At 45.1% G+C, this 57,671-nt stretch carries 56 protein-coding genes (2 of these 56 cut by a window edge); 35 read left to right on the forward strand and 21 right to left on the reverse strand.

Annotated features, from left to right (window positions below; translation table 11 throughout):
* The 4 genes from ACHUFZ_RS08725 to ACHUFZ_RS08740 form a co-directional block, all read right to left on the reverse strand.
* Positions 1–489, reverse strand: the 5' portion of a protein-coding gene (locus ACHUFZ_RS08725) for an ABC transporter substrate-binding protein (RefSeq protein ID WP_394126823.1). Its footprint begins 408 nt before the window's first position; 489 of the gene's 897 nt are visible here — the first part of the coding sequence; its start codon is at positions 487–489; its stop codon lies off the left edge, out of view.
* A 16-nt stretch (positions 490–505) separates the two neighbouring features.
* Positions 506–1,273, reverse strand: coding sequence for an ABC transporter ATP-binding protein (locus ACHUFZ_RS08730; protein WP_394126824.1), 768 nt, complete (start codon positions 1,271–1,273; stop codon positions 506–508).
* A 103-nt stretch (positions 1,274–1,376) separates the two neighbouring features.
* Positions 1,377–2,108 (reverse strand): siderophore ferric iron reductase, encoded by a 732-nt coding sequence (locus ACHUFZ_RS08735; RefSeq protein ID WP_394126825.1) that lies wholly within the window; start codon positions 2,106–2,108, stop codon positions 1,377–1,379.
* Between the two features lie 141 nt (positions 2,109–2,249).
* Positions 2,250–3,170 carry a polyprenyl-phosphate transporter gene (locus ACHUFZ_RS08740; RefSeq protein ID WP_394126826.1) on the reverse strand — a complete coding sequence of 307 codons (921 nt, stop codon included), beginning with the start codon at positions 3,168–3,170 and terminating at the stop codon, positions 2,250–2,252.
* 643 nt (positions 3,171–3,813) lie between these two features.
* Here ACHUFZ_RS08740 and gltS point away from each other — a divergent pair.
* Complete coding sequence (gene gltS, locus ACHUFZ_RS08745; RefSeq protein ID WP_053440970.1) at positions 3,814–5,040, forward strand: sodium/glutamate symporter; 1,227 nt, start codon at positions 3,814–3,816, stop codon at positions 5,038–5,040.
* A 62-nt stretch (positions 5,041–5,102) separates the two neighbouring features.
* Here gltS and ACHUFZ_RS08750 read toward each other — a convergent pair whose 3' ends face one another.
* Positions 5,103–5,840 carry a flagellar brake protein gene (locus ACHUFZ_RS08750; RefSeq protein WP_394126827.1) on the reverse strand — a complete coding sequence of 246 codons (738 nt, stop codon included), beginning with the start codon at positions 5,838–5,840 and terminating at the stop codon, positions 5,103–5,105.
* Between the two features lie 171 nt (positions 5,841–6,011).
* Here ACHUFZ_RS08750 and ACHUFZ_RS08755 point away from each other — a divergent pair, with 171 nt between their 5' ends.
* The gene (locus tag ACHUFZ_RS08755) at positions 6,012–6,293 is read left to right on the forward strand and encodes a GNAT family N-acetyltransferase (protein WP_394126828.1); all 282 of its coding nucleotides are present in this window, start codon (positions 6,012–6,014) and stop codon (positions 6,291–6,293) included.
* The gene (locus tag ACHUFZ_RS08760; protein WP_394126829.1) at positions 6,290–7,261 is read left to right on the forward strand and encodes a phosphotransferase; all 972 of its coding nucleotides are present in this window, start codon (positions 6,290–6,292) and stop codon (positions 7,259–7,261) included. Before ACHUFZ_RS08755 ends, ACHUFZ_RS08760 begins: the two co-directional genes overlap by 4 nt.
* A gap of 37 nt (positions 7,262–7,298) precedes the next feature.
* Here the strand turns inward: ACHUFZ_RS08760 and ACHUFZ_RS08765 are convergent, their stop codons facing one another.
* Positions 7,299–7,796, reverse strand: coding sequence for a GNAT family N-acetyltransferase (locus ACHUFZ_RS08765; protein ID WP_394126830.1), 498 nt, complete (start codon positions 7,794–7,796; stop codon positions 7,299–7,301).
* A gap of 216 nt (positions 7,797–8,012) precedes the next feature.
* Here ACHUFZ_RS08765 and ACHUFZ_RS08770 point away from each other — a divergent pair, with 216 nt between their 5' ends.
* Together ACHUFZ_RS08770 and ACHUFZ_RS08775 are read left to right on the forward strand one after the other, a co-directional pair.
* Positions 8,013–9,191, forward strand: coding sequence for an MFS transporter (locus ACHUFZ_RS08770; protein ID WP_394126831.1), 1,179 nt, complete (start codon positions 8,013–8,015; stop codon positions 9,189–9,191).
* Between the two features lie 235 nt (positions 9,192–9,426).
* Positions 9,427–10,437, forward strand: coding sequence for a Gfo/Idh/MocA family protein (locus ACHUFZ_RS08775; protein WP_394126832.1), 1,011 nt, complete (start codon positions 9,427–9,429; stop codon positions 10,435–10,437).
* 321 nt (positions 10,438–10,758) lie between these two features.
* On the opposite strand, the gene ACHUFZ_RS08780 is transcribed toward ACHUFZ_RS08775, so the two are convergent.
* Entirely contained in the window at positions 10,759–11,670 is a 912-nt protein-coding gene (locus ACHUFZ_RS08780) for a LysR family transcriptional regulator (RefSeq protein WP_394126833.1), read from the reverse strand.
* 98 nt (positions 11,671–11,768) lie between these two features.
* On the opposite strand from ACHUFZ_RS08780, the gene ACHUFZ_RS08785 reads away from it, so the two are divergent.
* Genes ACHUFZ_RS08785 through ACHUFZ_RS08795 form a run of 3 tightly spaced genes read left to right on the forward strand, consistent with a single transcriptional unit; the run spans position 11,769 to position 14,644 of the window.
* Positions 11,769–12,983: an argininosuccinate synthase-related protein gene (locus tag ACHUFZ_RS08785; protein ID WP_394126834.1), complete on the forward strand. Its 1,215-nt coding sequence runs from the start codon at positions 11,769–11,771 to the stop codon at positions 12,981–12,983.
* 10 nt (positions 12,984–12,993) lie between these two features.
* A complete protein-coding gene (locus ACHUFZ_RS08790) occupies positions 12,994–13,737 on the forward strand; it encodes a 2OG-Fe dioxygenase family protein (protein WP_394126835.1) in 744 nt (247 codons plus the stop codon).
* A 1-nt stretch (position 13,738) separates the two neighbouring features.
* Complete coding sequence (locus ACHUFZ_RS08795) at positions 13,739–14,644, forward strand: DMT family transporter (protein ID WP_394126836.1); 906 nt, start codon at positions 13,739–13,741, stop codon at positions 14,642–14,644.
* Positions 14,645–14,684: 40 nt separating this feature from the next.
* Here ACHUFZ_RS08795 and ACHUFZ_RS08800 read toward each other — a convergent pair whose 3' ends face one another.
* Both ACHUFZ_RS08800 and ACHUFZ_RS08805 read right to left on the reverse strand, forming a co-directional pair.
* Positions 14,685–15,347: a PH domain-containing protein gene (locus ACHUFZ_RS08800; RefSeq protein ID WP_394126837.1), complete on the reverse strand. Its 663-nt coding sequence runs from the start codon at positions 15,345–15,347 to the stop codon at positions 14,685–14,687.
* A gap of 47 nt (positions 15,348–15,394) precedes the next feature.
* Complete coding sequence (locus tag ACHUFZ_RS08805) at positions 15,395–15,820, reverse strand: c-type cytochrome (protein WP_394126838.1); 426 nt, start codon at positions 15,818–15,820, stop codon at positions 15,395–15,397.
* Between the two features lie 145 nt (positions 15,821–15,965).
* Here ACHUFZ_RS08805 and ACHUFZ_RS08810 point away from each other — a divergent pair, with 145 nt between their 5' ends.
* The 8 genes from ACHUFZ_RS08810 (at position 15,966) to ACHUFZ_RS08845 (ending at position 24,365) form a co-directional block, all read left to right on the forward strand.
* Positions 15,966–16,592, forward strand: a complete 627-nt coding sequence (locus ACHUFZ_RS08810; protein WP_394126839.1) for a cytochrome b/b6 domain-containing protein — start codon at positions 15,966–15,968, stop codon at positions 16,590–16,592.
* Between the two features lie 23 nt (positions 16,593–16,615).
* Positions 16,616–17,044: a MarR family winged helix-turn-helix transcriptional regulator gene (locus ACHUFZ_RS08815; protein WP_394126840.1), complete on the forward strand. Its 429-nt coding sequence runs from the start codon at positions 16,616–16,618 to the stop codon at positions 17,042–17,044.
* Between the two features lie 216 nt (positions 17,045–17,260).
* A complete protein-coding gene (locus ACHUFZ_RS08820; protein WP_394126841.1) occupies positions 17,261–18,115 on the forward strand; it encodes a MurR/RpiR family transcriptional regulator in 855 nt (284 codons plus the stop codon).
* Positions 18,116–18,161: 46 nt separating this feature from the next.
* Positions 18,162–19,523 (forward strand): C4-dicarboxylate transporter DcuC, encoded by a 1,362-nt coding sequence (gene dcuC, locus ACHUFZ_RS08825; RefSeq protein WP_394126842.1) that lies wholly within the window; start codon positions 18,162–18,164, stop codon positions 19,521–19,523.
* 12 nt (positions 19,524–19,535) lie between these two features.
* Positions 19,536–20,771: a peptidase T gene (gene pepT, locus ACHUFZ_RS08830; protein ID WP_394126843.1), complete on the forward strand. Its 1,236-nt coding sequence runs from the start codon at positions 19,536–19,538 to the stop codon at positions 20,769–20,771.
* 11 nt (positions 20,772–20,782) lie between these two features.
* On the forward strand, positions 20,783–21,514 hold the full coding sequence (pepE, locus tag ACHUFZ_RS08835; protein ID WP_394126844.1) for a dipeptidase PepE: 732 nt from the start codon (positions 20,783–20,785) through the stop codon (positions 21,512–21,514).
* Positions 21,515–21,636: 122 nt separating this feature from the next.
* Positions 21,637–22,635 (forward strand): succinylglutamate desuccinylase/aspartoacylase family protein, encoded by a 999-nt coding sequence (locus ACHUFZ_RS08840; protein WP_394126845.1) that lies wholly within the window; start codon positions 21,637–21,639, stop codon positions 22,633–22,635.
* 356 nt (positions 22,636–22,991) lie between these two features.
* Positions 22,992–24,365, forward strand: a complete 1,374-nt coding sequence (locus ACHUFZ_RS08845) for a YjiH family protein (protein WP_394126846.1) — start codon at positions 22,992–22,994, stop codon at positions 24,363–24,365.
* A 56-nt stretch (positions 24,366–24,421) separates the two neighbouring features.
* Here the strand turns inward: ACHUFZ_RS08845 and ACHUFZ_RS08850 are convergent, their stop codons facing one another.
* Positions 24,422–25,813, reverse strand: coding sequence for an aminotransferase-like domain-containing protein (locus tag ACHUFZ_RS08850; RefSeq protein ID WP_394126847.1), 1,392 nt, complete (start codon positions 25,811–25,813; stop codon positions 24,422–24,424).
* A 103-nt stretch (positions 25,814–25,916) separates the two neighbouring features.
* On the opposite strand from ACHUFZ_RS08850, the gene ACHUFZ_RS08855 reads away from it, so the two are divergent.
* Positions 25,917–26,813, forward strand: a complete 897-nt coding sequence (locus ACHUFZ_RS08855; protein ID WP_394126848.1) for an EamA family transporter — start codon at positions 25,917–25,919, stop codon at positions 26,811–26,813.
* A 44-nt stretch (positions 26,814–26,857) separates the two neighbouring features.
* On the opposite strand, the gene ACHUFZ_RS08860 is transcribed toward ACHUFZ_RS08855, so the two are convergent.
* From ACHUFZ_RS08860 to ACHUFZ_RS08875, 4 genes are all read right to left on the reverse strand, one after another.
* Complete coding sequence (locus ACHUFZ_RS08860; protein ID WP_394126849.1) at positions 26,858–27,892, reverse strand: FAD-binding oxidoreductase; 1,035 nt, start codon at positions 27,890–27,892, stop codon at positions 26,858–26,860.
* A gap of 73 nt (positions 27,893–27,965) precedes the next feature.
* Positions 27,966–29,627, reverse strand: a complete 1,662-nt coding sequence (gene hcp, locus ACHUFZ_RS08865) for a hydroxylamine reductase (RefSeq protein WP_394126850.1) — start codon at positions 29,625–29,627, stop codon at positions 27,966–27,968.
* A gap of 188 nt (positions 29,628–29,815) precedes the next feature.
* Positions 29,816–31,345 (reverse strand): nitric oxide reductase transcriptional regulator NorR, encoded by a 1,530-nt coding sequence (gene norR / locus ACHUFZ_RS08870; RefSeq protein ID WP_394126851.1) that lies wholly within the window; start codon positions 31,343–31,345, stop codon positions 29,816–29,818.
* A 114-nt stretch (positions 31,346–31,459) separates the two neighbouring features.
* Positions 31,460–32,398, reverse strand: coding sequence for a helix-turn-helix domain-containing protein (locus ACHUFZ_RS08875; protein WP_394126852.1), 939 nt, complete (start codon positions 32,396–32,398; stop codon positions 31,460–31,462).
* A gap of 124 nt (positions 32,399–32,522) precedes the next feature.
* On the opposite strand from ACHUFZ_RS08875, the gene ACHUFZ_RS08880 reads away from it, so the two are divergent.
* The 8 genes from ACHUFZ_RS08880 (at position 32,523) to ACHUFZ_RS08915 (ending at position 38,953) form a co-directional block, all read left to right on the forward strand.
* On the forward strand, positions 32,523–32,945 hold the full coding sequence (locus ACHUFZ_RS08880) for a rhodanese-like domain-containing protein (RefSeq protein ID WP_394126853.1): 423 nt from the start codon (positions 32,523–32,525) through the stop codon (positions 32,943–32,945).
* Between the two features lie 81 nt (positions 32,946–33,026).
* The gene (locus ACHUFZ_RS08885) at positions 33,027–33,206 is read left to right on the forward strand and encodes a hypothetical protein (RefSeq protein ID WP_394126854.1); all 180 of its coding nucleotides are present in this window, start codon (positions 33,027–33,029) and stop codon (positions 33,204–33,206) included.
* A 9-nt stretch (positions 33,207–33,215) separates the two neighbouring features.
* Positions 33,216–34,421 (forward strand): MFS transporter, encoded by a 1,206-nt coding sequence (locus ACHUFZ_RS08890; protein ID WP_394126855.1) that lies wholly within the window; start codon positions 33,216–33,218, stop codon positions 34,419–34,421.
* Between the two features lie 99 nt (positions 34,422–34,520).
* On the forward strand, positions 34,521–35,801 hold the full coding sequence (locus ACHUFZ_RS08895; protein WP_394126856.1) for a DASH family cryptochrome: 1,281 nt from the start codon (positions 34,521–34,523) through the stop codon (positions 35,799–35,801).
* On the forward strand, positions 35,798–37,342 hold the full coding sequence (locus ACHUFZ_RS08900; RefSeq protein WP_394126857.1) for a cryptochrome/photolyase family protein: 1,545 nt from the start codon (positions 35,798–35,800) through the stop codon (positions 37,340–37,342). The genes ACHUFZ_RS08895 and ACHUFZ_RS08900 overlap by 4 nt, the downstream gene beginning before the upstream one ends.
* Before the next feature lie 104 nt (positions 37,343–37,446).
* Positions 37,447–38,175, forward strand: a complete 729-nt coding sequence (locus ACHUFZ_RS08905; protein WP_394126858.1) for a sulfite exporter TauE/SafE family protein — start codon at positions 37,447–37,449, stop codon at positions 38,173–38,175.
* A 35-nt stretch (positions 38,176–38,210) separates the two neighbouring features.
* Positions 38,211–38,504, forward strand: coding sequence for an antibiotic biosynthesis monooxygenase family protein (locus tag ACHUFZ_RS08910; RefSeq protein ID WP_394126859.1), 294 nt, complete (start codon positions 38,211–38,213; stop codon positions 38,502–38,504).
* A 20-nt stretch (positions 38,505–38,524) separates the two neighbouring features.
* The gene (locus ACHUFZ_RS08915) at positions 38,525–38,953 is read left to right on the forward strand and encodes a YccF domain-containing protein (protein WP_134836626.1); all 429 of its coding nucleotides are present in this window, start codon (positions 38,525–38,527) and stop codon (positions 38,951–38,953) included.
* A gap of 57 nt (positions 38,954–39,010) precedes the next feature.
* Here the strand turns inward: ACHUFZ_RS08915 and ACHUFZ_RS08920 are convergent, their stop codons facing one another.
* Both ACHUFZ_RS08920 and ACHUFZ_RS08925 read right to left on the reverse strand, forming a co-directional pair.
* A complete protein-coding gene (locus ACHUFZ_RS08920) occupies positions 39,011–39,877 on the reverse strand; it encodes a glycerol kinase (protein ID WP_394126860.1) in 867 nt (288 codons plus the stop codon).
* Positions 39,878–39,926: 49 nt separating this feature from the next.
* The gene (locus tag ACHUFZ_RS08925; RefSeq protein ID WP_394126861.1) at positions 39,927–40,700 is read right to left on the reverse strand and encodes an AraC family transcriptional regulator; all 774 of its coding nucleotides are present in this window, start codon (positions 40,698–40,700) and stop codon (positions 39,927–39,929) included.
* Between the two features lie 99 nt (positions 40,701–40,799).
* Between ACHUFZ_RS08925 and ACHUFZ_RS08930 the strand changes: the two genes are divergently transcribed.
* Positions 40,800–41,918, forward strand: coding sequence for a multidrug effflux MFS transporter (locus ACHUFZ_RS08930; RefSeq protein ID WP_394126862.1), 1,119 nt, complete (start codon positions 40,800–40,802; stop codon positions 41,916–41,918).
* Positions 41,919–41,945: 27 nt separating this feature from the next.
* Here the strand turns inward: ACHUFZ_RS08930 and nagA are convergent, their stop codons facing one another.
* Genes nagA through ACHUFZ_RS08945 form a run of 3 tightly spaced genes read right to left on the reverse strand, consistent with a single transcriptional unit; the run spans position 41,946 to position 44,656 of the window.
* Complete coding sequence (nagA, locus tag ACHUFZ_RS08935) at positions 41,946–43,079, reverse strand: N-acetylglucosamine-6-phosphate deacetylase (RefSeq protein WP_394126863.1); 1,134 nt, start codon at positions 43,077–43,079, stop codon at positions 41,946–41,948.
* A 3-nt stretch (positions 43,080–43,082) separates the two neighbouring features.
* A complete protein-coding gene (locus tag ACHUFZ_RS08940) occupies positions 43,083–43,946 on the reverse strand; it encodes an N-acetylmannosamine kinase (protein WP_394126864.1) in 864 nt (287 codons plus the stop codon).
* A complete protein-coding gene (locus tag ACHUFZ_RS08945) occupies positions 43,934–44,656 on the reverse strand; it encodes a putative N-acetylmannosamine-6-phosphate 2-epimerase (RefSeq protein WP_394126865.1) in 723 nt (240 codons plus the stop codon). The genes ACHUFZ_RS08940 and ACHUFZ_RS08945 overlap by 13 nt, the downstream gene beginning before the upstream one ends.
* A gap of 237 nt (positions 44,657–44,893) precedes the next feature.
* Between ACHUFZ_RS08945 and ACHUFZ_RS08950 the strand changes: the two genes are divergently transcribed.
* From ACHUFZ_RS08950 to ACHUFZ_RS08990, 9 genes are all read left to right on the forward strand, one after another.
* Positions 44,894–45,859, forward strand: a complete 966-nt coding sequence (locus tag ACHUFZ_RS08950; protein ID WP_394126866.1) for a sialic acid TRAP transporter substrate-binding protein SiaP — start codon at positions 44,894–44,896, stop codon at positions 45,857–45,859.
* A gap of 68 nt (positions 45,860–45,927) precedes the next feature.
* Entirely contained in the window at positions 45,928–46,437 is a 510-nt protein-coding gene (locus tag ACHUFZ_RS08955) for a TRAP transporter small permease (protein WP_394126867.1), read from the forward strand.
* 9 nt (positions 46,438–46,446) lie between these two features.
* Positions 46,447–47,730 (forward strand): sialic acid TRAP transporter large permease SiaM, encoded by a 1,284-nt coding sequence (siaM, locus tag ACHUFZ_RS08960; protein WP_394126868.1) that lies wholly within the window; start codon positions 46,447–46,449, stop codon positions 47,728–47,730.
* Between the two features lie 26 nt (positions 47,731–47,756).
* Positions 47,757–48,647 (forward strand): dihydrodipicolinate synthase family protein, encoded by an 891-nt coding sequence (locus ACHUFZ_RS08965; protein WP_394126869.1) that lies wholly within the window; start codon positions 47,757–47,759, stop codon positions 48,645–48,647.
* Between the two features lie 61 nt (positions 48,648–48,708).
* Positions 48,709–49,587, forward strand: coding sequence for an N-acetylneuraminate lyase (locus tag ACHUFZ_RS08970; RefSeq protein WP_394126870.1), 879 nt, complete (start codon positions 48,709–48,711; stop codon positions 49,585–49,587).
* 79 nt (positions 49,588–49,666) lie between these two features.
* Positions 49,667–50,500 (forward strand): MurR/RpiR family transcriptional regulator, encoded by an 834-nt coding sequence (locus tag ACHUFZ_RS08975; RefSeq protein ID WP_394126871.1) that lies wholly within the window; start codon positions 49,667–49,669, stop codon positions 50,498–50,500.
* 223 nt (positions 50,501–50,723) lie between these two features.
* Positions 50,724–51,881: an N-acetylneuraminate epimerase gene (locus ACHUFZ_RS08980; RefSeq protein WP_394126872.1), complete on the forward strand. Its 1,158-nt coding sequence runs from the start codon at positions 50,724–50,726 to the stop codon at positions 51,879–51,881.
* 12 nt (positions 51,882–51,893) lie between these two features.
* Positions 51,894–52,961: a YjhT family mutarotase gene (locus tag ACHUFZ_RS08985; protein WP_394126873.1), complete on the forward strand. Its 1,068-nt coding sequence runs from the start codon at positions 51,894–51,896 to the stop codon at positions 52,959–52,961.
* Between the two features lie 150 nt (positions 52,962–53,111).
* Positions 53,112–54,872: an exo-alpha-sialidase gene (locus ACHUFZ_RS08990; RefSeq protein ID WP_394126874.1), complete on the forward strand. Its 1,761-nt coding sequence runs from the start codon at positions 53,112–53,114 to the stop codon at positions 54,870–54,872.
* A gap of 39 nt (positions 54,873–54,911) precedes the next feature.
* Here ACHUFZ_RS08990 and ACHUFZ_RS08995 read toward each other — a convergent pair whose 3' ends face one another.
* Together ACHUFZ_RS08995 and glgX are read right to left on the reverse strand one after the other, a co-directional pair.
* A complete protein-coding gene (locus ACHUFZ_RS08995; protein ID WP_394126875.1) occupies positions 54,912–56,615 on the reverse strand; it encodes a sensor domain-containing diguanylate cyclase in 1,704 nt (567 codons plus the stop codon).
* Between the two features lie 215 nt (positions 56,616–56,830).
* On the reverse strand, positions 56,831–57,671 hold the 3' end of the coding sequence (gene glgX / locus ACHUFZ_RS09000) for a glycogen debranching protein GlgX (protein ID WP_394126928.1). 1,109 nt of this gene lie beyond the right edge of the window; only the last 841 of its 1,950 coding nucleotides appear in the window; its start codon lies beyond the right edge, outside the window — the gene reads right to left on this strand; its stop codon occupies positions 56,831–56,833.

Below are 57,671 nucleotides of genomic sequence, written 5' to 3' on the forward strand. Positions count from 1 at the left end.
GGCGAAAACTTCATTTGTCTGAGCAATGACCTGCTCCGCTTGTTGCTCTTTATCGAATAACTGACCTAATGATTTCGTGATCGATTTTGCTGCGTTCAATGGCTGCTTTTTCTCACTATAAATACTGAATACTAGAACGGGCGCAATACGTTGTAGTTGTTCGTAGGCTGGCGCCATATGTTTACTGATTAAGATGACGTCTGGCTTAAGCTCCATAAGCAGTTCAAGGTTAGGTTCACGACGTGCGCCCAAATCAATTTCAGAACCACTTAGAGCAGGCTCAACGACCCATTGTTGATAGCCTTTAGTATCGGCAATACCCGTAAGCTCGACACCTAAACTCAGGACGGTTTCCGTTAGTGCCCAATCGAGAGCAACGACTTTCTTAGGTGTTGATTCAAAAGTGGTGACCCCCATCTCGTGGGTGATGTCCAACGCATAAACATTGAATGTCAGTAGTGCTGACAACATAAGTACGAATCTTTTCACAACGAATTCCTTGTAGTTAGGGGATGTAGCTAATGGGTTGACCTGTTTGAGGGTGTTGGAATAGAGCTAACTCCATTCCGTAGATTTTCATTAGAGTGTCCGGTGTCATCAGTTCAGCAGGTGAACCACTTGCGATGACTTGTCCTGAATGAAGCGCAATCAACTCATCGCTGAATTTAGCGGCCATGTTGACATCATGAAGCACCATAATGACGCTTAGGCCCATGGATTGGTTGAGCTCTCGGATCAGCGCCAGTAACTCGTGTTGGTGAGCAACATCGAGTGCAGAGGTAGGTTCATCAAGCAAAATACACTCACTTTGCTGAGCCAGTAGCATCGCGACCCAGGCCCTTTGGCGCTCACCACCAGAGAGAGTAGCGACAAATCGTTGTGAAAAGTTGTTCAATCCCACTTTATCGATCGCTTCATCGACAATCGCGTAATCTTCTTTGCTGTAGCGCCCAAATGCGCCTTTCCACGGATAGCGCCCAAAGCAGACCAATTCACGGACCGTCACGCCATCTGTTATAGGAGGATGTTGCGGCAGGTAAGCCACTCGGTGAGCGAACTCTAAGTTGGTATAGGAAGAAACCAGTTGGTCGTCGAACAGCACCTCGCCCTGAGAAGGCGAGTTTTGACGGCTTAACAGTTTGATTAAAGTCGATTTACCACAGCCATTGTGGCCAAGCAAAGTCGTTACCTTGCCGCGCGAAAAATCTAAACTGGTAGGGGAAAGGATGTTTTTACCGTCGATTTCGAACGACGCATCGACAAGTTGGAACATGATTTAACTTCAGAGCCGAGGATTGATAAATAAGCAGCGATGCTAGCATATTAAAATGCAAATGATAATACGTATCATAATTGATTGTTGTGTGAGCTAGAGATTAGCGCTTATTATTTGGATGACGAGGGCAGTCGCCACACAGTTTACGACCTTGGCATTTATAGACTAAACAGCAACTGGTTCTGATAAGCGTTAGCTGGTTATTTGAGTCATCATAAGTGAGCCTATCGATGAACTTTTCTGACAAATCACAAGCCCGCAGCCATAAACGCGCTTGGTCAAGTAAGTAGTGCTCTGGGAGTTCTGGCGCGTATTGGCTCAACTTGACTAAGCAACCGAGTATGCCGTCAGCAAATAAGTGGCGAGTAAAACCTGGGCGGATTCGCGTCCATTGACTCATTTCGGATCTGAAATAATCAAACAGTAGGTTGAGTTCATGGCCCGCTTTGGTGATGAGCTCTTGCTCGCTGCCTTGTTGATAGATTGTTGATTCGAATTGATAGCCACTAACAAAGCCGGGCTGTATGGATTGAGCCATGGTCGAGATATTAGGAAGCCCTCGGCATGAATAAATGGCAATAAAAGCGACATAAATAGGCTGCCAGCAGAGCAAGGTCCAAGTTCTGGTTAGCCAGTAAGGGGCGCCTGCTTCAGGGTGAAGTAGTTTTAGCTGTTCATAGAGGGATTGTATCTGTGCAGCGCTAGAGCAATCGATACGTACAACAGGGTGTTCAGGGCTTTCATTTGGCTGATGATTGATAGAGCCGATTAAATAAGGGGTAACTTGCTTTGAATGTTCGAACAAATGTTCAAAGAATGATTGGCCGCTCATCTTGGTATGCTTCTATGGTAAAAATCGCACACAAGAGTAATCTGATCTGAATTTTGTTGCAATTGATTCTTATTTCCATGTTCTCTTTGGCGATAAAAAAAGCGGCTTATTCAAAGCCGCTCGTAATGATATGCGCCATCTTTACAGATCGCGATTTTCAGCAAATTTCTCTAACCCAAGCACTAATGCAATCGCGCATAGCATCATAACAACGGCTATACCAAGTTGTGCTGGTTGAGAGCTGATCAGTTCAAAGTCAGTGGGCATTAGGTTGTGCTGGATTAATGGAACTTGCTCTCCGTGTGAGTTAGTTCTCCAACTGATGGTCTCTTTCCATGGCCAAATCTTAGGTAGCGTACCTATCATCAAACCAGTGAGGAATACCAGAGTTAGGTCTCTAAAACGTTTGAGTAACCAAGACAGAACGTGCGAGAAAGTCAGTAGACCGATAACGCAGCCAGACAGAAATAGCGCAAGAATTCCAATATCAAATGACTTTACTGCACCAAGTACCGGCGTATACATACCAATCAGCAATAGGATAAAGCTGCCTGAAATGCCAGGCAAGATCATCGCGCAAATGGCAATACCACCGGCTAGCAGCACATTAATGCTGGTGGGCTCTAATTGCAGTGGGTTAAGGACGGTGATGCTGTAGGCAAAGCCGACGCCTAACAGTAGGAAGACAAGACGATTTAGGCTTCTTTGTTCGATTTGCTTCAGCATATGGAAGACCGAAACCAATATTAAGCCAAAGAAGAATGACCACAATGGAATCGGGTGAGTCACCAAGAGCCACGAAATCAGCTTAGCAAGAGTCGCAATACTGGTAAGCACACCACCAAATAATGCGATAAGGAAGAAACCGTTGATATGTTGGAATGCTGCTTTAAAGCCATCACGTTTCCAGATACCTAGAACTGACGGGTTAATGCGTCGAATGCTTTCAAGCAGGGTGTCGTAAATACCAGTAATGAATGCGATGGTACCGCCTGACACGCCGGGTACCACGTCAGCAGCACCCATCGCCATGCCTTTTAGAAATGTTGTTAGGTAGTTCATTCTTGTTGATACGTAAATTAAAGTGCAGTGAGTATATCGGCTCCGACGTAAAAAAAGTATGAAAATCATTCTTTGACAATTGTATCTATAAGAATCGAGTTTAATATGCTTTTGCGAATATTTGCAAAATGCGATTTTCAAATTGCATTTTGGGAGGCGGAAATGGCAAAAAAGTGCGAATGAGCACAAAAAAATCGTGGAAATAAAGTTGGCACACTACCTGCATTAGTATGAGTGACCCTTCTTAAGCCGAGGGTCACCTAGCCAACTGACGTTGTTAGTGAATACAATTTGTTCACACAATATATAAGCCAATCGCACCATTGCGGTTGGCTATTTTTTTGCCTGTTGGATAGACAAAATTCCTCTTCTATAACCTCTATTTACGGACATTTATTCGGAATATCGACAGGATTTTGCCCTTGAGGCTCGACAAATAGGGTCAAGATTATTAATAATGTCCGCTTTCTTTTCTAAACCCTAGCTTAAATTTATAGGGTTAACTGTTGAAACGAGCATCTTGAGGCTGTTTGTATAAGGACTAATTTCAATAGAAAAAATGAATCTATGAGCATTGCTCATCAGAGCCTGTAGGGCTTTGTACTCGTTAAGGAAGATGAGTTAATAACTAATAAGAGGTTATATGAATCAGATAATTTCAGTCGGACCGCTAGAATCTTTCTTGATCGCAATCAGTGTTCTTTTTTTAGGACATTTTGTGAACGCAAAGCTTCCCATCCTTAAAAAGTTCAACATCCCTGAACCTATCGTTGGTGGTCTTATTGTCGCGCTCATCATAACGCTAATGCATTTTTATGGTATCGACTTAGAGTTTTCTTTACCGCTTCAAAAAATCTTTATGTTGATGTTCTTCAGTACTGTCGGACTCGCTGCGAACTATACCCAGTTAATGAAAGGTGGCGCGAAGGTGTTTGTTTTCCTCGCCGTTGCTTCTTTCTATATCATCATCCAAAACGGTGTCGGTGTCTCAATGGCAACTGCACTAGGATTAGACCCTCTGATGGGACTGATCGCAGGCTCAATCACGCTATCTGGTGGCCATGGTACAGGTGCTGCTTGGTCACAGACGTTTTCAGAGACATATGGGTTGTCCAATACGCTTGAGATAGCAATGGCTTCCGCGACGTTTGGTTTGATTATTGGCGGCATCATTGGCAGCCCTGTGGCGCAGAAGTTGATCAACAAAAATGGTTTTGAGTCTGAATACGGCACAGGAACAAAAACTCACGAACGCTTCCCTGAATTGGTGACGTATAACGAGTATGAAGAAGATAAGGTAACGGCTAAGAAAGTCGTTGAAGTCCTATTTATTCTTCTGATCTGTGTTACCGGTGCGAAGTACTTAGAGCAGTGGGTTAGCAGTTTTAATATCAGCTGGTTGATGATCCCTGACTTCGTTTACGCGTTATTTATCGGTGTGTTTATCACTAACGTGATTGAGGTGACTAAGGTTCACAAAGTGGATACAGAAACGGTCGATATTCTCGGTACGGTTTCTTTGTCATTGTTCCTAGCGATGGCACTAATGAGCCTGAAACTATGGAACATCTTTGATCTTGCGATTCCTTTCCTCATCATTCTGGCAGTACAGTCAGTGGTGCTTGGTGTGTTCGCTTACTTCGTGACGTTCAAAGTGATGGGTTCAAACTACGATGCGGCGGTTATCTCTGGCGGACATTGCGGATTTGGTTTAGGTGCGACACCAACGGCGGTTATGAACATGGGCTCTCTAGTGAATAGATACGGTCCATCACCGCAGGCGTTTATGGTGGTGCCTATTGTTGGTGCATTCTTTATCGACATCGTTAACCTGATTATCCTTCAAGGTTACATTTCCTTTATTGGATAACACTAGACAGCGAAAAAGCCCCGCTCATGTTATGTAGCGGGGCTTTTTTAATGTCTGGCAGATTACTTTAAAGTGAGCTTAGTGCCATTGAACTTGAGGTGACCGAGCAACACCTTCGCATTATTTTTTCCATGCTCGTTAAAAGCGATCCCGTAGCGAGCATAGTGAAGGGAACGCTGCAAATTACACACAGTGCCAAACAGCGGTTCGAAGTGACTGTCTTTACTCGTTGCGAGTCGTACGTGTAGTGCGATTTCTTCACCAACTTGAAATGGTCGGCTTAACGGTGCGGTGACAAAGCGACAGCCGCCTTTGGATAAATCTCTTATTTCACATTCCAGCTTATGGCTATCAGCAACCACTTTCGCTGCAAGGTTTACATCAAAGCGCGGTTCTTTTCTCAGCTGAGTGACCTGCATGGTTTGTGGAACCGATAGAGCCACCATGGCTACTGGTGATTTAAGCACATGCTGAATTTGGCTTCTGAAGGAAACAATCGCCCCTTCGCCACGTGGAGATATCGCGCGAATCGCGATCCAAAAACCTTCTTGAAAGAAAAAGCTCAGATCATCTTCAGAGATCTTAGGTAATTCGATAAGAATGACGTTGCTGGAGTGCGAACCGATAAAAGAGGATTTACAACGGAAAGTGGTACCAACCGGCGTAGAGATACCTAGGGTAAGTTCTCCCCCATGCTCAATCATCGCAAGTGCATCAGTGCTATTGAGTGTTGAGATACTTCTGTCATTAGAAGAAGAGCGCGCTGGTTGCGCTTTCACTGCGACTGCTTGGGTATTCATCTAGCCTCCATTATACCCACCATGTTATTGTTTTAGAGGTAGGTTGACGTATACATTTCGAATCTCTATGTGCCTGATTCGAGGATTATAAATTTTATGTGTGCTTTGATGTTTATTCAAACACCAATATGTCGCATTAACATGATCTGAGTATCATTTTTGGGAGCTATTGTGTCGCATTCACTGATTTTTGATGAAGTAAACTCACAATTTCGAGTCCACTTAGAGGGCGATCATTACGCTGTAATAAAGTTCGTGGACAAGGGAAGCACGTATGCAATTACTTCTACTAAGGTGCCAGAAGAGCTACAAGGTAAGGGATATGGCAAGGTAGTGATGGAAGCGATCTTACCTGAAATAGACAAGCGAAGCTTAAAAATTGAGCCGATCTGCAGTTATGTCGCACATTACCTTAATCGTTATCCGCAGTGGTCTCACCTGAAAGCGCAATGATGAAACAATACGACTATCAATCACTACTCGACTCTTTGGGGTTTGAAACATTAACCCATACAGAGGTGCTGCAATCTTTGTGGGGTGGTTATGGGGAGCTTGTTCGACTGCATAGTGCAGGTGGAAGCATTATCGTTAAGCATATTAAGTTGCCTAAGCCTGAACACCATCCACGAGGCTGGAACAGTGAGTTATCGCACCAAAGAAAGCTTCGCTCGTATCAGGTTGAATTGAACTGGTATAAATCAGCGGCCAATCTCTGTCAGGCAAAAGTTCCTGTCGCTATTAAAGTCGAGCAGCAAGGGCAAGATCTGCTGATTGCAATGGAAGATTTGTCGACGCTGGGTTTTACCGATGTGGTTACTGAAGCTACTTACGTCCACCTAAGCGCTTGTCTAGAGTGGCTCGCATATTTCCATGCTCAACATATTGGGCATCAAGGAGAAGGGCTTTGGGAGTCCGGTACGTATTGGCATTTAGATACACGCCCTGATGAACTGGCAGCGCTCAACGATGAATCACTCAAACAAACTGCATCTAAGATAGATAGAGTGCTTAAAGAGGCGCGATACCAGACTCTCGTCCATGGTGACGCTAAGTTAGCTAATTTCTGTTTTTATCCGGATGGCACTCGCGCTGCGGCGGTCGATTTTCAATATATTGGCCGCGGGTGTGCGATGAAAGATGTGGCGCTGTTTATGAGTAGTGCGGTAAAGCCAGAGAAATGCCAAGGGATGGAAGGTTGGATTTTAGATGAATATTTTGCTCATCTAAGCCGAGCACTTGATATGTACCAACCTTCTATAGATGCCGTTGATGTTGAAGCCGAGTGGCGACCACTGTTTTCCATTGCATGGGCAGACTTTCAGCGCTTTGTTAAAGGCTGGAGTCCTGACCACTGGAAGATCACCCCATATACAGAGGCGCTTGCTGTCCACGCTCTAGATACGTTAAAGGCTTACCCATAAAGGTAAGCCTTACTATCAATCTTGAGGTTGTTTTGGGCTATAAGCCAGGTTTGATGCGAGCCATATAGTAAGTGTTGATTAACTCACCATCGCGGAACGAGCCAAATTTTGATTCGCCTTCAATTTCAAAGCCAAACTTCTTATAACAAGCGATCGCCCCTTCGTTGTCAGTATTGACTTCGATTTGTACTCGTTTTATTTGCAACCAATTATCTGCCAAATCTAGAACTGTCTCAATCAACTTGCTGCCAATACCTAGCCCGTGGTAGTCGTCATGGACACCAAGACCAAAGCTGCCACAGTGTGCCGTTCTTGGACGTTGTGAGTGCTCGAATCCTATATTCCCGACGACGTTTCCATCCACTTCTGCAACAAAGCTATAAACACCCTGAGGTATGTTTTCCAGTCGCTGCGTCCACATTGCTACCGATGGTTTTGGCAGTTGGAGTGTCTCGCGCTGTGCTTTCGGTTGTGAATAAATTTCACATAATGCGGCTGCATCACTCACTTGTGTCGGACGTACGATTATTTCCATTTTTCTTCTCTCTCGACTGGTTGAACATAAAAACACCATAACGAGAAGTTAACAATATTTAAAGCATTGTTTTTAATATTTTTACTCACTTAGTTTTTTACACTAAAGGTGGTGTAAATTCTCAGAATTTTTACTGCTAGGTATAAATTGTAAATAAGTTTGTTTATTAGCTAGAGGCGTTTTATTGTAACAGGCTATTCACATAAGGATCGAAACATGAACCACTCAGCGAGCTGGAAAACGCCACAAAATTTCCTCATGCTCATTTCCATTGTCGTGCCTATCGCTTTTTCAAGCTGGATGGCACTCCTGAATAACTTCGTGATTGAACGCGCCAACTTTGATGGTTCTGATATTGGCTTGCTTCAGAGTGTGCGAGAAATCCCAGGATTTCTTGCGTTTACTGCAGTATTCGTCCTGCTGTTCATTCGTGAGCAACGATTCATGCTGCTGTCATTGGGAGCATTAACCCTAGGCACAGCCATTACCGGCTTCTTTCCCTCAGTAATGGGGCTACTGCTGACAACACTATTGATGTCGACAGGCTTTCACTACTTTGAAACCTTGAAGCAGTCACTTTCTTTGCAGTGGCTTACAAAAGATGAAGCGCCAGAGATGCTCGGCAAGTTTATCTCGGTTGGCGCATTAGCGTCGTTGCTGACATATGGCGCGCTATGGTTCTGTTTAGAAATTATAAAAATGGACTTCGAGTGGGTTTACCTGACTTTTGGTGGGGTAGGTTTTTTGCTGGTCACTTGGATGGCATTTGCGTTTCCTCAGTTCGAAACGCATGTACAGCAAAATAAGAAACTGGTGCTAAGAAAGCGTTATTGGCTTTACTACGCACTTACATTTATGAGCGGAGCCCGTCGTCAAATCTTCACTGTCTTTGCCGGATTTTTGATGGTTGAGCGTTTTGGCTATTCGGCGGCGGATATTACTTTGCTGTTTCTAATCAACTATTTGTTTAACTTCTTGTTTGCGAAACGTATCGGTCGATTTATCGGTAAAGTGGGCGAACGTAAGGCACTAACATTTGAATATGTCGGCTTAATAGGTGTGTTTGTTGGTTACGCTTTGGTTGAAACCGCAGAGTGGGCTGCAGCATTGTATGTGATAGACCATCTGTTCTTCGCCTTAGCTTTGGCAATTAAAACCTACTTCCAAAAGATTGCCGATCCTGCTGATATGGCATCAACAGCGGGAGTGTCGTTTACCATTAATCATATTGCAGCAGTGTTCATACCGGTTTCATTTGGTTTAATTTGGTTAGTGTCACCAGCAGCGGTTTTCTACATCGGTGCCGGAATGGCAATGGTGAGCCTATTACTTTCGCGCAATATTCCAAGAGTACCTGAAGAGGGCAATGAAGTTCGAGTATTGAAGTGGAGTTAACATTGACCTGAGGTCTAGCCACTTTATCCACACTTTCCGTGAAAGAATGAAATAAGGCGCGTTGACTTCCAATGCGCCTTTATTTTTGTTGATGACCTTATGTTAATGTCTTTGAGTGACTGAGTTTATCGCTATTACCACTAAACCATGAACAGACTTGAAATTTTGTACTCTATTTAGTTTTATTCTGCCTCTGTATGCTCTTTAATCCAAGATAAGAGAAAAAGGATAAACAATGAAAAGAGTTAAATGGGGCATTGCTGGTTTAGGGAATATTGCTCAGCGTTTCGCAACAGCATTGACCCAGTTTAGTGAACATGGCCAGTTACACGCTGTGGCTGCGAGAGATTTGCAGCGAGCTCAGGCCTTCGGAGAACAATTTGGTGCCTCTCAGCAGTATGGGGCATACCGAGATATGGCCGAAGATCCTAATGTAGAAGCTGTCTATATTGCCACGGTACACCCTTATCATAAGTCCTTGGCTGAGCTATTTCTAAGCCATAAAAAGCACGTACTTGTTGAAAAGCCAGCGTTTACAAATCTTCAAGATTGGTTAGAGATGAAAGCGTTGGCTAAGCAGAACGGTGTATTACTGCTAGAAGCAATGAAGACAGTGACTTTTCCTGCCTACCGAGAGCTGAAATCCTACCTTAAAAACAACCATATTAAACTCACCTCTATTGAAGCTGGCTTTGGCAACCATAACGACTATGACCCCAATGTGTTTATCTTTAATGATCAGCTTTCCGGTGGTTCGACTTTAGACGTAGGTGTGTATAGCTTATGGCTTTACTACGATTTATGTCATGGTATGAGTGTCGATGTTTCACCACCTCAGGTAACAATGCGCAATACGTTAGAACAATGCCATGTCGATACTGATGCCAGCTTTATCTTTGATGGTGAGGTAAAAGGTAAGATTTCCTCTTCAATCACAACCGACCTGTCGCGTAGTGCGGTTTTAAAAGCTGAGGGTCTTACTATTACGATTCAGGATAAATGGTGGAATCCGCAGTTGATTGAGATCGAGCATAGAGGCAAAACCACTATCATTGAATCGCGAGTGTCAGGCAACGGGTTCGAATTCGAAATCGATCACTTTTCGCAATTGGTGAGTGACAAGGAACTAAAGTCAGGTGTGCTTTTACATCAAGTGACCGAGCGCGTACTCACTACCATGGAGCAAGCGCTGTTCGACAATGGATTTGGTCATTTAACGCGCCTGGAGAACCCTAAAGCGGAATGAAAAACCTTAAGCGTAAGTTAGAACTCTATGAACAATTATTTCGTATGTTTGGCCCAGGCGAGTCTCGCTGCCAGGTTGGTCAGCTCGCTTCCTTGTGGCATGTGACTGAAAGGTATGTGTTTACTTAGCTTAGAGCGATGGAAGAAAGCCTTTAAGCCTGCTCAACGAATTTGGAATATGGCTCAATGAGCAACAGATCATGACTGAGTTAAAACAAGAAAACTTTCGTCTTGAAGTCTCTGAACGTATTAAAGGTAGTGCCGTCGATGGCTTTGGCTGGTGTCAGTTGAATGAGCTTTGGATAAACCAAGGTTAAAAGTGCTAAGCCTGAAACCTTTGTTGAAGGTACTCGACAAAGGTTTTAATTTGCCCAGGAATGAATTTCGATTGAGCGTACTGAGCAATGACCTTCCCTTGATAGTTTCCGCCTACATGCCAGTCTTTTAATACTTCGACCACTTCCCCTGCATCTATATATGAGCGAATCGCAAATTCTGGGAAAACCGAGATGCCGACACCGCGAATCACCGCTTCGCGTCTTATTTCACTGTGGTTGACAGCAAACGATCCGCTGACGTTAATTGATACCTTTTTTAAGTTATGGGTGAAATCCCAGACTCGGTCTCGTGGGTTCTCACCTAAACATAAGCAGTTGTGCTGGGCAATGTCGTCAGGGTGAATTGGCATACCATGTTGCTTGATATAGTTTGGACTTGCACACATGATCAGGCGGCATTCGTCGAGGGTTTTAGCAATCAAGCCTTCGGTTGGTTTGTCGGTAATATGAATAATCACATCCACTTCGTCGCCAATAGGATCAATATAGTGGTCGGCGACTTTAAGTTGCAACGCTACATTTGGGTATGCATCTATAAAGTCCAGAATCATCGGCATTAATACTTGGCGAGAGAGGGCTTTTGGCGCAGCCACTCGTAAAGAACCAGACACTTCACTTTTGTCAGCTTGCGCGGCAGAAACCGCCATCTTGGCTGAGTTCATCATATCACTACATAGGCTATAGACTTCTTGCCCTGTTGTACTCAGTCGCATTTGACGAGTCGTGCGTTCTAGCAGTTTTTCTTCTAGTGCGTTTTCCAGTCGCGTGATTGAGCGACTGACTGAAGAAGGTGATAACCCAAGCTTTTTAGCCGTTTTTGAAAAGCTGCCAGACTCGACCACATTAACGAAGATTGCCATCTCTGAAAGCAGAGGAATAAGTCTATTTGTGTCCATAGTGCAAAAATCCTTTGCAAAATCGCAGTATTGTTTCGTTTAAGTTACTTATGGATACTAAATAAGTCAATGAAAGCGAGACTAATGGAAAGGACCCCATGAAAAAGCTAAGAAGTATTGAAGATATTCAAACCATCTCAAAGTCCGTTGACCACGTACTTACCCTGTTTAGTGGTGGCTTAGATAGCACCTATCTACTGGAGCTGCTGAAAACGTCAAAAGTGAAAGTGACCGCCATTGCGATCGATTTAGGTGAGGGAGTTGATGAAGACCACCTAACGCTGATTACTGATCATTATGGCGTTGATCTACGCATAATCGATGCAAAACAGGAATTTGTAGAGCACAGTCTTGTCTCTGCCATTCAGGCGCAGGCGCTTTACCTTGGAGACTACCCAGTCAGTTCGTCATTATCTCGCCCTATCATTGTCCAAAAAGCGGTAGCTTTGGCCGAAATGCTCGGTTGCGGAGCGATCATCCACACTGCAAACCAATCGCAAAACAGTTTAAGGCGCTTAAATGGCGCGATCGAAGCGAGTGGCTATCAAGGTTTTTATGGCTCGCCATATGAATACTCGGCATTAACTCGTGAAGATAAAGCAGCGGAGCTGTTTCACTCTGGCTTAGTTGGCTTTAAGTCACGCAATGTCAGCGGAGATGCAAATCTTTGGTGCCGTGAGTTTGAGTCAGGAATTCTTGATGACCCTGAAACCTTCACCTTATTTGAATCACTGTTTACTTGGTCGAAATGGGATAAAGAAAAACAACTCGATAACGACCAAGTGAAAATTGGATTTCGCAAGGGGTATCCGGTGACGATCAATGATTTACCGATGCCACTTGAAGACCTAATTGCTTTCATTAACAACCACGTTGGCGCGTATGAAATCGGTCGATATGTAGGATTCGACCACCTAGATGAGGATGAAAAAGTCTTAGAGGTGCGAGAAGCACCCGCTGCACACATCCTTATGAAAGCATATAAGTTGCTGGAAACAGCAACGCTACCTACTGATGTTCTCAAAGTAAAAGCAATGCATAACGACATTTGGACTCAAGAAGCTGTCGAAGGCCGATGGGGAAGTTTGTTGCAAAGCTCGAGCTATGCGTTCATCGCCCACACTGCCGAGTCTATCTCTGGCAGTGTTTTATTCAGTCTCTCGCGCGGTCAAGTATTGGCGACCAGTATCAAAGCTGACAAGCCGAAATACATACGTGATAGAGACCATTGGGAGATCCAAACCGCGAAGAAGAGAAGTCTGCGCAGGTTGGACTCCGTTATCAAAACCCAAGTTCATCAAATGACCAAATAGAGAGGTCGGTATGGATACAATCAAAACACCAGTCGATAGACATGCTTCGGTTATTTCACGCCTTTTAGTGCAAAACAACTACGTGTTTATCAGTGGTAAACAGATGACTAACATGCTCACGACGAATGTTGACGAAGTGATTCGTTTCAAGAATTGTTGGAACCAACTAGAGCGAGACCGCTATATGGCGGATGGCGGGACTTATCGTTATCGCCGCTATGGCCAGTTCAATAAGCTTGGTCAAGGGCGTCAGATAACAATATTGCCCCATGAACCGTATGTTCAGCCTGTCTATATCAATACCCTTAATGGCGATGTTGAACGTCACTTTGAGCCTTTAACCAGTAAGTTTGTTACCTCACCGATATTGGAAAAGTTGTTGTTACTGATGAGTGATGTCTACGACGCATCTGAAGGCAAAAAAACGGATTGGAATATTCGTCTTCATCCTTACCGAATTGTGGCCAACCAATCAGAAGTGGGCCAACCCACACCGGAAGGGCTTCATAGAGACGGAGTGACCTATATCGCTTCATTATTGATCAATAAGGTCAATATGCTCGGTGGTGAAACAACCATCACTGATGACCGACAGGAGGTTCTAGAGCGGCTTACTCTAGATAAGACACTGGATATTGTCATGGCAGACGATGAAAAAACCATGCATGAAGTGTCATCAATACAACCCGATAATTCAGAAAAATGCGCGTACAGGGACGTACTCGTTATCGCGTTTACAAAAATAGGAGAATAGGATGTCAACGGCTACGGGATTACTAAAAAAAGGAAGTTTTAAGTTTCCGTTAACCGAATCATTGCTGCTGTTAGTAGCGGTATTTTGGGGAACAAGCTACGGCTTAACAAAGAGTGCATTGGTTTACACCAGTGTGCTGGTATTCATTTCGATTCGTTTCTCGATCACTTTTCTATGTATGCTACCTGTAGTGATCCGAGACTTTCGCCGAGGGTTAAATAAAGACTGGAAGATCGCCATACCGACCGGATTTATACTCTCGGCGATTTTTTTCTGTGAAGTGTTTGGGGTCTCACAGACCTCTGCATCGAATGCCGCGTTTTTAATCAGCTTGTCTGTCATCTTGACCGCGTTTGCCGAGCTAATCATTAATAAGAAGCGCGTAAGCAATACTCTGTGGATGCTCACTCTATGTAGTGTTGTGGGTGTGTTACTACTGACCAGCAATCAAGGTATCGAGTTGTCATTGAATACCGGCGATTACTTTATTCTGGCAGCCGCTTTATTACGTGCGTTGATGGTCACGCTAACTAAGCGCTTTACGGAAGGAAAAGAGATCACCACCAGTACGCTGACGTCATTGCAGTCGTTAGTGGTTGCCTCTGTCGCGATTGTTTGTGCGGTGACTTACTTACCAGCAGCAGAATTTGTTATTCCTACCAGTACCGAATTTTGGATTACTGTGGCTTACTTGGTGCTGTTCTGTACTCTGTTTGCCTTTTACGTGCAAAACTACGCAGTACGCCGCACATCGCCAACGCGAGTTTCACTATTGATGGGCAGTGAACCTTTATTCGGGGCCATATTTGCCATGGTCTGGTTACAAGAATCGCTCAGCGTTGTGCAAGTTATCGGTGGGGCATTGATTTTGTTTAGTGTGATAGTGACCTCAACCAAAGAATCGTAAAAGTAAAGCGGGCTCAATAGAGCCCGCTTTTAGTTTTGAATTATTGAATATTGATTTTATGTCCTAAGTGCATGATTTGAGTAGACGCATAACCCAGTGTCACGGCTTCAAATTGCTGACTTAGATCTTTAGCGTGCTTAGCGTCTTTAGCAAGAAACGATACCGAGTAGATTGGTCGTACTACGCCATTGCCTAGTTTCTGCGTATCTAGGTAAGATGCAGTGACAAGCCCCGCCTGATTTAAGCTGATGACACGTTGCAAGTCGATTGCGAGCACACGATCCATCTCTAGCGCCTCAATTCCTTCCTTCCAAGTGATTGTCACACCATAGTTGTTGTACACCGGTGTGTTATCTAGCCATTTAGCACCCATAGGTTGGACATTGGCGATTTTTACCAACTCTTTCTTGTACAAAGGAAGATCTTTTAGTTTGTTGCTCACGTCTTGCTGGTCATTGGCCTCAATTACAAAACGAAGCATTTGTACTGAGCGGCCATCGAGCTCTGAGCGGTAAACAAACATATCTTTTATTTCCCCTTTCTCGATCAGTTCGCCAAACGCGGCTTTTTGTTCTGGCATGGTATCTAACACTTGTTGGGCGTCGTTGGTGTTCCAAGCCAACTCGACGCCAAAATCAGCGGCAGTTGCGATAGTTGTGGTAAAGAGTGATGCGATAAGTGCTGCAAAAGTTAGTGTTTTCATAATTATTTCCTATGTTATTGATGGCTGAATATGTGTGTGCTTGGTGGTTACCAGCGCGAACGGTAACTGCGATGGCAACTGCCGCATGTGTCTTGCGCTCTCTTTAACCCGAGCTCTGCTGCTGAATAGTCTTGATCCACGCTTGCTTGATAGAGGGTTTGAAAGCCGTCGTCCATCTGCTTAAGCAGTCGTTGAAACTTGTCTGGGGAGCTCCAAACGGATGCTTTAGCTTTACTGTTTTCCTGGCTTCCTTGAGGAAAGAGTGACAGCAAGGCATGGCTATGATTTTTTAATGATTCACTGTTCTCTGTAATAAGTGGCCAGTTGATGTCTGATTTGCTTAACGCTTTTTCAGTTTGTTTTGTGAGTGAATCAATGTCGCTAAACGCATCTTGGCGTTGCTCGATGACGCTTTGCTGAGCAAATACGCATAAAGGCAAAGCAGCAAGTAGAGTGGCTAGGGTCTTTTTCACGTTTGTTATCCCGTTTAGTTGTTTGATCAACTGAGGATCATTCCTCGTTGTTGAAGGTAATTTACACAGCAATAGTTGCAATTGCAACTATTGCTGTGTAAATTATTGCAAATCGATTGAAATGAATGAAACAAGAGAGTAAGAAATGAAAGTATGGGATTTAGCAACGCGCCTTTATCACTGGGCTCAAGCGGGACTGTTTGTAGGGTTGATGGCGAGCGGATTTAGCGGAAATGGTCCACATGTTCAACTGGGCTTAGCCTTATTCACGCTGCTAGTGTGGCGAATTGTTTGGGGAGTCATTGGCAGTGAAACCAGTCGTTTTCGCCAATTTGTACGCTCACCAAAGACGGTAGTGCTCTACTTATTAGGACGCCAACCTGAAGCTGCGGGGCACAACCCAGCAGGTGGTTGGATGGTGATGATCATGATCAGTGCTTTATTGCTGCAATGTATTTCGGGTCTTGCCTTAGCAGGATTGTTGGATGGTCTTCCATTGGCACAATATTGGGTAACGGATAGTCTGTTTAGTGCTTTAGAGTCCATCCACTTTGGTTTAGTGAATCTGCTTCCAGCCATGATTGGCTTACATGTTGGTGCTGTGCTGTTTTATAAACTACGTGGTAAGCCCCTGACCAAAGCGATGATCACGGGTATACAAGTCCGCCTAACTGATGGTGTGTCGGTAAAATTTGTGTCGCAACTGCGTGCATTGTTGATGCTTGTTGTGAGCGCATCAGTTACCATGGCAATAATTGCATTTTCATCTTAGTGAAACGGAAGGTGAGTAGTACCATGAGTCACGATTTTGATAGACAAACGAGCTTTGGCTGGTTGATTAACGTTTTAGCGAATGATGCGTCCAAACTCTTTGATAATGAGCTTAAAAAACATGGCTTGACCATCGCATTGTGGCCAACTTTGATGTGTTTATGGGAAGAAGAAGGGGTGACTCAACGTGATATCGCCAAGAAATCAAAAGTCGAAAACTCCACAACGACACGTACTCTAGATAAATTGGAAAAGCTCGGCTTAGTAGAGCGTCAAGCTGACCCTGCAAGTCGCCGTTCTTTTCGTATTTACCTGACAGATGAGGGCCGAGCCCTTAAAAGTGAACTTATCCCTATTCCTGCAGGACTTAACAAACAGTATCTCAGTGCTTTAGAAGCTAGTGAGCAGAAAGAGTTGATTCGCCTGCTGCAGAAATTGGTGAGGCAAGTTTAATCTTTACTTCCCATTGAGAATATTAACTCAATAATTAAACCTTTATTTAACCATTCGTTTACCAATTCAGGGGCATATATTGTGTCCCTGATCTCATATCTCCATTCTATTTTTATATTAGTCACACATTTTGTATGGGAAAAATAGCTTCCCTTGTTTGTCTCATTCTATTTGTAGGAAAATTATCCCATAAGAACTTTCTTATGGGAAAACGGGATGAATAAAAAGCAGTTTGGAGAGCAGGTCAATCAACTAGGGGCACTAAGTGGTGCTGAGCAGTTGATCGTTCGCTACTTTAGCAACAATTATACTGTGCTCCCTTTTGCCAAAATCGACGAGCTCTGTAAGCAAGTCGGTGTTGGTAAAGCGACCCTTGGACGGTTCCTTAACCGACTTGGATTTAGCGGCTTTATTGAATTTAAAAAGTGTGTTTCTGATGATTTAGTTCAAGAGTTATCAACCCCAATAGACAGGTGCATGAGTGGTCAGGTAGAAAGCCAGTCAGGTTGTCTTATAACTAAGCACTATCAAGAGGTTAAGTCTAATCTCGAAGGCACGTTTAATCAGCTATCTCATCAAGACTTTCAACGTACCATCAACGCATTTACCGACCCGAAAGGTAAGCTCTATGTTATCGGCAGTGCGTCGGCGGAGGCGCTAGCGAACTATTTCTACCTTCTCGCTCGTTACTTGCGTAAAGACGTTGTTCTTATCAAAGCGGACCCTTCCACGCTGCCTCATCAACTGGTTGATGTCACCGAAAATGATACGCTCTTTGCGATCTCATATCATCGCTACTCCAATATTACATTGCGTCTCGCTAGGTGGTTCAAAGAACATGGCGGAGAGGTGGTCGTGCTTACTGACCAAGCAGTTAACCCATTTGTATCTTACGCAGACATATTATTTGCAGTAGAAAGTCAAAGCGAAGGGATATTTAACAACCGAACATCTGGCTTATTTTTAATTGAAGCTTTTATTAAAGGTATGTCAAACGTAGAAAATAAAGAAGATAGATTTTCAAGGATAGAAAAAACATTTGGAGATTTTGATTTCTTTAAAACTAATTAGCTTATAAATAAATTTAAATTCTGAGCCCTATTATTCGAGGTGTAACATGATTACTTACCTAGCGATCCCTATTATCTTTTTTGTCGGGTATTTTATAATTAAAAAGTACAATACTCAGTCCGTTCTATTACTGGCAGGCCTTTTGATGATTGCCTTAGGCGTGCTTACAGGGCATGAAGACTTCATGCCGAAAGGAGGCAAACCGACCGGTTCGGTTATTGTCGATTTCTTTGAAGTTATTAAAGTCATTTCCTCCTCAACCTTAGCGAAACTCGGCCTAATTATTATGGCGGTTGGTGGTTTCTCTAAGTATATGAGTCACATTGGCGCCGCGAATGCGATGGTGAAAATTGCCACTAAGCCGCTATCACATATAAAGAACCCATACCTTGTGTTGGCTATGGCGTATATCACTGGTCAGTTGATTAATATCTTTATTCCTAGTGCAACAGGTTTAGCATTACTACTATTAGTGGCGATGTACCCAGTATTAGTCGGTGTAGGTTGTAATCCTGCGGCTGCAGCAGCGGTTGTCGCGACCACGGGTTGTTTGGACTTAGGTCCGGCGTCTTCAGCAGCGAATAAAGCCGCAGAAGTGGCGGGCATTGATGTGGCGACTTACTTCATCAGCTACCAGATGATTGTCGCAGGTGTTGCTATGTTTGTTATTGCCGGATTGCACTTTGTTTGTCAGCGTTATTTTGACCGTAAAGATGCAGAAAATGGCGTTGAGCATGACTTTAACTTAGAGATGAAAGAGCAGCGAGAAGTACCAAAATGGTTTGCGATTTTGCCTGTTCTACCCCTTCTATTACTCCTGACTTTCAGCAAGTTCGCCATCACCAGTATCAAGATGAACGTGGTTACCGCTATGTTTATTGCCTTATTTGTCTCTATGGTTGCAGATTACATCGTGACTCGTGACGGCAAATCGGTCGCTGCTTCTCTTAAGGTGTATTTGGATGGTATGGGCGCAGTATTTGCGAGTGTGGTGAGTTTGATCATCTCTGCCCAAGTATTCGTAACGGGTTTAAAATCTATTGGCTTCATCTCAATGCTGCTTAACTCAGCATCTAGCCTTGGCTTTGGCTACTTAGCAATGGTGTTAGTACTGGTGTTGATTATCACTGTCGTGACCTTGCTGTCAGGTTCAGGTAATGCGTCGTTCTTTAGCTTCTCTAACTTAGCGCCGGATGTGGCAGGCCAAGTCGGTGCGTCGGTTGCGGCAGTTGCTTTACCTATGCAGTTAGCCTCTGGTTTGATGCGCTCAGCTTCTCCGGTTGCAGGGGTAGTGATTGCGTGTGCTGGCGTTGCGAATGTATCGCCAATTGAGTTGGCAAAACGAACCGCAATTCCGATGCTAGGTGGTCTAGCGACGGTGCTAGTCGTTTCTCAGATGTTGGTGTAACAGGAAAGGATTATGGATATTGTTGAACGCTTTTTGAGCTATACCAAAATTAATACCACTACCGATAGGGAAAAGGGCGCCGCGGGCATCATGCCTTCTTCGCCTGGGCAAATGGTGCTGGCAAAACAACTCGAGCAGGAATTACTTTCATTCGGTCTAGGAGATGTTCAGGTTAGCGACAAAGCAATTGTTACGGCGACACTGCCAGCCAATGTTGATGTACACACTCCGACGGTTGCCTTTTTCGCCCACCTTGATACAAGTGCAGAGCAAAAAGCCGACACCAATGCACAGATTGCGACTCACAGCAGTGACTCGATTTGCTTGAATGAAGCGCTGGATATTCACTTAACCGAGAAAGCGTTCCCAGAGCTTGCCCAATACCGCGGGCAAGAGATTTTAGTGACTGATGGTACTAGCTTATTGGGGGCGGATGACAAAGCGGCGATCGCATCCATCATGGATATGTTGCAATACTTCACTGCGAATCCTGATGTTCCACATGGACCTGTTAAAGTGGCATTCCTGCCTGATGAAGAGCAGGGGCTTCGAGGAGCAAAAGCTTTTGACGTGGAGAGTTTCGGCGCCGATTTTGGTTACACGCTCGATTGCTGCGGTATTGGCGAATTTGTCTGTGAGAACTGGAATGCGGGCAATGCTGTGGTGACGTTTACCGGGCAGTCCGCGCATCCGATGTCAGCCAAAGGGAAACTGAAAAACTCGTTACTGATGGCCCACAAGTTTATTGCTATGTTGCCTCCGGGTGAAGCGCCTGAGTATACCGAAAACAGAGAAGGATACTACTGGGTTAAAGAGCTATCAGGAAACAGTGCTAAAACCATACTTAAGCTTGATATTCGTGACTTTTGTCTAGAGGGTTACAACAAGCGCATGGCTTTCCTTGGTCGATTGGCTCAGCAGATGAACGACCTTTATGGCGGTGTAGAGATTGAATTGAGTGATCGCTATGAAAATGTCTCCAATAGTTTGCAAGGAAGCAACCGTTACCCGATTGATATTGCTCAGCAAGCTTATCAAGATTGCGATATAGAGATGCGTCAAATACCAATGAGAGGCGGTTATGATGGGGCGGTACTTTCACAGAAAGGGTTACCTTGTCCTAACCTCTTTACTGGTGCTCACAATTTTCATTCCATCTACGAGTATCTGCCGGTGAATTCACTAAGAGCCGCCAGTGAGGTCGTACAGAAAATCGTATTAATTACACATAATAAATTCAGTCAGTAGCAGGTAATACTATGAATGTAATGCTTTTTAGTAATGGCAAAATTGCGGGAAACACTCAAATTTTAGAATACGGCTTTGAGTGGATTGCGCCAATGATCGAAAAGACTCAAGCGAAGAAACTGGTTTTCATTCCTTATGCGGTTATACGCGGAAGTTACGACGAAAGAACGGAGCAAGTTCAGCAATCATTTGCTCAATTTGATTGTGAGATTGTTGGTATCCATACCTGTGATAACCCAGTCAAAGCGATTGAAGAAGCGGATGGTGTTGTCATCAGTGGCGGAAATACGTGGGTTCTGAACAGAACGTTACATGACAATAGTCTTGTCGCCGCGATTCGTAAAGCAGTGCTGAAGCAAGACAAACTCTTTATTGGTTGGAGTGCTGGGACCAACGTTGCGACGCCAACAATTCGAACCACGAATGATATGCCGATTGTTAGCGCTGCCATTCTTCCTGCACTGAACTTGGTGCCATTCCAGATTAACCCTCACTATATTGACGGCTCTATTTCTGGTCACATGGGAGAAACTCGTGATGAACGTATTGAAGAGTTTTTGGTGATGAATCCTTCAGAAGTGGTGGTGGGTATTCCTGAAGGAACCATGCTGCAAGTAGAGGGAGACCAGTTAACTTACCATTCAGCGAATAGCAAACCTCTTAAATTGTTCAGACATCAGAGCGAAGCAGTGACGTTTGCCCCTCAAGAGGACGTACAGTTTCTTATGGATGAGGGCATCTAGTCATCACAAAAATGTCACGTTCACTACTCAAGCACGCGAAGACAGTTTAAAGTAGCTTCAGCTTGTTAGAGATGATTAGAAAGGCGAGCCAATGTGCTCGCCTTTTGTTTTTGAGGATTACCATGACCAAACCATTAAACGAATGCATTGTGCCTATGTACCCAACTATTCAAGCTCTGGATGTGGATGCGCTTGAAGCAGGGGAGCACAAATTTTGGTTTGCGGTTGCCACCGACGCGATTGGTCATCCACAAACACTTCCTGTTCGAGTATTTAAAGGCGCCAAACCGGGTAAGCGTATAGTGATTACCGCTGGTGTTCATGGTGATGAGCAAAATGGCATTTTAAGCGCGCAGAAAATCGCGCGTGAGCTTGAAGGGCAGGATATTTCAGGGTGTATCACAATTGTCCCTGCTGTGAACTTATCGGGTATCGCTCGTCACAGTCGAGACTTTCACTCTGCTGCGCCAGACAGCTCATCGGCGAACCTAAACCGGATCTTTCCCGGCAATCCACAAGGGGATGATGCCAGTCGTTATGCGTATAGCCTGTGGGAGAACCTACTCAAACCCAATGCAGACTTAGCCATTGATCTTCATTCTCAAACCAGTGGTAGCGCATATCCTCTGTACGCTTTTGCTGATTACCGAATTGAGGATGCGATTCGCATGGCGAGGCTTATTAACCCTGACGTTATTCTTAACGACCCTGGTGATCCAGGCATCCTAGAAACCGTTTATAACCGCGCAGGTATTCCATCGATCACCATCGAGGTCGGCGTAGGGCGTTATACTGATCTAGAGATGGTAGAACGCGCGACCGCTGGGGTAATGAATGTCTTGCGTGACTATCAACTGCTTGACGGTGACGTGATTACCCCTGAGCAAAACTGTATTGAGGGCAATACCATTACCAGTGTCAGAGCTGAGCAAGGCGGATTTGTGATTTGCCACGTTGAGTTAATGCAGTCCGTTGAAACCGGTCAGAAGCTCGCAACGCAATACAACAGCTTTGGTGATGAAATTCAAACCTACTTGTCTCCTACACAAGGTACAGTGATCAGTCACAATGTTGAATCGGTACGTGCTCCCGGATCTCTGGTAGTTCGACTGATTCATTAGTCATTGATGGATACCTGACTTTGCCAGTGTTGGGTATCCTCCCTTTTATGTTGTTTCGATTCTATAAATCTTCCTGTTTTGTATAAATATTCAAATTCCTCTTCAACTAGAGTCAGCCTTTAGCCCGCTATCAGGGATAAGTTTGTTTGGCGATCTATATAAAGTGTTCTCATGTAAATAAAAGATTAAAACTCTGGTTTGTGAATGTTAAATGGAGAGTGATTTTGATTTTATTTTCATTAATGGTGAATAAATTTTCATTATTATCTTGTTTTGGCGTTTTTTGCGGATATAATCAATTTCATTGAAAAGTTATTCACTATTTATGAGTTTATAGTCATCTAGGGAGTAGTCAGATGAGCGATACACTTCTTGCCCAAGAGAGCCACAAATCAAGCAGAAACCTGCTGATGTTTGCGATTCCATCATTATTGGGTTTGTTCTTTTTCCTTGCGCCACTAACTTACGATGGTAGCTTTACCTTTCCTTTAGCCTTAATGGCGAAAGCATTTAAAGCTGTTCTTGGTGATGCAATTCTACCAACCGTAACTGGAGTGATCTGTTTTTCTGCGATTGCTTCGATTGCTGCAAGTCTTATTAAGCCAACTTTTGTTACTCAATCTCCTCTGCTTACTAGACTTTTTGTTCTTACACCGACTTGGTTGGCAATTCGTACTCTAGGTGCGGTATTTACTCTGCTAGCGCTGCATCAAATCGGTCCTGAGATCATTTGGAATGGCAATACTGGTGGACTGGTTCTAAACGATCTTCTGCCATCACTGCTTGTGACGTTTTTCTTAGCTGGGCTACTGCTGCCACTACTACTGAACTTTGGCCTTTTAGAACTGCTAGGCACCTTGCTAAGTAAGTTTATGCGCCCAATTTTCCGTCTACCGGGTAGAGCCGCGATTGACTGTATGTCTTCATGGTTAGGTGATGGTACTGTTGGTGTTATCCTGACCAGTAAGCAGTATGAAGATAAAAAGTACACAGCGCGTGAAGCTGCTGTCGTAGCAACCATGTTCTCACCCGTGGGTATTTCATTCTCGCTCGTTGTTCTTACTCAGGTAGGTTTAGCGAACTATTTTGTACCCTTCTACTTTGCAATCTGTCTATCGGGCGTGGTGGCGGCAATGGTGATTCAGTTCCTACCGCCTCTGTCATACAAGAAAGATCTCTACATCGATGGCAGCGCGCCAAACCGTGACGATGAGCTAGTACCTGCAGGTCAATCAACAGTAGGGTATGGTCTTGAGTTAGCGCTAAAACGTGCTGACAAAGTGAAGAGCTTAGGTTCAGTTGCCAAAGAAGGTTTCAGTAACGCGCTGGATATGGTGTTTGGTGTACTTCCAGTAGTAATGGCGATTGGTACACTAGGTCTTATCGTTGCTGAGGCAACTCCAATCTTCTCACTAATGGGTGCGCCGTTTGTTCCATTGTTAGATATGCTAAATGTGCCAGAAGCAGCCGCGGCAGCAGAGACAATGTTAGTTGGCTTTACCGATATGTATGTCCCTTCGATCATTGCAGCATCGACGATTAGCACGGACTTAACTAAGTTTGTTGTGGCAGCGCTATCGGTAACTCAGCTTATCTTCATGTCTGAAACAGGCTCTGTCATTCTCAGCAGTAAAGTGCCAATTAACTTCCTAGAGCTGATGGCTATCTTTCTGCTAAGAACATTAGTGACACTACCAATTATTGTTCTAGTGGCACACGCTATCTTCTAATTAGAACGTGTTGTAACTGCCAGCCCGATACGCATTTGCCTATCGGGCTTTTGTTTTTAATTCCGTTTCGAATATTTAATCATCAAGGCAATTAGCTTGTCCAAATCCTGATTCGCTTTGCCTTGCAGTGGAAAGCCCATATTGACTCGAATACAGTCAGTGTAGAGATCTAAAGTGCTAAACAAGCTACCAAGACGAATATCCAATTGGAGCTTATCAACTTGCTCAGCAAACGCATTATGGTCGAGATGCGGGATCTGAATCCACAGCACCATGCCACCTTGTGGGTTACTCAGTTTGATCTGTTTAGGCAGCTTACGGGTTAGGTAAGTGAGGTATTCTTGCCTGAGCGTTAATAGCTGATTTCGTCTGCGTTTGACATGTTTGGCATACTGACCGGACTCAATAAAGTCAGCCACTGCTAATTGAGTCGGCAAGGCGACACCATAACTGGCTGCGGCGAACTGGGTTTTATACCGATCAAAATATCGACCCGGTAAGCACCAGCCTAGTCGGTAGCTTGGTGATAGGCTCTTTGATACTGAGCCACACCATAAGACGTAACCGCCTTTGTCGTAATATTTGGCGGGCAGTGGGGTATGGGATGAGTAAGAGAGTTCTAAATAGACATCATCTTCGATAACCGGGACTTGATATTGGTTAGCCAATTGGGCGAGTTTTTGCTTCTGGTTGGCGGACATATTGATCCCTTGAGGATTCATATGTGAGGTACAGAAGATCGCGGCATCGACACGTTGGTGTTTAAGGTGGGTTTCCAATTGCTCCAGATCGACCCCGTCGTCCAGTGATGGGATCTCGATAATCTTGCGCGACATCTGACCGAGAAGTTCTATGATGCCATTAAAGCAAGGAGAGCTGATAGCAATGGTATCGCCCTCTTCACTGCAAGACTCTAATGCCGCTTTGATTGCTGACATACACCCCGCGGTGATCACTAACTCGTCTGAAGAAAAATGATGATCAAATTTGGCGAAATGACCAGCTAGTGCGTCGCGAAGAGACGGTTCACCTTGGATGTTAGGGTAATGATTGATGCGATCCCCCATACGTCGAAGTGAGCGTCGAAAGCTACGCTCTAACTCGGTGATGGACTGCGCGTCGTTGGCGGTACTAGAGACACCTAGTGGACCATTGAGTGCGTTGTGAGTGGGTGCGCTTCTCTTAACATGAGAGACCTTACTGACAAACTGCACCAAGTCAGGGGTAAGGTGAGAGGGTTGACGCGGCGAGACATAATAGCCTGCTTGCGGCCGGGCATGAATCCATCCTTGAGACTCTAATTCTTGATAGCAGCTCACCACCGTCGACATGCTGACAGACTGCTGCTTAGCCAATTGCCTCAATGAGGGCATTTTGCCACCCTCTGTGCGTTTACCGCTCTCAATCTCTTCAATAAATTGCTCGGCTAGCTGCCTATAGATACTCATCCGTATATTCAAACTCAACTGTACTGGTTTTTGTTTTAAAAATTGTATCTGTATCTGATTGGTGCCTCAAGGGATACTGCTGAAAAACATAGGAGGGATGAATATGAAAAGAAATGATTTGTTGTTGGCCGTTTTTGTTATGGCGATTTGGGGCTTTAACTTCTCAATGATTAAAATGGGTGTCACCAATGTCCACCCTTTGCTGGCAACTGCTGCGCGGTTTGCATTGGCAGTGTTCCCAGCGATTTTCTTTATTCCTAGGCCGAAAGTCGCTTGGCGTTACTTAGTCAGCTACGGGCTGGTCTTTGGCGTCGGGGTTTGGGGCATGGCATCTTGGTCAATTACTGCGGGGCTATCTTCAGGGATGTCGTCGGTACTGCTGTCTGGAAACGTATTAATTGGCATGGCGGTAGGGATTGTGATCTTCAAAGAAGAGTCGCCGATTCGAAAACTTGCCGGTGCGGCTCTAGCTTTGTGCGCGCTGGTGGTATTGGTTTCTGCGACCACAGGCAACGTCACGCTTAACGGCGTTATCTTAATCATGATTGCAGCGTGTAGTTGGACATTGATGGGCGTGATCGTGAAAAAGTCACAAACAACCCAAGCTTTTGCTTTTAATGTCTGGGGAATGCTTTTTGCGCCGATTCCGTTAGTGTTGTTTGCAGTCTCTCTACATGGTGAGCAAATTCTGTGGCAAGCGGTTGAGCTATGGGATTGGAATACGACGATAGCCGTAGTGTTTCAGGCTTACCCGACCACCTTGTTTGGTTACTGGGTGTGGAATATGATGCTGATTAAGTACCCGTTAAGTACTACCGCACCTTTGACTTTATTGGTGCCAGTCTTTGCCTTGATTAGCGGTTACTTTATGTATGATGAAGTGTTGTCGTTAGCTCAGATCGTTGCATCTGGACTGTTTTTGATAGGTATAGGGTTGATCGTTAAACCTGCTAAGGCGCCTTCAATCAACATGAGCCATAAGACCTCATTGGTTCGCTAGGCTAGTGGCACTGAGTTATAAAGTTAACTCAGTGCCAATTTAATCTAAACCAGTTCGACTTCCACGTCAGTTTGGGCTTGGCTAGAACAGGCTAGAGTGTAACCATTGGCAATATCTTCTTCGCTCAAGGTTTCAGTGCTGGTGCGTGAGACCTCACCTTTGGTCACCTTACATTTGCACGAACCACACATACCGCTGCGACAAGCGATGATGATCGGCACGCCGTTCTCTTCCAATACGTCCGCAAGGGTAGAGCCTTGAGCGACGTCGGTTGCGACGCCAAATGCAGGCACTTCAAATTGAACCACACCACCGGATTCGTTTTCGGAATGAGCCTCGATCGGGGTGAAGCTCTCTTGGTGGAATTGCTCAGGAGCGACACCCAGCGCTAAGGCATTGCTTTCCATATCTTGCATAAACTGAGTTGGGCCACAGAGGTAGACAGTGCGCTCAGCAATATCTGGGCAAAGTGTATTTAGCCACTCTTTGTCGAGGCGTCCCTGAGGATGACGCGTACCACTATTGTCTTTAAGCAGTAGTTTGAAATCGAAGTTGTCATTGGCGGCATCCATCGACTCTAACTGATCAAAGTAGATAGTCTTGTCTGCGCTTTTCGCCATGTGGATAAAGGTAATATCGATATTCTCTTTATCACGTAGCCAAGTTGAAGCCATCGACATCACAGGGGTGATACCACAGCCTGCACTAAGTAAAGCGACCTTTTTCTTTGGTGGGTAATCGACACTATTAAATGGTCCTGTTGGTGCCAATACATCGACAGAATCGCCAATATTAAATTGGTCGATGACGTGATTCGACACAAGACCATCTTCAACTCGTTTTATCGTAAGTTTAAGATGGTCATCGCCAGGCATTGAAGAGAGGGAATATGCGCGGTATTCCATTTTCCCATTCAACTTGAAGCCGAGTGATACAAACTGTCCGGGCTTAAAACCACTAAAGTGAAGGTGACTGCCATCGGCCGCCTCAAGTTTGATGCTAACCGTATCGTCTGTTTCGTTCCATTTATCGACGCAACGCATTTTTGCAGGTTGATTATTTTGCCATTCAATAAACATCGTTTCTCTCGTACAAAAGCGCCCAATACCAAGAGCTAAGCACTCTAAATACTGGGCGTGAGCAGTGAAGGGATTAAGCCGCTAGGATAGTTTTTAGGTCTTCTTCTACGCTACCGATGCTGCGCATATCGAACTTATCTTGAATTACCTTGATTAGGTTGTCCGTTAAGAACGCAGGAGCCGTTGGGCCGGTGTAAATACCTTTTACGCCTAGAGCGAATAGAGTCAGTAGAATCACGATCGCTTTTTGTTCGAACCAAGATAGAACCAAGGTTAGCGGTAGTTCGTTGATGTCGCAGTCGAACTCTTTAGATAGTGTGAGTGCAAGCTGAATTGCTGAGTAGGCATCGTTACATTGGCCAACATCAAGAAGACGTGGAATGCCGTTGATGTCGCCAAATTGATTCTTGTTGAAACGGAATTTACCACACGCCAGTGTTAGGATGACGCTATCCTCAGGCGCCGCTGCTGTGAAGTCGGTGTAGTAGCTACGTTCTGATTTGTCACCGTCACAACCACCCACTAGGAAGAAGTGTTTGATGTTGCCGGCTTTGACTTGTTCAACCACTGCAGGGGCTGCTTGCATCAGTGCGTTGCGACCAAAGCCTACCGTGATCATTTGCTCAATTTCATCGTGCTGGAAACCGTCTTGCGCAAGTGCACATTCGATCACTTGGCTAAAGTCGTCACCTTCGATGTGTGCCACACCAGGCCAACCAACAATACTGCGAGTGAACAGACGATCGGCGTATTGACCTACGTTAGGGTTAAGCAGACAGTTTGACGTCATCACGATTGCGCCAGGGAAGTTCGCAAACTCTTTTTGCTGGTTTTGCCAAGCGCTACCGTAGTTACCCACTAAGTGAGGGTACTTCTTAAGCTCTGGGTAGCCGTGTGCAGGTAGCATTTCACCGTTAGTGTAAACGTTGATTCCTTTGCCTTCTGTTTGTTGAAGGATCTTTTCTAGATCGTGCAGGTCATGGCCTGACACTAGGATTGCTTTACCTTTGACTGTCTTGACGTTAACCGCCGTTGGCTCTGGGTGACCAAATGTCGCAGTTTCACCGTGATCAAGCATCTCCATCACTTTGTAGTTCATTAGGCCAATTTGCATTGAACATTCAAGCAGTGCGTTTAAGTCTTCAGGATCGGTACCTAACCAAGCCATGATCTGGTGATACTCAGCAAAAATATCATTATTCGTTTGTTCAAGAACGCGAGCGTGTTCCATGTACGCCGCTGCGCCTTTTAGACCGTAAAGACAAAGTAGACGCAAACCAATTACATCTTCACTGATCGTTTCGTAGCCACGGTTTACCGCAACTTGTGGAGCGTAAGCTAAGATTGCCTCTGCTGTTGCTGGAAGCTCGAAGTCAGCGACGCTTGGTGCTTGTTCCAGTTCAACATTACCCAGTTTCGCAGCTGCAAGGGTTTGCTCTTTTAGGCGTGCTTTAAATTGTGCCGCTTGCGCAGATAGCTCAAGGATACGCTCAGGGTCGAAGTTAACGTTGGTCAATGTCGAGAAAAATGCACGTGGTGCCCACTGGTTGATTTGATCATCGATGATATCGAATTTCTTCGCTTGTTCTGCCCAGTAAGATACGCCTTGTAGCGTGTAAACCAATACATCTTGTAGATCTGAAACTTCAGAAGTTTTACCACACATACCTTGTGCGAAAGAGCAGCCTTTAACGGTAGGGGTTTGAATTGTCTGTTCACATTGAATACAGAACATTGCGCGTCTCCAGTAGTAATAGTTATTAGTGGGATAGACCCATTAGTATTATTTGAGACTACTAAAGCAGGTTGTGTGCCATTTTTTAAGTTGTTGATTTTTATGAGCATATGGTTATTTTACGTGAGTGGTTGATGTAATAAATACAACTTGATTGTTGTGTTTATTACATCTCTCTGCATATTGGCTTAGTTTTCTATCGCAAACTTTTTCCCCATTCGATAGAGATTTCCGCGATCCATCTGTAAGAATTCTGCCGCTTTAGACCATGTTCTACTCGATTTATCAAGAGCATGAATAATTAGGTCTCTTTGATAGCTTTCTACTAATGTACGCATACCTTGGCTTTGGTCAGGAAAATACTTGGATGTGTTTTTGACATCTTGCCTTTTGGCGTCAGGATCAAAGTGTTCGATGTGGATAATATGCTCGTCATCTTGAATCGCTCTAAGCGCAGCTCTAGTCAGAGTATGCTCCAGTTCACGTACGTTGCCAGGCCAGCGTTGGTTCTCTAGTTGTGCCAACGCTTTCGGGTGCAGGTGCAGGTTTGGAATATTGAACTGGCTGCGAACTTTTTCGAGTAAATAACCAGCTAACACTGGAATGTCGCCTGCACGCTTGCGCAGCGGAGGAACGGAAATAGGGAACACATTTAGACGGTGATAAAGGTCGGCGCGGAATGTCCCTTCTTCGACCTCTTTTTCTAAGTTTCGGTTTGTCGCAGCAACGATTCGAACGTTAACCAGTAGGTGCTTATCACTGCCGACTCTCTGTAACTCACCTTGCTGAATCACACGCAGTAACTTAGCTTGTAAAAGGAGCGGGAGCTCTCCCAGTTCGTCTAAGAATATGGTACCGCCATCGGCTAATTCAAACTTACCCGCACGCGAGCTATTTGCGCCAGTAAACGCTCCTTTGACGTGACCGAACAATTCACTTTCTGCCAGTCCTTCAGGCAGTGCTGCGCAGTTTACGTATATCATCGGTTTGGTGCTGCGATGTGATTGAGCGTGGACGCTGTGAGCAACCAACTCCTTACCAACCCCCGTTTCACCCGTGATCAGTACCGCATAGTCAGACTGGGCAACGGTGGCGATGTTATTGCGCAGTTGGTTAATCTGTGGACTGAGTCCAACCATCTCGCCTTCTTTAGAGCGAGCTTGCTGAATAAGTGTTTCGGTTACATGCTTCTGCTTTTTGTTTTGTGCTTTCAGCGCTTTGATTTGGCCAATATTACGAAGGGTTGCGGCCGCAAGAGCAGCAAAGGTTTCAATGGTGACTGACTCAATGGCGTCAAAGGCTCCGACGGTCATTGAATCGAGTGTCAGTATCCCAACCAACTGGCCATCGACATGCAAGCTACAACCTAAACAATCATGAACATCCAATTCGGCTTCTTCACTGAGTAGTACGCCACTAAATGGGTCAGGCAATTCACAGTCGGCGTCAAAACGCACCGGTTGCCTACTTTGCATTATGGCTTCAAGGCGAGGGTGAGTTTTTGGGAAGAAACGTCGCCCAAGAACGCTACTTGATAATCCTTTTACCGCAACTGGGGTTAAGAACCCATCTTCGTCAAAAATAAACAAAGCACTCGCATCACAGGGAAAGACCTGATCAATTCCATCAATCAGATGTTGATATTGCTTTTCACTGGTTAGATTCGAGCTTAAGTTCAGTGCGATATCAAGCAGCACTTTGTTCATGTTCTGGTGCATTGAAGAAGCCTTGCAGTATAGGTTTGCAGGCATCCTAACAAGCCGTTGTCATTAATACATCGCACTAAAGGGTATAAACGCCATACGCTTGATTTGGGTCAAGAAGTATACGAGCTAACGAGTTTTGAACTGCTGCCGATATTGGTTTGGCGATACCCCAACCATACGTCTAAAGTGGTGGCGCAACGTTGTCGCATTCTCAAATCCAGCAAGGCTTGCAAGTCGCTCGATAGAATGATTGTCACCTTCGAGTAGTCCTTTAGCTCGCTCGATTCGCTGCAGAATCAGCCACTCTTTTGGTGATAGATCAAAACTGGCGCGAAACTTGCGGTCAAAGGTGCGGCGCGACATATTGGCTTTGGCCGCTAACGCATCCACATTGATACTCTTATCCAAGTTTTGGTTTGCCCAATCTAAAGCATCAGAGAATTGGTTCGGTACTTCTAATATCGGCGTTTCGACGAACTGCGCTTGGCCACCTTGTCGATGTGCAGATACCACTAAACGCTTTGCTACTTGGTTAGCAATCGCATATCCGTAGTCTTGGCGAATTACAGCTAAGCCAAGGTCTAAAGCTGACGCACTACCCGCAGAGCAGCCAATGCTACCATCAAAAACGTACAGGACATCTGATTGATAGTGGATTGTTGGGAATTGTTCACGAAAGGTTTTTTCATACATCCAGTGTGTTGTGGCCGTTTTGCCATCAAGCAAACCTAATTTAGCCAGTAAGAAAGCCCCAGAACATAGCGTCAGTACACGTTTACCGTTAGAAACAAACTTAGACACTTCGCGTTTTATGATATTAGGGGTTGGGTAGCCCCATGTTGGCCAGCCAGGGATAATTAAGGTGTCGTATTTTTCAAGGCAATCCGTGTATTGGGTCGTGAAAACGATATTGCCTGTGGTGGTGATCGGCTTATCTTCCATATTGATCACATCGGTCATATACCAATCTTCAAACTCTGGTCTAGGAAGGGCGAACAGCTCTATCGCACAAGACATCTCAAATAAGGTGACATGCGAGTGAGCGAGAATGGCAACACGGTTCATTTTCCGATCCTTGGAGAATAATAACTTGGCTTAATATTAACGAACCTTGTCTTTTAAGCCAGTTCTTTTGTTTGAAGTTTCTCCGCATTATAGATGGTGTCAAAAGCAAACAAGGAGAAATGATATGGGAAGTGCAGTATCAAGAGTGGCAGCGGCAACCAGTGAAGAAGCACTGGCGCATTTTGAATCACGACTAAAATATGAGACCGATTGTTGGGATGTGCACCATGCGTTAACCAACGACTTGCAAGACTTTGTACTGGTGGATGTACGCGGTGAAACCCTATTTGAACAAGGCCATATTCATGGTGCAATCAATATTCCTCACCCAAGGCTCAATGAAAAGCGACTTGCTGAATTTCCTCAAGATACGTTATTTGTTGTCTATTGTGCGGGGCCACACTGTAACGGTACTGAGAAGGCGGCAATTCGACTGGCAAAATTAGGTCGACCAGTGAAGAAGATGATTGGTGGAGTAACGGGTTGGTTAGATGAAGGGTTCGAATTGAAGCAAGAATTCGATGTATGCAAAAAACGCATAGCCTAATTGATTAAATGTCATTTGAGTCATTGCGCGGAGATCTCTACACTTCGCGCTCTTTTTAAACCCATGCTGAGATTTAGAACTATGTTTTCTCAATCACTTTTCGCTCAGCTGATGAGAATGACCTTATTGCTCGTGCTGTCGCTTGTTGCGGTTCACAACTCTCCTAAGTTGTTGGATTTGTTGGCACAACAAGCGATCAATAGCGGTTGCCACCAGACGACTGGTGGTGAAAACGATCATTCTCACCACCATCATCACTAAGGTTATGCGATGAGCATTTTTCGATTTCCAATCATTGTCTGGCTAGGGATCGCCATCCTAATTACTTGTCTGGGTATCAGACAATCTTTTGGCATTTTTATGATGCCGATTTCGGACCATTTTCAAACGGGCCGTGAGTTCTTTAGCTTTGCAATTGCCCTACAAAACCTATTATTTGGTGTTTTCCAACCATTTGTTGGTATGGCTGCTGACCGATTTGGCGCTAAACGTATCGTCATCATGGGTGCTATCGCATACGGGTTAGGCTTATATCTAACATCCATCGCGGTAGAGCCAAGCATGTTGTATCTATCACTGGGCGTGTTAGTAGGCCTTGGTCTAAGTGCGACAAGCTATGTGATCGTGCTGGGTTCCGTGGCGAAAGTAGTACCTGCTGAACATGCTGCAAAAGCATTCGGTTTGACGACCGCTGCTGGTTCATTTGGTATGTTTGTGATGATCCCGGGCGCACAGACTATGTTGACTGAATTTGGTTGGCAGGGTGCGCTACAGGGTTTTGCGATTCTTTGTTCGACCATGATTGCCTTTGCGCTGTTTATGCGCTCGCCTAAGCCGTCAGATAATGCTGCGCAGACAGAAGAAGCACAACAAACGCTTAAGCAGGCGTTAAAAGAGGCATTTAGCCACAAAGGTTACTGGCTAATTCATGCGGGTTTCTTTGTGTGTGGCTTCCATGTGATGTTTATTGCGACGCATTTACCAAGTTACTTAGCCGATAAAAACCTATCGGCTCAGACTGCGGCGATGGCACTTGCGTATGTCGGTATCTTCAATATTTTCGGCTCGTACTTCTGGGGCGTGATGGGAGATAAATTCAGTAAGCGTCACGTGATGTCAGCTCTATACCTAATGCGCACGGTCGTGATTGGTGCCTTTGTAACCCTGCCTGTAACTGAGCACACCGCCGCAATCTTTGGCGGTGCAATTGGCTTTTGTTGGCTAGGTACGGTACCGCTTACGTCAGGTCTAGTAAGACAGATCTTCGGCGCGAAGTACCTATCGACCTTGTATGGTTTGGTGTTCTTTACTCACCAAGTTGGTAGCTTCTTGGGTGCTTGGGCTGGCGGTCGTATTTATGATTACTACGGCTCATACGATCCAATCTGGTGGTCGACGGTTGTACTGGCATTCGCTGCAGCCTTAATTCACTTACCGATTAACGATCAACCAGTTCGCCGCTTGGCTACGGCATAGTACGGCATAATATTGTTCCATTCGGTGAGCTATCTGCTCCTATCACCTCGTATTAGTCAAAAAGAGTTTTGGTTAATCGACGAGTGAGAGGAGCAGATTTTGCCAACAACAACAGGACTGTATTGGTTTACCAATGATTTGAGAGTGTCAGATAACGACTTGCTGCATCAAGCCAGTGAAGAAGTTGATGTTCTTATTTGCCTATACTGTTTGCCCACCCTTACGCCCTTTCTTTGCGATTTCTCGCTTCAGCATCAACTTGGTGCACCCAAACAAAGGTTTGTGGCTCAGTCAGCCCATAACCTTAACGCCACTTTACAGCGTTTCGGCCAACAACTTTGGCTGTTCGAATCTGAGCCAACGTCGATTCTTGAACAGGTAATTCGTCAGCACAACGTGACTCATTTTTATTGTTCCCACACAGCCGGTAGTGATGAGCAACACGTAGTTGCGAACATCGAAGTGAAGTTTCCAAACCTAAATGTGGCCCAGCGTAGCGTTGGCTCACTATTTCAGTTGGCGGAATTACCTTTTGATTTAAAAGATTTGCCTGACACATTCACTCAGTTTCGAAAGAAAGTCGAATCGCTGCCTTTGGCTAAGCCGAAGACGGCAATTTCACTACCTAAAAAGCTTGAATCGCCGCTTTCTTCACTGACGATTGCATCGTTAGATTCACTGCATGATGACGACTTTTTAGGTGGCGAGAGCGCAGGGCAAAGCCATTGCGGTCATTATTACTCGACTCATTTAGCCAGTGAGTACAAACAAACCCGAAATGGGTTAGAGGGGATGGGTTACTCGACCAAGTTTTCACCTTGGCTCGCGTTAGGCTGCTTATCTCCTCACTATATCTTGCAGAGACTGAACACTTATGAGCGTCAACAAGGAGCCAACGATTCTACCTATTGGATCTATTTCGAGTTGCTGTGGCGAGAGTATTTTTATTGGTATGGCAGGAAGTATCAAGATCGATTGTTTTGCTTTAGCGGTATTACTGATCAAACGCCAACGAGCTCCTTTGATAAACAGCGCTTTGAAGCATGGGTACAAGGCGAGACATTTTACCCGATCGTTAATGCATGCATGAAGCAACTTCAACGAACCGGCTATATGTCAAATCGTGGACGTCAGTTAGTAGCGAGTTGTCTTATACATGAGTTGGCGCTCGATTGGCGATACGGGGCAGCTTATTTTGAAAGCCAGCTGATTGACTACGATGTTGGCTCGAACTGGGGCAATTGGCAATATCTCGCTGGTATCGGGGCTGACCTAAGATCATCGCGCCACTTCAATTTGCACAAACAAACGGAAATGTACGATCCAGACGGAGAGTTCATTCGCAAGTGGACGCAAGCTGATCAGGAGAATATGCGATGAGCTATAGAACACTTCGTTTGATTCTTGGCGACCAACTCAACCATAACCACTCTTGGTTTTCTAACGTTGATGATTCGGTGCTATACCTGATTGCAGAACTTCACCAAGAGACAGGCTACGTCCGACATCATGTACAGAAAATATGTGCATTTTTTGCAGGGATGCAGGCGTTCGCGACGGAACTACAAGAAGAAGGTCATCAAGTTCTCCATTTGAACCTGGATTTAACGGTCGAGTACGGTGATTTAAACGACTTGATAACAGCGATGGTAACAGAACATGGCGTTGAGGTTTTTGAATATCAACACCCGGATGAGTATCGACTTAAGCTACAACTGGAAGCGTTGAGGCTAGAAAATTGTCGGATCAGCTCAGTGGAAAGCGAGCACTTTCTTCTGTCATATGACCAGTTTGGCGACCACTTTGAGAAAGGTAAGCATGTGATGATGGAGCATTTTTATCGCCGCATGCGTAAACGTTTCAATATCTTGATGGAAGGAAACAAGCCGCTCGGAGGTAAGTGGAATTACGATGCTAATAACCGCAACAAACTCAAACCCGCTGATGTCGATGAGTTGCCCATTCCGTTGATGTTCGAGAACAACATTAGCGAGATTATCGCTAGGTTAAACAGAAACAATGTCCAGACGATTGGCAGTGTCAGTGAACGTTTACTTTGGCCGATAAATCGCAATCAGAGTTTGTCGTTATTGGCTCACTTTTGCCGAGTATGCTTACCCAATTTTGGTCGTTTTCAAGATGCGATGACGGATCAGCATCCATCACAATGGAGCCTTTACCACAGTCGTTTGGCTTTTTCGCTCAATAGCAAAATGCTGAGCCCATTAGAGGTGGTTAATGCAGCGCTGTCTGCTTATGAAAATAATCCTGACATCGATGTTTCTCAGGTTGAAGGTTTTGTGCGACAAATTATGGGTTGGAGAGAATATATTCGAGCGGTTTACTGGACCAACATGCCGGAATACGCACAGAAGAATCATCTATCGGCGAGTAATGCGCTGCCTGATTTTTTCTGGTCGGGTAACACTCAGATGAACTGCATGCAGCGTGCTATCGGCCAGTCTCTAGAGTATGGATATGCTCACCACATACAACGCTTAATGATTACCGGCAACTTCTGCTTAATAGCTGAGGTTAACCCTGATCAAGTTGATGAGTGGTACTTGGGTATCTATGTTGATGCGATCGAGTGGGTTGAGATGCCAAATACTCGTGGCATGGCCCTGTTTGCCGATGGCGGCATTGTTGGCACTAAGCCTTATGCCGCAAGTGGTGCTTACGTCAATCGAATGAGCGATTACTGCAAGAACTGCCGCTACGATAATAAGCGTAAAACTGGCCATGGGTCTTGCCCACTCAACAGTCTTTATTGGCGATTTATGGTCAAACATCGTCAATTATTAGCCCAAAATCCCCGAATCGGTGTCGTTTATCGCTCGTGGGACAACATGGATCCTGATGGGCAGCAAGCAGTGATTGATACAGCCGAATCGTATTTGGATAATCTCAACGAACTATAGCGCCCCTCCTGTAAAATTGTTGATGAATTGGGCGATTATTTTCTTTATCAAAGAAGGTTTTACATTATGATGAATGCCTTCTTTGTCATTTAATGAAATTAAATATGCTTGCTGAATGGATGACTCCTGAAGCATTGATTGCGGCCTTGCTCATTTTCTTAGGCTCTTTTGTACAGACTGCGATTGGCTTTGGTTTAGCGATTGTCGCTGCCCCGTTATTGTTTTTGATTTCACCCGACTACGTGCCTGCACCGATCTGCCTTGTCGCGTTGTTTATCTCAATACTCAATGCGCTTAAGCATCGTGATAGCGTTGAAATTGGTGGTTTAAAAATGGCGCTCATCGGTCGAGTACCGGGCTCGATTGCTGGTGGCGTACTGCTAGTGATGGTTTCAACAGACTTGTTGGCTTTATGGCTGGGCGCATTGGTGCTGTTTGCTGTTATCGTAAGCCTACTGCCGTTTCGTATTGAACCAACGCCAGCGCGCATGACTATAGCCGGATTTTTCTCTGGTTTCTTTGGGACCAGTTCGGGGATTGGCGGTCCGCCGATGGCGCTACTATTGCAGCATCAAGAAGCGAATCAACTGCGTGGTAATTTATCCGCATTCTTTGTGTTTAGTTCGATGATCTCGTTGATCATTCAGATGCCAGCTGGCTTTCTAACTATGCACCATGTGTGGATTACCGTCCCTTTAATTCCTGCGTCTTGGTTGGGGTATAAATTAGCAAGACTCACGACACAAACATTACCTAAAGAGAAGATTCGCATTGGCGCGCTGCTGCTTTGTTCTATAAGCGGAGCTACTGCAGTGTGGCAAGGTTTGCAATAAATTAGGTGATATTCATCTTACGTTAAGGAAAGATCATGATACTGGAAGTCGCAATCTTAGATGTAAAGCCAAACCTAGAGGCAGAGTTTGAACACAATTTTGCAAAGGCACAGGCTATTATTTCAAGTATGAAAGGCTATGTGTCGCATCAGCTACAACGCTGTATTGAAAACCCAAGTCGCTATATTTTGTTGGTAAATTGGGAAACATTAGAAGATCACGAGCAGGGTTTTAGGCAGTCTGCTGAATATCAGGAATGGAAGGCTCTTTTACACCATTTTTACGATCCATTCCCAACTGTAGAGCATTATAAGCCGGTCTACAGTTAGACTTTGATAGGAGAAATAGAGTGCTTAGAGTTCTTGGCAATATAATTTGGTTTTTGTGTGGTGGCGTGATCATGGGGCTAGCTTGGTGGCTAGTTGGTTTGATTTGCTTTATTAGTATTATCGGTATCCCTTGGGGACGAGCGTGTTTCGTTATCGGTAACTTCTCTTTCTTCCCGTTTGGTCAAGAAGTGATTAGCCGTGACGAGTTAACCAAAGAGATGGATATTGGTACCAGTCCACTTGGGACGATAGGTAACATCGTTTGGTTCTTACTAGCAGGTATTTGGCTTGCTATCGGCCATATCATGTCTGCTGTTGCGTGTTTTATTACCATCATCGGTATTCCATTCGCACTACAGCATTTGAAATTGGCGTACATTTCATTAGCACCGATTGGTAAGACAGTTGTGTCGAAAGAAGAAGCGGCTATCGCGCGCTACAGTAAGTAATTAAAGAGTATATAAAAGCCCGCTTAGAGCGATCTAAGCGGGCTTTTCTGTATCAATTCAATAGGCCTTAATACCAAATGCTTTTAGCCGCGCAGGTAATACATCGTCTAATTGGGCTACTTCTTCTGGCAGAACTTCAATCAAGGCGAAGTTCTGCTGCTCATAGACTTGTCGAATTGCCTGTCGTTCGGTTTCTGATACCTCTCCAGTATCACTGCCCCAATATTGCAAATAGACCTTCCCGCTTGGTAGGTAGAAATCGCTCAATACATCTTGTTCGATCGGGAGTTGTCTATCGTATGCGTGGACCACGCCATTCATATACAGCCAATTGTCGATGATGAGCTCACCTTTGGAGCGAACATAATGGCCGTCTAAGGTGCGGTGCTTCGCTTCAAATTTTTGCCTGAAGCTAGAAATAGATTTATCCGTCGCGTGCGCTTCGGCATCTTGTCCTGAGAACTCGACCACAGATTGGCGTAATCGCTTGTTACGCACAATAGAGTCATGCCAAACAGCGAACTTTTGACCACTCTCTTTGTCTTCGCGTTGATAACCACCAACAGTAAGCCCAGAGGAACTGACATGCCAACCATCGTCCGTTTTTTCTATCCAGCCGAGTTCTTGCAGTAGTTGGTTGATCTTCTTGGCGTTTAAAGAGAAGCGTTGGCCAATTTGAGTTGCACTTAGCGTTTTGCCGCTGGTGGCATTGGTATCGATCAGTAGATTTTCAGGCCAGACAATAAATTGACCAAACTTGGTGTGATTCACGTATTCGCCACCAAACTTACTGCCTAGCTCGGTAAGCACCCAGCCATCTTTGCCACGATTAATGTAACCAGCGGTTTTTAACTCGTTGAAGAGTTCTTTTGCTTCTAGGCTACGTAGCTTGGCTAAAGCAGTGGTTGAGATTTTGTCAGACATGGATACCTCCGATTCAATATCGATATTGTTGGAGCAAAGGCCAATTTAATCAAGCAGATGAGTGAAAATATTGGAGAGGTGTAGCCCCGGTTTGTTGCTTGAAGAAGGTAATGAATGCGCTGTCGCTGGAAAACTCTAGCTGATAGGCGACGTCATTGACTTGCAAACCTTGTGATAGCAGTTCCATCGATCTCAATAATCGCCATTGTTGCCGCCAAGACTGGTAGGGCATACCGGTTTCTTTGTTAAAAATACGGCTGATGGTTTTGCTGCTTGCCCCCACTTGATTGGCTAATTGGTTGAGCGCAGGAGCAATAGAGGTAGGGTGACTGAGTGAGTTAAGCCACGTTTTAAGTCGTGGATCTGTTGGAATCGGCAATGATAGGGATTGCTCTGGCGCTTGTTCGAGTTCTTCGACAAATAGGGCGAGTGTATTACTCATTTCTGGCTCTGGCTTATCCCACGGCCAAAAAGCCATGCGTTCAATTAAGGCTTGCAGCAAGGGGGTCACTTGAACAATTTTGATTTGATCGATAGGTGGGGTAACGCTTGGTGAAAAATAGAGTGAACGATACTCGACGACATTATTCATGGTTGCGCAGTGCTCGACGCCTGCTGGGATCCAAGCTGCGCGCGTGGGTGGCAAAACACTTTTCTTCCCTTTAAGTTGAATGCTCATACACCCTTGTGGTGCATAGAGTAATTGAGCTTTGTTGTGGGTGTGCATGCCAGAATCATGCTTGCCAATTCTTGCTGCAATACCAACGACTGCGCTGCTTAACTCATCCGCATTGAAGCGAGTAGATTCATCAATTAGTGCCATTTGTCTCTATTTTGAAGTTTATTGTTTTAATGTCGTTATCTGGACTTTAGCACTCTTGATTAAACTGCGCTCACTTTTTAAAAACTTAGTGAGTAAGAGATGAATAAAATCCCTTCAGTTTGGTTAATGGTGGCGTTGATGATGTTTCCGCAAATCATCGAGACGATCTATAGCCCGGTATTGCCTCATATCGCCCAAGCGTTTGCGGTGAGCAATAGTATGGCTGGCCAAACGTTATCCATTTATTTTAGCGCGTTTGCGGTTGGCGTGGTGTTCTGGGGTATTACGGCAGATTATCTTGGTCGTAGGCGCGCGATGCTACTTGGTTTAACCGTCTATGGGTTGGCGGCGCTGGGTGCTTTGTTTGCCAATCAATTTGAACACTTGATGTTGTTTAGAGCATTGAGTGCCTTTGGTGCAGCTGTGGGCTCTGTGGTGACACAAACCATGCTGCGTGATAGCTATGATGGGCCTGGACTCGCCAAAGTGTTCGGCTACATGGGAATGGGTATTTCGATTAGCCCAGTGCTTGGCTTAATGTCTGGCGGCTTGTTGTCTGAACTCGCTGGCTATCAAGGCGTATTTGCTGCTTTGTCGTTATTGGCTTTAGTGTTACTGCTAGTATGTTGTTGCTGTTTACCTGAAACCAAAGCGGAACATATTAGCAAGCCTGACATCGTCGCTTTAGCTAAGCAGATGATGCTTGATAAGAGCCTTTGGCTTGACGCGGTGATGGTTGCTGGCTTTAACATCTTGTTGTTCAGTTACTATCTTCAAGGTCCGTTTGTGTTTGAAGCTATGGGACTGACGAGCCAACAATTTGGTTATAGTGGCGTGGTATTAGCCTTAGGCACTTTTATCGGCAGCATCATCAATAAGACTTTATTGCAGCGTGAATGGCGATCTGGCTTGTTGGTCATGCTAGCGGTCAGCGGTGCATTAATCGGTGCTCTCGGTGTATGGGCATTGCAATCAAGCTTATGGTTGTTGGTTCCAATGTTAGTGATTGTTGCCTCGTTTGGCGTGGGAATTCCTAATCTATTAAGCGGCGCGCTCACCAACTATAAAGCGCAGGCGGGCAGCGCAGGTGCGCTGTTTGGATTGATGTACTATTTGATGATTGGTCTTGGTTTGTCAGCCGTTGGGGTAATGCAAGATCTTGGTATGGCACTTAGTGTGTTTGGCGCGGTATTGCTGGTGGCGAAGCTGGCTCGATAAACAAAAAGGAGGCGATGGCCTCCTTTTTTAGTACAGTTTGCCATCTACGAGCACCGCCTGACTTCGGTAATCTTGATCTAATACGGTGGCGGAGGCACGGAAGCCGTTTTTCAGTTCACCAAGCTTGTCGCATTGCAATGCTTGCGCGGGGTAGGTTGAGGCCATCTTGAGCGCTTCGTCCTCTGAAATACCCCATTCAATGACGTTTGCGACTGACTCATCCATACCAATATGTGCGCCAGCGAGGCTGCCTCTACTATTGACCAATTTATTGTCTACAACACGGATCACTTCGCCATCCAGTTCGAAATAATCTTTTTCACTACCCACTGTCGCCATCGCATCAGTGACAATCAACATTTTGCCTTGCGGTTTGGCTTTATGGGCAAGTAGGAAGCTTTGCGGATGAACGTGGATATTATCGGTAATGATTGAACACCAAGCGCTATCGGTATTTAGCGCTGTTCCTACCACGCCAGGTTCTCTGCCTTCAAAAGGCGACATGGCGTTAAATAGATGGGTAAACCCGTCGACATAGCTGAGTTTTTCTTCGGTTAACTGTGATGCTTTGGCGTTGCTATGACCGCAAGATAAGGTGAAGTTTTGCGCTTTCATCCAATTCAAGGCACTTGGTTCGATGTTCTCTACTGCAGCGGTAACTAAAACCTTACCCTGGTTTGGCCAAGTAAACTGGTTAAGGTCTTCAACGCTCGGCGCATAAAACAAATTGGGATCGTGGGCCCCTTTCTTATCCTTGTTTAGCCAGGGGCCTTCAAGGTGGACACCCAATAGGCCGGCAATCTGATCGCTCATTCCTTGCTCTGTTGCATTGAGTGCCAATTGAATGTTTTCAGGTGTAGAGCTGATCAAAGTCGGTAGCAAATAGGCAGTGCCGTGTTTACGGTGAGCAGAGCAGATGGTGTCGATGCCTTGTGGAGTAATGTTATTATTGAACATTACTCCGCCGCCGCCATTAACTTGAATATCGATAAAGCCAGGGACGATAAGTGCATCAGCAAAGTGTTGGTGCTCAATATCATCGGTCAGCTTAGATATCGGGATGATGGTGTGAATATCTCCTTCATCCCAAACTAACGCAGCATTAGTATGGTATTGATTACCGTCAAAAATACGTGGGGCCGAGATGGCTTTGAGTCCCATTCTTTACTCCTTAAGTTGATAGGCTGCGCCAAGTAGACAAGCATCGTAGTTGCCGACTGCTTCAGTCACTGGGATTTGAAAGGCATTCGGTCGCGTTTGAATCGCTTGTCTTACACGATCTAAATAGCCTTTGGCGAGTCCAACTCCACCACCTAGAACAATCACATCCAGATCCAGCGTCGCTTTTAAGTTACAGCATAGTGTAGCAATGGCTTGGGCACTGTGAGAGATGATCGCTTCGGCGTCAGGGTTGCTTTTCGCTCGCTCAAAAAGGTCGATATTGCTAATGGGTGGATTAAACTCAGCATCGCTGGCTTTTTTAATCGCGGTACCAGAAGCGATAGCTTCCACACATCCGGTCTGGCCGCAACCGCATTGTGTGCCTTGGCTGTCAATAGTGATATGACCGACATGCCCGGCTAAGCCTGCGCCGCCTTTATGTAACTTACCATCAATGATAATACCGCCACCAACCCCGGTAGAGACAGTAATGAACGCCATATTTTTCACTGGTGTATCAAGTTTAATAAACTCGTACCATGCCGCTGCTTGGGCGTCGTTGAGCATCGCGACTGGCTTATTCGTCAGTGACTCCAGCGCTTGAGCAAGTGGGAAAGGGCTTGGAAAAGCTAAGGTATCTGGGTTGATGGCTGAGATCCCGTCTTTGGTGACCAAGCCCGTTGTCGACACCCCGATATTGCTTATCGTTGGCAGCCACTGCTCTGCGCACGCCAGTATGACTTGAGCAAACTGAGCTGCATTTTGCGCTTTAGGTGTCGGGATCTGGGCGCGTTCGATTAGCTCACCATTTTTGACTAGGCCTAAGGCTATTTTGGTTCCGCCAATGTCGATGGCTAGTGTGTGCATTGTTTTTCCCCTACCGCTTGTGTCGCGGCATTAAACCAGTTGGTGACCACTTCTAGGCGAGTAATCGCTGAACCAACAGTGACGGCCACTGCGCCTGCTTCTATCGCTTGCGCTGCTAGCTCTGGTGTGTTGTAGCGACCTTCTGCCATTGTAAAGAATCCCGCTTGGGAAAACTGTCTGACCAATTGCAAATCTGGTTCTGTAGGCTCTACATCGCCAACATAGCCAGATAGCGTTGAACCAATGACTTCAACACCCTGTGAGTTGGCCCATTCACCATCTTCAAAACAAGAACTGTCTGCCATCGCAAAGCACCCTGAGTTCTTAATTGCTTGCGCAATGTGTTCGCGGCTTTCTGGACGAACGCGCTCGGTGGCATCAAAGGCAATGATCGTGGCTCCCGCATTCGCAAGGTTATCAACATCGCGGGCAAAAGGTGTGATGCGAACAGGACTGTCCTGCAAGTCACGTTTCACGATTCCAATAATTGGTACACTGACCGCTGCAGCCACAGCGGCGACATTTTCGACACCTTCGATACGAAGGGCTTTCGCTCCTGCTTGTTCTGCAGCCAGCGCCATCGCGACGATAAATTCTGTTTTTTCTAATGGACTACCAACAACAGGTTGGATAGAAACCACTGTTTGACCTAGTAAAGATAACTTTAACTCATTGATATTTAGATTTTTTGTTCTCACGACGGGCCTCATAAATTAAGCGTTGAATTGCGGAGTGATGGGAAGGAAACGATCCATCACAATTCGTCTAATCAGTCTGCCAATTGATAACTCTGGCGAATTTTTGTCCGCGATCACATTTTGCAAAAAGTTGGTTTGAAAATAATCTTCACGGCAATAATAATCCATAACGAAGATTTTTTTCAAACAAAATAAAAGTTTTTTTTGAAATTGGTGAAACAAGGTAAAAATCGAATAAAAGGGAATAATATGAAAGCCATCAACAAACTTACTATCGCTATGCTGGCTCTTGGTTGTGCCGTTTCTGTTAATGCTGAAACGACACTAAAAATGGGCATGCAAGCCTCTGTTGGTTCTGTGGAGTACACTTCGGCGAAGTTTTTAGCGGACACAATCGAAGAGATGAGTAATGGCGAATTGAAGCTGGCGCTGTACCCAAGTGCACAACTGGGTGATGACAGAGCGATGCTTCAGCAACTGAGTATGGGTGATTTGGATATCACTTACGCTGAGTTTGGTCGAATGGGTCTTTGGATCCCGCGTGCGGAAGCGGTAACACTGCCATATGTCGCGCGCGATTATGATCACCTACGTCGTATGTTTGACTCTGAATTTGGTCAAGGTGTTCGTGAAGAAATGCTGACTAAGTTTAACTGGCGTGCGCTAGATACTTGGTACAATGGTACGCGTGAAACCACTTCTAACCGCCCTCTAAATAACATTGAAGACTTTAAAGGTCTTAAATTACGTGTTCCAAACGCGAAGCCAAATCTGAATTATGCAAAACTGTCAGGTGCATCTCCAACACCGATGGCTTTTTCTGAAGTTTATCTAGCACTGCAAACTAACGCTGTTGATGGCCAAGAGAACCCGTTACCTACCATCAAAACCATGAAGTTCTATGAAGTTCAAGGCAACTTGGCGATGACTAATCACATCGTTAATGACCAGATGGTGATCATTTCTGAGCCGACGTGGCAAAAGCTTTCAGCAGAAGAAAAAGAGATCGTGAGCAAAGCTGTTGCTAAAGCGGGCGCTGCACACACTGCATCTGTGAAACAGCAAGAAGCGGATCTGATTTCGTTCTTTGAAAAAGAAGGCGTGAACGTTACTTACCCAGACTTAGCTCCATTCCGTGAAGCAATGCAGCCGCTGTACGCTGAGTTTGAAGATAAGATCGGCGAGCCTGTAGTTAAGAAACTCGCAGCTATGTAAGGAAATAGACGAGATAGTTTATTTCGGTTATTCAGGCTGGCCGCACTTGGCCAGCCATGGAGCTCAAGATGTTTAAGAAGATAATTGAAAATATTGAAGAGATCTTAACGGTACCTTTAATGGTGGCACTGTTGGTGGTTCTGACATGGCAAATTGGTACCCGCTGGTTGTTAAATGATCCTTCTCTTTGGAGTGAAGAGCTCGCCCGAGTTCTGTTTATGTACATGTCGTTAATTGGCTGTGCGATTGCGATTAAGCGCAATACACACGTCAACATCACTTTTTTTTCAGATAAATTGCCTGAAAAAGCCCGCTTGGCATTAGTGCTGTCATTAGAAGTCGCGGTGCTGTTTTCTATCATCGCCATCATCTATTTAGGCTACCAACACGTTCAGCGTACAGCGTTCTTCGAGCTGATTACTCTAGGTGTATCAAGCAGTTGGATGAACTATAGCTTGCCTTTAGGTGGATTGTTTATGGTGTTCAGACAGCTTGAGAAAATGTTTGGACTTTCAAAGCAACTTTTTGGTTGTAGTAAAGATGCTCAGGCGTCTAACTCGCAAATGGCACAGAGGTAGGGAATCCTTATGGCAGGTTCAATTTTTGGCTGGCTAGGGCTGCTGTTTGCAGGTATGCCAGTAGGCTTTTCACTGATTTTCGTTGCGTTGGTGTTCTTGCTTGTTACCAATAGCACAGGTATTAACTTTGCTGCTCAACAAATGCTGGGTGGTATCGACAACTTCACATTGTTAGCGGTTCCGTTCTTTGTTTTGACTGGTCACTTGATGAATAGTGCGGGTATTACAGAGCGAATCTTTAACTTTGCTAAATCTATGGTTGGTCATATTACGGGCAGTTTGGGCCACGTAAACATCATGGCGAGCTTACTGTTTTCTGGTATGTCGGGTTCGGCTTTGGCTGATGCTGGTGGTTTAGGACAACTCGAAATTAAGTCGATGCGTGATGCAAAGTATGACGATGATTTCGCCGGTGGTTTGACTGCGGCTTCTTGTATTATTGGTCCATTGGTTCCCCCTTCAATTCCTTTGGTCATCTATGGTGTGGTTTCTAATACGTCCATCGGTGCTTTGTTCTTGGCGGGTGCGATCCCTGGGCTATTGTGTTGTGTCGCTCTGATGACGATGAGTTACTTTATCTGTAAGAAGCGTGGCTATATGACATTGCCTCGTGCATCACGTAAAGCGCAGTTGAAATCCTTTAAAGAAGCTTTCCTATCTTTGCTTACGCCAGTGATCATTATTGGCGGTATCTTCTCAGGTAAGTTCACGCCAACGGAAGCGGCGGTCGTTTCTTCTCTATACGCTTTGTTCTTAGGTACAGTCGTGTACAAGCAACTTACGCTAAGCGGCTTTGTTGAAATTTTAAGAGAAACGGTTAACACCACGGCTGTGGTTGCGTTAATGGTGATGGGTGTAACGGTATTTGGTTGGATTGTTGCGCGTGAACAGCTGCCACAAATGCTGGCGGATTACTTCTTAACCATCAGTGAGAACCCACTCGTTCTACTGCTACTTATCAACTTACTGCTACTGTTCTTGGGAACCTTTATTGAATCACTGGCGCTATTGCTGCTGCTGGTTCCTTTCCTAGTACCTGTAGCGGGTGCGGTGGGCATCGACCCAGTTCACTTTGGTGTAATGGCTATCTTGAACCTGATGATCGGTATCTTAACTCCGCCGATGGGCATGGCGTTATACGTCGTATCACGTGTGGGTGACATTCCATTCCACGTGTTGACGCGCGGTGTGATTCCATTGCTTGTGCCGCTATTTATCGTACTTGCACTCGTTGCTGTTTTCCCTCAATTCACTCTGTTGCTTCCTGAAATCTTCTTGGGCTACGGACAGTAGAAACAAAATTATTAAAGGTATTAAAAATGAATAAGTTAACTGGTCTAATTGCCGCTCCTCACACCCCGTTTGACGCAAACAACAAAGTCAACTTTGCAGCAATCGACCAAATTGCTGAGCTACTGATTGAGCAAGGCGTAAAGGGGGCATATGTATGTGGTACCACTGGAGAAGGGATTCATTGTTCAGTAGAAGAGCGTAAAGCGATAGCGGAGCGTTGGGTGAAAGCGGCAGATGGAAAGCTTGATTTGATTCTGCATACAGGCGCTCTGAGTATTGTTGATACGCTGAACTTAACTGAGCACGCGGAAACCCTCGATATTTTAGCGACGTCAGCAATCGGGCCATGTTTCTTTAAGCCAGGTAGCGTTGATGATCTTGTCGAATATTGCGCGCAGGTTGCGGCTGCCGCGCCATCGAAAGGTTTCTACTACTACCACTCTGGCATGTCTGGGGTAAATCTCGATCTAGAACAGTTTTTGATCAAAGGTGAGCAGCGCATTCCAAACCTTTCAGGTGCTAAGTTCAATAACGCTGATCTGTATGAGTACCAACGATGCGTCCGCGTTTCTTGTGGTAAGTTTGATATTCCTTTCGGTGTCGATGAGTTTCTGCCAGCAGGCCTTGCGGTAGGCGCCGTTGGTGCGGTTGGCAGTACCTATAACTATGCCGCGCCGCTTTATTTGAAGATCATTGAAGCGTTTAACCAAGGTAAGCATGATGAAGTGGCTGCATTGATGGATAAAGTCATTGCGATTATTCGCGTGTTGGTTGAGTATGGCGGTGTTGCCGCAGGTAAAGTGGCGATGCAACTGCACGGTATTGATGCTGGTGACCCTCGCCAACCAATCCGTGCACTAAGCGCAAACCAAAAAGCCGATGTGTTGGCGAAACTGCGCGACGCAAACTTTCTCTAATTAAGTCATAGGGGGAGGTTTGCCTCCCTCATATTGATGCTTCTAATTCTCAGAGGTTTATATGCAGGGCATTTACCTTCCCTTGATGACACCATTTTCACCTAATGGTTTGCTGCAACTTGATAAAATCCCCGCGATGGTCGAGCACCATATCACGCAAGGTGTACATGGGTTCTATATCGGCGGGAGTTCATCTGAATGTTTTCTGATGAGCATTGATGAGCGTAAACAGGTGCTCAATGCGGTCTCATCTGTCAATAATGGACGTGTACCACTGATTGCGCATGTTGGCGCTATTGCATTGCATGAGGCTTTACAGTTAATCGATAGTGCAGTTGCAGCGGGCTATGACTCCATTTCGGCAACGCCCCCCTTCTATTATGGTTTTAGTAAGTCTGAAGTGATTCACTACTACAAGAGTCTTGCTCAATACTCGCCGATTCCTTTGTTGCTCTACAATATTCCGGGTACGACGGGTGTTAACTTTGATCACAAAGAACTCCTCGAACTGTCAGAGCTAGAGAACGTGGTTGGTATCAAACATACCACTAACGATATGTTTTTTGTCGAGAGATTACGTCAGGCAAAACCGGAAAGTATTATCTTCCATGGTGAAGATACCATGCTCGTCAGTGGCTTACAGATGGGAGCCAGTGGCGGGATCGGCAGTACCTATAACTTGATGTCAAAGCAATACGTTGAACTTTACCAAGCGGTGCTTGAAGGTGACTTAGACAAGGCATTGGAACGCCAAAAGCGGGTCAATCGAGTGACGGAAGTGTTACTTGATGTTGGGGTTTACCAAGGCATTAAGTATGCGATGGGAGAACTCGGTATCGACTATGGCGAATGCAGAGCGCCATTCCTTGGGCTAGATAGTGAAGGTAAAAGCAAGATTAACACGATGATTGAAACTTTTAGTTTCAATAGCTTTATGTGATTATCAAGCCTATGCTGGTGTTCAAAACAGACTGAGTTTGATACTTTTAGCTCAGCCATATAAATGTAAAGAGGCCTTCGTGAATTCGCCTAAAAATCTATTAGTCCGATTGCGTTCTAATATTGAGCCGTTGAGCAAAAAACTAAGACTAGTTGCGGACTACGTGCTAGAAAACGCTCATGACGTTCAGTTCCAAACTATTACCGATCTTGCTCGTAATACTCAAACGAGTGAAGCAACGGTGGTGCGTTTATGTCGCGACATGGGCTACAAAGGTTATTCTGATTTCAGAATGGCACTGGCGGTTGATTTAAGTCAGACGGCCTCGCAGAATCAAACTCCAATGGAAGGTGATATCTGCGATATCTCAGCGCAAAGTGCCGTCGATAGCCTGCAAGATACTGCCAAACTGATTGACCGTAAATCATTGGCACGTATCTGCGAGCTGGTTCATAATGCGCGTTTCATCGGCTGCGTCGGTGTTGGTGCGTCAAGTATTGTCGGGCGTTACTTAGCTTACCGTTTAGTGCGTATTGGCAAAAAAGCCATTATGTATGAGGACACGCACTTGGCTGCAATGAGTGCGGGCCGCAGTGACAGTGGCGATATGTGGTTTTCCGTGTCGAGTTCAGGTTCGACTAAAGAGGTTATCCACGCAGCGACACAAGCCCATCGACGCGGTGTTCCGGTTGTCTCATTGACGAATATTAGCCACAGCCCGCTATCGGCCATTTCCGATGAACTGCTGGTTGCAGCAAGGCCAGAAGGTCCATTGACCGGCGGTGCATTTGCTTCCAAAGTCGGCGCTCTCTTATTGGTTGATGCTTTGATCAACACCTTATTAGACAGTTACCCTGAATATACCGAATCAGTAATGGAGACGGCGGAAGTGGTTCTGCCATTAATGAAGTAACTCTATATTATTGATTTAAAATTCATTATTAAAAGCTCATCGAAATGATGGGCTTTTATTTTATTTAATGGTGAAAATATTTTTTATTGTTAAGTTGATCAAAGAAATATTTTTTCATTGATCAATAATTAGTATGAATCTTGTACAAAGGCGTAACGGGAAATGACTGCGCCAATCCATGACCGAATGAGTGGTAGGGTCACCCAATAAGGAAATAACAATAATGACTATCAAAAACTCAATACTTCATACACTTTTGCTTGCTGCTTCTCTGGTGTTGAGTGTTAACGCACTGGCTGCCAATGAGTGGCCTGATCTTCCTGTAGGTATTAAAAGTGGCGTGAGCGCCCAAGCGGGCAATAAAGTCTTCGTTGGACTCGGTTCTGCGGGACAGGACTTTTACATGCTTGATTTAAATAACCTATCTCAAGGTTGGCAAAAAAGAGCTGACTTTAGTGGCCCTGCCCGTAATGGGGCAACGGCATCTGTGATTGGCAACGAAATTTATGTCTTTGGTGGCTCGGGCAAAATCAACGCGTCTGATGCCGCGCCAATCTTGTTTGATAGCGTATATCGATATGACGTTGAGTCAGACTCTTGGGCGCAAGCGAATACGACTTCTCCAGTGGGCCTACTAGGCGCCGCGTCCTATTCGCCGGATGGCAAACAAGTGGTCTTTTTCGGTGGATACAACAAAGCTTACTTTGACCAATACCTTCATGACGTGCTGACAACGGACAAAAAAGCAGAGCCAGAAGCTTGGCAGAAAATCGTCGATGACTACATGGGGATGAAACCGACAGATTATAAATGGAATCGCCAAGTTTTAAGCTACCAACCTGCTACAGGCAAGTGGAGTGATCTTGGCCAGTCACCCTACCTGCCAAATTGTGGTAGTGCGCTAGTCGCTAAGGGTGAACAGGCACTTTTGATTAGCGGGGAAATAAAGCCGGGTCTAAGAACAGCAGAGGTTAAAACCTATCAATTTGGCCAACAGCAACCGTGGCAAAGCTTACACTCGATGCCTGCACCTAAGTCTTTAGATGTGCAAGAAGGGGTAGCAGGAGCGTTTGCAGGTGAGAGCAATGGTGTGGTGATTGTTGCTGGTGGAGCCAACTTCCATGGTGCTAAATCTGCTTTTGAGAGCGGCAAAATGTTCGCTCATGACGGATTCAGCAAAGCATTCAACCCAGAGATGTATGTGCAAAAAGAAGGCTTGTGGAAACAAGTGAATAACCTGCCAGAGGGCCTTGCTTATGGCGCGTCATTCAATGCGTCGAAAGGGGTATTGATTGCAGGTGGTGAAAAGAGCGATCGCAGTGCAAGCAATAAGGTCTATATGCTGTCGTGGAATGGCTCATCAGTAGACATTAACGATTAAGGAGCTCATAAAATGTCGTTACTCATTGAAGATTTTCCACCCTTGCCATTTGGGGTGAAAAACGGGGTAGGAGGTGTTATCGGCAACACACTCTATGCTGGTTTAGGGAGCGCAGGGAAGCGCCTATTTTTCTATGATTTAGATTGCCCTGAACATGGCTGGAAAAGCGCTGCAGAGTTCCCTGGAGTGGCGCGAAATGACGCGGCTTACACAGTGAGTAATGACAGACTGTATGTTTTCTCGGGAGCTGGATGTTTAAGTGCAGAACAGCCGCCTGTGGTGCTTGATGATGGTTATGTCTATGACCCGAAAATAGATCAGTGGGACAAACTGACTACCCAAACACCAGTGGGTTTCTTAGGCGCTTCAGTATGCGAGTTAGAGCCGGGTCGGTTGGTGTTTTTCGGTGGTTACTGTAAAGAGACATTTGATACGTTTCTCGCGGCAATTTCACAAGTTAATCCGGAATCTGAACCAGAAAAACATCGCGCTATGTTAACGGAGTTTATGGCTCGCCCAATTGAAGCTTACGGGTGGAATCAAGACATCTGGCAGTTCGAAACGACTCTGCAGAAGTGGTCGATCGTCGCGGATAATATATTTCCAGCTAACTGTGGTGCAGGGATCGTGCGTCAGGGTAACAGTATTACGCTGGTTGAAGGTGAAGTTAAACCAGGGCTTAGAAGCTTAGAAACCAAACGATTTGAGTTTCAATCACCACATAGCCTCAGATCGAAAAAATTGCCCTCAATACAGCAAGCCGCTAACAACCATGAAGGCTTAGCTGGTCACTTCTGTGGCACGGTGAATAACCAGATTATTGCAGCCGGCGGAGCGTTCTTCATCGGCAGTCAACGAAATTTCCTGAAAGGGCAGTGGTACAGCCATCAAGGATTGACCAAACACTACAACAATCAAGTATGGCGATTCGATGGCAACAAGTGGCACCAAGCGACCTCAATACCTGAAGGTGTTGCTTATGGTGTGTCGATTTCAACTAACAACAAAATGTACTTATTAGGAGGTGAAGGTAGTAACGGACAAGCTCAATCAAGTTGTTATGCATTAACTTGGCGATAGTTTTCTCCCCCTATAGATAACTCGCTAATACAGTCAAAGACCTAACAATTCTCCTCTGCATCATATTCGTATGATGTAGGGGCTTTTTACACCTTTTATTTGTCTTTGACACATCGTTCGAACACGGAAATAGTAAGAGGACATTCAGTAATGGAACAATTTCAAAAGAAGGGACTTTTGGCGTTAGGACTACTAACTCTTGGGATGATTGTCGCCCCAATGAGTGCCCATGCCGTTGCACCTAATTTGCGAGATGTAGTGGTATTCAAAGGTGGTGAAGGTGGAAGTAGCCACTATCGCATACCGTCAATAGTTGTTGCTCAAGATGGGTCTTTAGTCGCTTTTGCTGAGGGGCGTGCTTCAAATAAAGATCCCGGTAGTGGCTATCCGACTAGCATCAAAAGTCGACGTTCCACTGACAATGGTGTGACTTGGAGTGATTATACCGTTATCCATGAAGTGGATAATGAAGCCTATTCGGATCCTCGACCACTTGTTGATAAGACCACAGGGAGAATGTTTGTTTTCTACACTAAGTGGGATAACAACTGTGCCCAAAACGGGAATTGTGTTCCGTTTGATGATCCTAAACACAAACTGTTTTATCGAACCAGTGATGACAACGGACAGACATGGTCCGCAGCGATTGATGTGTTAGATCAAGTGAAAGACGTTAACTGGATGGCGAATGGGACCAACAGTATTGATGGACGTGCAACTTGGTCTGCGACACCGTCACAAGCCCAGATCGAACAAGCGAATAGTGATGGTTGGAGTTTGAGTTGGAATTCCCGTGTTGCAGATGGTTCTTGTAATGTGCAGTACTACGGTAACGGTAGTAAACGCTTCTTAGCCGACCTTCAAGTCAATGCTGATAAATCAGTAAAAGCCGTGTTGTACTCTGACGGTGCTAACCTTGAGTTTCCAATGGACTTCGATATCTCCGCCTACCATGATTATAAAATTGTCGGTCAAGGTAGCACGGCTAGTTTCTATGTCGATGGAACTCTCGTTGCGACAAATTGGTCTGGTCAAAGCCATTCTAGTAAAACAGTGACGTGGGGGAATGGATGTTCATCTACCAAAGGTGCCTCTGCTTATCACACGATAGATTTTTCCATTGCAGACAATCAGCAGTTCTATTTTGATGCGAGCTTAATGGAGCGGGTCAATGGGACTATTATTAAACACCCTGCTGAACAAGGCTGGGCGAAAACCAGTGCACGAAATGGTCGTGGTGATCCGGGGTGGAAGAGTATCAATGCTGGCCCAGGTCAGGGTATTCAGTTAACCAATGGCCGACTGATCTTCCCTGCAATTATACTGGATGCGTTTACTCAGTTGTCGGTCGTGTCCATTTACAGTGATGATTATGGCGTGACTTGGCACGCTGGGAATCAAACACCAACGTATGCGCTTGAGCCAAGTGAAGCAGATATGGTTGAGCTCAACGATGGTCGACTTTTGATGTCTGCTCGCAATGATGGAGTAACGGGCACTGGCAACTTCAACCGTTATCACTTTGTGAGCTCAGACCGAGGCGTTAACTGGACGATGATAGAAGAAGAGCGTTACTCGACAAATGGTGCGTTGTTCTTCAAGTTAGATCAAGTGGATATTGGTTTACTGCGCTACGGAGATAATCGCGTCTTAATGTCAGGTCCTCAAGGAAATTCAGCCGTGAGTTCAGACCGAAATGACCTCGCGATTTGGAGTGCGGTAGATGATGGTGCTGGCAACTATAACTTTACTCAGAGAACTCAGTTTAGAGATGGCTATAGTGCCTATTCTGATCTCATTCAGCTTCAAGACAAAGGGGCTTCAGGAAACGAAGATATTGGTGTGATTTATGAGGCGACATCCAGCACCGAGATTCGTTTTATGGTGATTGATATCGACAGTGTGAATTAAGCGAAAAAGGGAAGTGCCAGTTGCACTTCCCTTAATTTTTTACGCTTGGAAGGTATTTAACACCACTTGGTTTCGACCTAGCCCCTTAGCTTGATAAAGCGCTTTATCCGCTCGACCAATCGAGATGTGTTGGCTGTCTCGGTTGAGCGTAATACCAATACTGACAGTGTATTGCACAGGAACATCATCACAAATAAGCTTTGATTGCTCGACTAAGTGCCTAAACATTTCGCATTGTTCATACGCATCATTTTCATCATTTGCTCTAAACAGCACACAGAACTCTTCTCCGCCAAAGCGTGCCACACTCAATGAGTTGGGTTTTGGAAAGCACTTCTTCATTAAATCAGCAGTGTGGATGATCACCTGATCGCCAACCAAATGACCTAAGCCATCGTTCACACGTTTGAAGTGATCAATATCGACGATGGCTAAGTAAACATCTTCTTTATCGATGTGTTTATCAAGCTTTTCTCTCAGCGTGAGTTTGTTGTCTAAGTGGGTCATGACATCTTTACTGCGCAGCTTTTTGTGCAGCAGTAAATTGGTGAGGGCGACCTCGGAGTAATCTCGGATCATACGCAAAATACTGCGATAGGTCGGAAAGGTGGCTTTCATGTAGATCACCCCAATCAGACTCTCTTTATCAAACAGCGGAATGGTGTAGTGACGCGAGTTAATCTGCAGCTTTTTCGCTAAAGGATCGGCGTATCGCTTACCCGTGTAGCTAAGTGAACTTGGCGAAAAGTGCTTAACAAAGTCTCGATCTCTGAGGATTATATTAGTGTTTCCATGATAATCGACGGTAGTGAAGTGTCCGTAATCAGCATCATAGAAGCAGACCTGGACGCCTTTGTGGTGGCAGAAGCGATCTAAGATCTCTCTTAAGTTGTGCTTAAAGTCGACCAGCTCTTCTTTGTTGTTAAGTTCGGCCAAACCGGTGTTTAGCTGATAGGTTAAGTAGTTGATGACAATCGCTAAAAACAGCAGTGACGCAATCACGATGGCAGTCAATGAGAACTGGTAAGAAGAAGAGAGAATGTCTGAGCGATCTGTGCCGGAGATGAACACCCACTTGTATGGATTGTCACCGTCGTAGACAGACATCTTGAACTGACCTTTGTAGTAGTACTCATACTTGCCAAACAACAAACCGTGGTTGATTTGTTCACTGATCCCGGCGTGGTAACTCACTGAAGGAGTGCCTATTCGGTTAGGATCCGGGTGGAAGGCGAGTCTGCCTGTGGTGCTATCCACGACGAAAACGTAACCCTCATTCAATGTACGTAGTCCACGTAAACTTTGTGTGGTGTACTTTAAGTCGAACTCCAACCAAATTTCGTTAGCGTTGTCTTGGGTGTATTTGACCGCGAATACCCACTCTTTGGGTGTTTTTTGATAGATGGATGAGACGGCTAAGTGCTCAGCGATACCGTCGAGAGGGCGCCAAGTAATATCAGGATTTTTTTCAGCATCAGTAGAGTTGAGTAGTGCAGAACGATATTGGTTAGTTTCACGATTGACATAGATAATGTCACTGTATGTGGGCGTGTGTTTCAATATCCGTTTGGCGATGGAGTCGAACTCAGAGACTGAAGACGTGTCGTCCAATAAGTAGAGTTTACTTGAAGCCGCTTCAACTTGGGAAAAGATAAGCTCAGAACCGGTTTTGAGATTGGAATAGGATTGCTGATAAGCGATGTGTTCTGATTTATTGAGCTGTTGATAGGCTGCGTAAATCATTCCTATTACGAGCAGTATGATATACGGCCTGAGCGTGCGAATAAGAAACTTGGGTAAAGCCATTGTGTGCCAACTGATTGATTAGAAAGTATTGTAATTATGCGCCGTATAGTAAACGGATCTCGCAAGCACATCAATGCATATTAATCTAGCGAATGGGCTTTCTTTATTCATAAATTGAGTGATATGTCACCATATCACTCAATTTTGTGAAGTTAGGCGTTGGCGAAAAAGATCGCCAATGAAGATGGGGCAACAAGAACTTGTTTGTTGTCGATGGTTTTATGCAGTTCGTGATCATCGGTATTACAAATCATTGTCCACTCTTTACCTTCTGAGTCAGGTAGAGTGAAACGAGCAGGAGCGTTAGTCTGGTTGATGCAGTAAAACAGCTCATTACCGTGCCTACCAATCCCTAAGTGCAGGGCGACAGAGCTTAATCGATTCCAGTCGTCATGCTCCATGAAGCTACCATCAATTCTGCGCCAGAAGATACGGTTGTTATTACGACTTTCGCCACTGAACGCGCGAATAAATGGCACCATAAACTCTTGTCGGGCTTTGACCATCTCGGCTAACCAAGCTTTAAACGTATCTTTCGATTCTGAATTAGACCAGTCTAACCAGCTGAGTTCATTGTCTTGGCAGTAGGCGTTGTTATTACCTTGCTGACTGTGAGAAAGGACATCGGCAGTCAAGATATGTGGAATACCAAAAGCAAAAAGTAGACTCGCCATAAAATTACGTTTCTGCTTTTCACGCTTTTCCAAAACAGTTGGGTTTTCCGTTGCTCCTTCTACACCATAGTTATCTGACCGATTGTCGCCGTGGCCATCGCGGTTTTGTTCACCGTTTGCTTCGTTATGTTTATGCTTGTAAGAAACCAAATCTTGCATGCAGAAGCCGTCATGGTAAGTGATGTAGTTGACGGTAAGCTTATAAGGCCAATTTGCTGCGCTATAGAGATCGCGAGAACCCATTATTCGAGTCGCAAACTCTTTTAGGAAGCCTTGATCGCCACGCCAGAAACTCCGTGTTATATCGCGTAAACGGTCA

This window comes from Vibrio hepatarius (genome assembly GCF_043642085.1).
Lineage (GTDB): Bacteria > Pseudomonadota > Gammaproteobacteria > Enterobacterales > Vibrionaceae > Vibrio > Vibrio hepatarius_C.

Bases quoted from the DNA above. Each gene is read 5' to 3' on its own strand.
- ACHUFZ_RS08790 (WP_394126835.1), top strand. From the start codon at position 12,994: ATGGATACAATCAAAACACCAGTCGATAGACATGCTTCGGTTATTTCA.
- ACHUFZ_RS08955 (WP_394126867.1), top strand. From the start codon at position 45,928: ATGTTTAAGAAGATAATTGAAAATATTGAAGAGATCTTAACGGTACCT.
- dcuC (WP_394126842.1), top strand. From the start codon at position 18,162: ATGATTACTTACCTAGCGATCCCTATTATCTTTTTTGTCGGGTATTTT.
- ACHUFZ_RS08950 (WP_394126866.1), top strand. From the start codon at position 44,894: ATGAAAGCCATCAACAAACTTACTATCGCTATGCTGGCTCTTGGTTGT.
- ACHUFZ_RS08930 (WP_394126862.1), top strand. From the start codon at position 40,800: ATGAATAAAATCCCTTCAGTTTGGTTAATGGTGGCGTTGATGATGTTT.
- ACHUFZ_RS08770 (WP_394126831.1), top strand. From the start codon at position 8,013: ATGAACCACTCAGCGAGCTGGAAAACGCCACAAAATTTCCTCATGCTC.
- ACHUFZ_RS08855 (WP_394126848.1), top strand. From the start codon at position 25,917: ATGAAAAGAAATGATTTGTTGTTGGCCGTTTTTGTTATGGCGATTTGG.
- ACHUFZ_RS08815 (WP_394126840.1), top strand. From the start codon at position 16,616: ATGAGTCACGATTTTGATAGACAAACGAGCTTTGGCTGGTTGATTAAC.
- ACHUFZ_RS08910 (WP_394126859.1), top strand. From the start codon at position 38,211: ATGATACTGGAAGTCGCAATCTTAGATGTAAAGCCAAACCTAGAGGCA.
- ACHUFZ_RS08765 (WP_394126830.1), bottom strand. From the start codon at position 7,796: ATGGAAATAATCGTACGTCCGACACAAGTGAGTGATGCAGCCGCATTA.
- ACHUFZ_RS08810 (WP_394126839.1), top strand. From the start codon at position 15,966: ATGAAAGTATGGGATTTAGCAACGCGCCTTTATCACTGGGCTCAAGCG.
- ACHUFZ_RS08730 (WP_394126824.1), bottom strand. From the start codon at position 1,273: ATGTTCCAACTTGTCGATGCGTCGTTCGAAATCGACGGTAAAAACATC.
- ACHUFZ_RS08885 (WP_394126854.1), top strand. From the start codon at position 33,027: ATGTTTTCTCAATCACTTTTCGCTCAGCTGATGAGAATGACCTTATTG.
- ACHUFZ_RS08760 (WP_394126829.1), top strand. From the start codon at position 6,290: ATGATGAAACAATACGACTATCAATCACTACTCGACTCTTTGGGGTTT.
- ACHUFZ_RS08880 (WP_394126853.1), top strand. From the start codon at position 32,523: ATGGGAAGTGCAGTATCAAGAGTGGCAGCGGCAACCAGTGAAGAAGCA.
- norR (WP_394126851.1), bottom strand. From the start codon at position 31,345: ATGCACCAGAACATGAACAAAGTGCTGCTTGATATCGCACTGAACTTA.
- ACHUFZ_RS08840 (WP_394126845.1), top strand. From the start codon at position 21,637: ATGACCAAACCATTAAACGAATGCATTGTGCCTATGTACCCAACTATT.
- ACHUFZ_RS08900 (WP_394126857.1), top strand. From the start codon at position 35,798: ATGAGCTATAGAACACTTCGTTTGATTCTTGGCGACCAACTCAACCAT.
- ACHUFZ_RS08820 (WP_394126841.1), top strand. From the start codon at position 17,261: ATGAATAAAAAGCAGTTTGGAGAGCAGGTCAATCAACTAGGGGCACTA.
- ACHUFZ_RS08775 (WP_394126832.1), top strand. From the start codon at position 9,427: ATGAAAAGAGTTAAATGGGGCATTGCTGGTTTAGGGAATATTGCTCAG.
- ACHUFZ_RS08995 (WP_394126875.1), bottom strand. From the start codon at position 56,615: ATGATTTACGCAGCCTATCAACAGCTCAATAAATCAGAACACATCGCT.
- ACHUFZ_RS08850 (WP_394126847.1), bottom strand. From the start codon at position 25,813: ATGAGTATCTATAGGCAGCTAGCCGAGCAATTTATTGAAGAGATTGAG.
- pepT (WP_394126843.1), top strand. From the start codon at position 19,536: ATGGATATTGTTGAACGCTTTTTGAGCTATACCAAAATTAATACCACT.
- ACHUFZ_RS08925 (WP_394126861.1), bottom strand. From the start codon at position 40,700: ATGGCACTAATTGATGAATCTACTCGCTTCAATGCGGATGAGTTAAGC.
- ACHUFZ_RS08945 (WP_394126865.1), bottom strand. From the start codon at position 44,656: ATGAGGCCCGTCGTGAGAACAAAAAATCTAAATATCAATGAGTTAAAG.
- ACHUFZ_RS08875 (WP_394126852.1), bottom strand. From the start codon at position 32,398: ATGAACCGTGTTGCCATTCTCGCTCACTCGCATGTCACCTTATTTGAG.
- ACHUFZ_RS08800 (WP_394126837.1), bottom strand. From the start codon at position 15,347: ATGAAAACACTAACTTTTGCAGCACTTATCGCATCACTCTTTACCACA.
- ACHUFZ_RS08795 (WP_394126836.1), top strand. From the start codon at position 13,739: ATGTCAACGGCTACGGGATTACTAAAAAAAGGAAGTTTTAAGTTTCCG.
- hcp (WP_394126850.1), bottom strand. From the start codon at position 29,627: ATGTTCTGTATTCAATGTGAACAGACAATTCAAACCCCTACCGTTAAA.
- ACHUFZ_RS08750 (WP_394126827.1), bottom strand. From the start codon at position 5,840: ATGAATACCCAAGCAGTCGCAGTGAAAGCGCAACCAGCGCGCTCTTCT.
- ACHUFZ_RS08970 (WP_394126870.1), top strand. From the start codon at position 48,709: ATGCAGGGCATTTACCTTCCCTTGATGACACCATTTTCACCTAATGGT.
- ACHUFZ_RS08740 (WP_394126826.1), bottom strand. From the start codon at position 3,170: ATGAACTACCTAACAACATTTCTAAAAGGCATGGCGATGGGTGCTGCT.
- ACHUFZ_RS08990 (WP_394126874.1), top strand. From the start codon at position 53,112: ATGGAACAATTTCAAAAGAAGGGACTTTTGGCGTTAGGACTACTAACT.
- ACHUFZ_RS08735 (WP_394126825.1), bottom strand. From the start codon at position 2,108: ATGAGCGGCCAATCATTCTTTGAACATTTGTTCGAACATTCAAAGCAA.
- ACHUFZ_RS08780 (WP_394126833.1), bottom strand. From the start codon at position 11,670: ATGGACACAAATAGACTTATTCCTCTGCTTTCAGAGATGGCAATCTTC.
- ACHUFZ_RS08940 (WP_394126864.1), bottom strand. From the start codon at position 43,946: ATGCACACACTAGCCATCGACATTGGCGGAACCAAAATAGCCTTAGGC.
- ACHUFZ_RS08785 (WP_394126834.1), top strand. From the start codon at position 11,769: ATGAAAAAGCTAAGAAGTATTGAAGATATTCAAACCATCTCAAAGTCC.
- ACHUFZ_RS08965 (WP_394126869.1), top strand. From the start codon at position 47,757: ATGAATAAGTTAACTGGTCTAATTGCCGCTCCTCACACCCCGTTTGAC.
- pepE (WP_394126844.1), top strand. From the start codon at position 20,783: ATGAATGTAATGCTTTTTAGTAATGGCAAAATTGCGGGAAACACTCAA.
- gltS (WP_053440970.1), top strand. From the start codon at position 3,814: ATGAATCAGATAATTTCAGTCGGACCGCTAGAATCTTTCTTGATCGCA.
- ACHUFZ_RS08980 (WP_394126872.1), top strand. From the start codon at position 50,724: ATGACTATCAAAAACTCAATACTTCATACACTTTTGCTTGCTGCTTCT.
- ACHUFZ_RS08845 (WP_394126846.1), top strand. From the start codon at position 22,992: ATGAGCGATACACTTCTTGCCCAAGAGAGCCACAAATCAAGCAGAAAC.
- ACHUFZ_RS08985 (WP_394126873.1), top strand. From the start codon at position 51,894: ATGTCGTTACTCATTGAAGATTTTCCACCCTTGCCATTTGGGGTGAAA.
- ACHUFZ_RS08905 (WP_394126858.1), top strand. From the start codon at position 37,447: ATGCTTGCTGAATGGATGACTCCTGAAGCATTGATTGCGGCCTTGCTC.
- ACHUFZ_RS08920 (WP_394126860.1), bottom strand. From the start codon at position 39,877: ATGTCTGACAAAATCTCAACCACTGCTTTAGCCAAGCTACGTAGCCTA.
- ACHUFZ_RS08860 (WP_394126849.1), bottom strand. From the start codon at position 27,892: ATGTTTATTGAATGGCAAAATAATCAACCTGCAAAAATGCGTTGCGTC.
- ACHUFZ_RS08890 (WP_394126855.1), top strand. From the start codon at position 33,216: ATGAGCATTTTTCGATTTCCAATCATTGTCTGGCTAGGGATCGCCATC.
- nagA (WP_394126863.1), bottom strand. From the start codon at position 43,079: ATGGGACTCAAAGCCATCTCGGCCCCACGTATTTTTGACGGTAATCAA.
- siaM (WP_394126868.1), top strand. From the start codon at position 46,447: ATGGCAGGTTCAATTTTTGGCTGGCTAGGGCTGCTGTTTGCAGGTATG.